Source organism: Pseudomonas sp. MF6396 (assembly GCF_002018915.1).
Classification (GTDB): domain Bacteria; phylum Pseudomonadota; class Gammaproteobacteria; order Pseudomonadales; family Pseudomonadaceae; genus Aquipseudomonas; species Aquipseudomonas palmensis.
Genome location: NZ_MVOK01000012.1, coordinates 57168 through 113111 on the forward strand (window position 1 = coordinate 57168; position 55944 = coordinate 113111).

The following is a 55944-nucleotide window of genomic DNA, read 5'->3' on the forward strand; positions in this document are numbered from 1 at the left end:
GGGCGCTCTCCTCGGAATGGGCATCCAGTTTGCCATGCAGTGCACGCCAATGCCTGGCTATCGAGCAACTGCATGATGCTGGTCAGTGCCTGCGGTAGCGTCTATAAAGGCCAGGCCAACCCCTTTCGGCCTGGAGGCATGTTTCATGCTCAAGCTTCACGGTTTTGCAGTCAGCAACTACTACAACATGGTCAAACTGGCGCTGCTGGAAAAGGGCGTGCCCTTCGAAGAGGTGCTGTTTTTCGGCGGCCCCGGGCCCGCATCACTGAAGATCAGCCCCTGCGGCAAGGTGCCGGTGCTGGAGACCGAGCACGGCTTTCTCAGTGAGACCAACCTGATCCTTGACTATATCGAGCAGACCCAGCCCGGCAAGGCGCTGCTGCCCGAGGGCGTGTTCGCCCAGGCCAAGGTGCGCGAACTGGCCAAGGAGATCGAGCTGTACATCGAGCTGCCGGCCCGAGCCTGCTACCCCGAGGCGTTCTTCGGTGCCCAGGTGGACCCGGCCATCAAGCAAAAGGCCAAGGCCGAGCTGCTGGCGGGTCTTGCCGCCCTCAAGCGCAACGGTGCCTTTGCTCCCTATGTGGCGGGCGAGCAGATGACCCTGGCGGACATCCTGTTCTGCTACAGCGTCGATCTGGCGTATGCGGTGGGCAAGAAGGTGTTCGATATGGATGTGCTGGCGGACTTCCCGCAGGCCAAGGCCCTGCTCGAACACTTCAAGCAGAACCCCAACGTGCAGAGAAACGCCGCAGACAAGGAAGCCCAGATGCCGGCCTTCCTCGAGATGGTGCGTACCGGCAAGCGCTGACTTCAGCGCAGCCAGGCCCGCCAGACGGGCCTGGCGAATGCCTCAGCGGCTGGCCAGCAGCGCCTGGCCGCGGGCCACGGCTGCACGTACCTGGGCCGGTGCGGTGCCGCCGATGTGGTTGCGCGCGTTCACCGAGCCTTCCAGGGTCAGCACGGCAAACACGTCCTGCTCGATCTGGTCGCTGAACTGGCGCAGTTCGTCCAGGCTCATCTCGGCCAGGTCCTTGCCGGTGTCCACGCCGTACTTCACCGCGTGGCCGACGATCTCGTGGCAATCACGGAACGGCAGGCCGCGGCGTACCAGGTAATCAGCCAGGTCGGTGGCGGTGGAGAACCCGCGCAGCGCGGCTTCGCGCATGATCGCGTGCTTTGGCTTGATCGCCGGGATCATGTCGGCAAATGCCCGCAGCGAATCGCGCAGGGTATCGGCGGCATCGAACAGCGGTTCCTTGTCTTCCTGGTTGTCCTTGTTGTAGGCCAGCGGCTGGCCCTTCATCAGGGTCAGCAGGCCGGTCAGGGCGCCGAACACGCGGCCGGTCTTGCCGCGTACCAGCTCGGGGACGTCGGGGTTCTTTTTCTGCGGCATGATCGAGCTGCCGGTGCAGAAGCGGTCCGGCAGGTCGATGAACTGGAACTGCGCGCTGGTCCACAGCACCAGCTCTTCGGAAAAGCGCGACAGGTGCATCATCGCGATGCTGGCCGCCGCGCAGAATTCGATGGCGAAGTCACGGTCGGACACGCCGTCCAGCGAGTTGCCACCCACCGCTTCGAAGCCCAGCAGCGAGCAGGTCAGTTCACGGTCGATCGGGTAGGTGGTACCGGCCAGTGCGGCGCTGCCCAACGGCATGCGGTTGGTGCGCTTGCGGCAGTCCACCAGGCGCTCGTAGTCGCGGCTGAGCATTTCGAACCAGGCCAGCAGATGATGCCCGAAGGTCACCGGCTGGGCGGTCTGCAGGTGGGTGAAGCCCGGCATGATGGTGTCGGCTTCGCGCTCGGCCTGCTCCAGCAGGCCTTTTTGCAGGCGGGTGATCTCGGCCAGGATCAGGTCGATCTCGTCGCGCAGCCACAGGCGGATGTCGGTGGCCACCTGGTCGTTGCGGCTGCGCCCGGTGTGCAGCTTCTTGCCGGTGATGCCGATGCGGTCGGTCAGGCGTGCCTCGATGTTCATGTGCACGTCTTCGAGGTCGATGCGCCAGTCGAAGTTGCCGGCCTCGATTTCGCCCTGGATGGTGGTCAGGCCGTCGATGATGCTGTCGCGCTCGGCATCGGTGAGCACGCCGACCTTGGCCAGCATGGTGGCGTGGGCGATCGAACCCATGATGTCGTGGCGGTACAGGCGCTGGTCGAAGGTGACGGAGGCGGTGAAGCGGGCGACGAAGGCGTCGACCGGCTCGCTGAAACGGCCGCCCCAGGACTGGTTGGTCTTGTCGGTGCTCATGGATTCACTCGTGTAAGGCGTGAACGGAAAAAGTGGCGCAGATGATAGCAGGGTTGCCGGGGCTCACGGGGCTCGGCGGTCGGCGCAACTGCGGGTTTGTGTCGCAGCCGGGGGCCACGACAGGGGCGATGCAAAAGGATATTTATCGATTGAACGGCAGCGTGCCTGCAACCGTCTACAGTTGGACAGAGGATTGGCAGGTTTCGCCCTCCCAGTGAATCTTTAGCCCTCGTGCGAGTCTGAGCGTGGATCGCCGTGACGGTCGTCACTTCACCTGTCTACGCTATCCTTGTGCGAGACTCACGCAGGAATCCAGCGCTATATGAATGTCCTGATCGTTGATGACGAACCCCAAGCCCGGGAACGCCTGAGCCGAATGCTCGGCGAGCTGGAGGGCTATACCGTGCTGGAGCCCAGCGCCACCAATGGCGAAGAGGCCCTGGCATTGATCGACAGCCTCAAGCCCGAGGTGGTCCTGCTCGACATCCGCATGCCCGGCATGGACGGGCTGCAGGTGGCGGCCCGGTTGTGCGAGCGCGAAGCGCCACCGGCCGTGGTGTTCTGTACGGGGGATGACGAATTCACCGTGCAGGCGTTCAAGGACAGCACCCTGGGCCATCTGCTCAAGCCGGTTCAGGCCGATGCCCTGCGCGACGCGCTGCGCAAGGCCGAGCGCCCGAACCGCGTGCAGCTGGCAGCGCTGACCCGCCCCGGCGCCGAAAGCGGCAACGGGCCGCGCAGCCACATCAGCGCCAGGACCCGCAAGGGCATCGAGCTGATTCCCATCGACCAGGTGATCTACTTCATCGCCGATCACAAGTACGTGACCTTGCGTCATGAGGGCGGCGAGGTGCTGCTGGACGAACCGCTCAAGGCTCTGGAAGACGAGTTCGGCGAGCGCTTCGTGCGTATCCACCGCAACGCGCTGGTGGCCCGCGACCGTATCGAACGCCTGCAGCGCACACCGCTGGGGCATTTCCAGCTTTTTCTCAAGGGCCTCAATGGCGATGCCCTGATTGTCAGCCGCCGCCATGTGGCCGGCGTACGCAAGATGATGCAGCAGCTTTAGGGCGGGGCGGGAGCACTGCTTGACCAGGGACGGTCGACCCCTCCACTGACATAGATCTGCTAGCAGCCCGGATTGAGCTGTTATCATCCCGCGCATCTATCTCGTACGGATCGATCCATGTCCACTCGTGAAATCCGCATTGCCACGCGCAAAAGTGCCCTTGCCCTGTGGCAGGCCGACTATGTAAAAGCCCGCCTCGAACAGGCACACCCCGGCCTGGTGGTGACCCTGGTGCCGATGGTCAGCCGCGGCGACAAGCTGCTCGACTCGCCGCTGTCGAAGATCGGCGGCAAGGGCCTGTTCGTCAAGGAGCTGGAAACCGCGCTGCTGGAGCAGGAAGCCGACATCGCCGTGCACTCGATGAAAGACGTGCCGATGGACTTCCCCGAAGGCCTGGGCCTGTTCTGCATCTGCGAGCGCGAAGACCCGCGCGATGCCTTTGTCTCCAACACCTATGCCAGCCTCGATGCACTGCCGGCAGGCGCCATTGTCGGCACCTCCAGCCTGCGTCGCCAGGCGCAGTTGCTGACCCGCCGCCCCGACCTCGAGATCCGCTTCCTGCGCGGCAACGTCAACACCCGCCTGGCCAAGCTCGATGCCGGCGAGTACGACGCGATCATCCTGGCGGCTGCCGGTTTGATCCGCCTCGGTTTCGAAGACCGCATCACCGCCAGCATCAGCGTCGACGACAGCCTGCCAGCCGGTGGCCAGGGCGCGGTAGGCATCGAGTGCCGCACCGCCGACGCCGAAATCCATGCCTTGCTCGCGCCGCTGCACCACGCCGATACGGCTGACCGCGTGGTGGCCGAACGGGCCATGAACAAGCACCTCAACGGCGGCTGCCAGGTACCGATCGCCTGTTACGCCGTGCTCGAGGGCGAGCAGCTGTGGTTGCGCGGCCTGGTGGGCGAGCCGGCCGGTGGCCTGTTGCTCAGCGCCGAGGCACGTGCACCGCGCGCAGACGCGGATGCACTGGGTGTACGCGTCGCCGAAGACCTGCTGAACCAGGGCGCCGAAGACATTCTCAAGGCGGTGTATGGCGAGGCCGGCCACCCGTGAACGGCTGGCGCCTGCTGCTGACCCGGCCGGCCGACGACTGCGTGGCACTGGCCGCGACCCTGGCCCAGGCCGGGGTGTTCGGCAGCAGCCTGCCGCTGCTCGAGATCGAAGCGCTGCCGGTGACCGATGCGCAGCGCAGCACCGTGCTCGGCCTGGCCGACTATGCTGCGGTCATCGTGGTCAGCAAGCCGGCAGCCCGGCTCGGCCTGGCCCTGCTCGACCAGTACTGGCCCCGCACGCCGGCCCTGCCGTGGTTCACGGTGGGGGCGGCTACCGCCGCGATCCTGCAGGCCCATGGCTGCGAAGTGCACTTCCCGCCACAGGGGGATGACAGCGAAGCCCTGCTGCAACTGACCCGGCTGCAGGAAGTTTTCGCACAGCCCCAGCCGCGCTTTCTGATCATGCGCGGCGAAGACGGTCGCGAGCTGTTGGCCGAGCGATTGACCGCGCAGGGTGCTAGTGTCGATTATCTGCCCCTGTACCGCCGCTGCCTGCCCGAGTACCCGGTCGGCACGCTGATGCGCCGCATCGATGCGGAACGCCTGAACGGCGTGGTGGTCAGCAGTGGGCAGGGTCTTGAACACCTGCGCCAGCTGGCTGGCAGCGACTGGTCGCGACTGGCCGCGTGGCCGCTGTTCGTGCCGAGCCCGCGTGTTGCCGAGCAGGCCCGCGCCGCTGGCGCACAGAATGTAGTGGATTGCCGTGGTGCCAGTGCCACGGCTTTGCTGGCGGCGTTGCAGGAAACCCCTGCGCCCGCCTCCTAAGGCGCTAAGCTGTCTGGCGAGGTGCCCCAATGCAAAGGATGGATACGTGAGCGAAACTGCCTTGCCCAACGATGATCTGCAGCCGGCGCCAGAAGCGCCCGCGCAAACGCCCGCCGCCCCTGCCAAGCGGGCCGGCACCGGTCTGGCACTGTTCGCCCTGCTACTGGGTGCGGCAGGTGTCGCAATCGGTGGCTGGGGTGTCTGGCAGGTGCGCCACCTGCAGGGCGCCAACCAGCTCCAGAGCGAACAATTGCAGGCCTTGAATGCCCAGGCCCAGGCCTTGCAGCAGGGCGAGCAGCGACTGTCGTCACGCCTGGCCGACCTGCCACCGGCCGCCGAGCTCGAAGAGCGCCGGCGCCTGGTGGCGCAATTGCAGGGCGACCAGCAACGTCTGAGCCAGCGTCTGGAGACCGTGCTCGGTGCCAGCCGCAAGGACTGGCGCCTGGCCGAGGCCGAGCACCTGCTGCGCCTGGCCAGCCTGCGCCTGTCGGCATTGCAGGACATCACCAGCGCTCGGGCACTGGTCGAAGGCGCCGACCAGATCCTGCGCGAGCAGAGCGACCCGGCCTCGTTCGCTGCCCGCGAACAGCTGGCACGCAGCCTGGCCACCCTGAACAGCGTCAAGCAACCGGACCGCACCGGGCTGTTCCTCAAGCTGGCCGCGCTGCGCGAGCAGGTAGTGCAGCTCACCGCCATGGCCCCCGAATCCGAAGAAGGCGGCGAACCGCTGTTCGGCCTGGCTGCCGACGGCGACGGTGCCAGCCGCTGGTCACCGTGGTGGGCGCAGCTGTCGCGCTACTTCCGTATCGATTTCAATGCCGACAAGAACGTCAAGCCGTTGCTGGCCGGCCAGGCCCTGAACCAGGTGCGCCTGGCCCTGAGCCTGGCCCTGGAGCAGGCGCAGTGGGCCGCGCTCAACGGCGAGCCGAAGGTCTATGCCCAGGCGCTGGATGAAGCGCGCAGCGTGCTGCTGGCCAACTTCAACCACGACAACGAGCAGAGCCAGTCGATGCTCGAACAGCTCAACGCGGTGGCGAACGAGCCGGTGTCGGTAGTGACGCCGGACCTGGCCGACAGCCTCGGTGCGGTCCAGGCCTACCTCGAGCGTCGCCACCTGCCCGCCGAAGAATCGATCACGCGCCAGCCGGCGGCACAAGGTCATGAGGAGGGCACCCCATGAAACGTGCCTACCTGTGGGTGGTGGTGGCGATCGTCGTCGCGACCCTGCTGGGTATCGCCGTGGCCCGGCATAGCGGATACGTGCTGATCGCCTACGACAGCTTCCGCTACGAGTCGAGCCTGTGGGCGACCCTGGCCCTGCTGCTGGCCGTGGTGCTCGTGGTGCTGATGGTGCGCTTCGTGCTGGGCCTGGTGTTCACCTCGGGCGGGGTGGTCAACCCATGGTCGCGGCGCAACCGCAGCCGGCGTACACGCCTGGCCATCGAGCAGGGGCAACTGGACCTGGCCGAGGGCCGCTGGGCCAGTGCCCAGCGCCATCTGCATCGCGCTGCCGAGGCCGAACGCCAGCCGCTGCTCTATTACCTCGGGGCGGCCCGCGCTGCCAACGAGCTGGGGCGCACCGAGGACAGCGACAACCTGCTGGAACGTGCCCTGGAACGCCAGCCGCAAGCCGAGCTGGCCATCGCCCTGACCCACGCGCAGTTGCAGGTCGACCGCGGTGACACCGAGGCAGCGTTGGTGACCCTGCAGGCGATGCACGAGCGCCACCCGCACAACGTGCAGGTGCTGCGCCAGTTGCAGCGTCTGTACCAGCAGCGTGGCGACTGGAGCGCGGTGATCCGCCTGCTGCCGGAGCTGCGCAAGGACAAGGTGTTGTCTGCCGCGGAACTGGCCGAGCTGGAGCGGCGGGCCTGGGGCGAAAACCTGAGCCTGGCCGCACGCCGCGAGCAGGACGACCAGACCGCACAGCAGTTCCTTGAACGTGCCTGGCAGCAACTGACCTCGGCACAACGCCAGGAGCCGCAACTGGTGCTGGCGTATGCCGAGCAACTGCGCCAGCTGGGCGCCGAAAGCGACGCCGAGAAGGTCCTGCGTACGGCCCTGCAGCGCGAATACGAAAGCCACCTGGCCCGGCTGTACGGGCTGGTGCGAGGCGGCGACCCGGCGCGTCAGTTGCAGACGGCCGAGGGCTGGCTCAAGCAGCACCCGGACGATCCCAGCCTGTTGCTGACCCTGGGTCGTCTGAGCCTGCAGAATCGTCTGTGGGGCAAGGCGCGCGACTACTTCGAAGACAGCCTGCGCCGGCAGCGCAACCCTGAGGCCTGCGCCGAGCTGGCCCGTCTGCTGGCCGGCCTGGGCGACACCGAGCGCAGCCACCAGCTGTTTCAGGAGGGCCTGGGCCTGTTGGATGAGCGCCTGCTGGCCTTGCCTCTGCCTGAAGCCGTCCGGGCCTGACGTCGTACGGGTTTAGCCCCAGGTTAAACCCGTACTGTTTGGCTGGTTGCGGGGGTGGGTAACTTTTCGCTGAGTTACAGAGGAAATATCCACCTCAACTCTTCGACACTTCCCTTATGTTTCAGCGATTTATCGCGCCTGTCGTGCCTTGAAACAAGGCTCGATTTTCCTCTACCGTTGTTACATGTCTTTCCCGCACCTGGACTTGCCATGCCATTGGCCTGTTTGCGCTCATTGTTCTCCCTGGCTTTCGTCGCGTCGTTACTGATTCTCGCCGGTGCGTTTTACCTCGAATTCACCAAAGGGCTGGTGCCTTGCCCGCTGTGCCAGAGCCAGCGTGTATTGCTGGTTGTGTTTGCCGGTGTCTGCCTGGCCGCGCGCCTGCATGCACCGGGTCAGCCGGGTGCGCGTCGCTATGCGGCTGCGGCGTTGGGCCTGGCGCTGGGGGGCGGCTTGCTGGCGGTGCGCCAGATCTGGTTGCAGGGCAGCGGGGTGGCGGCGGGTGAGGCCTGCTCGATGCCCCTCGGTGCGCTCATCGAGCAAGGCAGCCTTGCCGACGTGCTGCACGCCATGCTGCTCGGTTCGGCCGATTGCGCTTCGATCACCTGGAGCTTTCTGGACCTGAGCCTGCCGGAGTGGAGCCTCCTGGCCTTCCTGCTGCTGGCGGCGCTGGCGTTGGCGCGGCTGCTGTACGTGCAGCCAGCGGCCACGGGCAAGTCATTGAAACCCTGACGCTTGCCGGCGGGGGCCAGGCAATCGACCGATGGCCGCGGGTGCGGCGATTAAACACTTGTATGAAACTTGTCGCCTGCGTACCTTGAAGGCAAGGGCGCGCGGGAATAATCTCCCTTGCACGCATACCCAAAACACTGCTGCTCGATGCCGTTCTGCTGCTTTCTCCCTTTGTTGTGCATACCTCGCACGACGGGGCGCAGCGGCATGACCCAGAAGGGAAGACACCGCCATGTTAGATAGTTGTCAGAATGCTCAGGAACGCTGGGGTGGGGTTCACAAGCTGATTGACCGCTGGCTGGACGAGCGGGCCGAACTGGTCACGGCCTTTCGCGCATTGCGCGATGCCAAACCGGCTTTTGCGGACAAGGACAAGAACCTCGGCTTCTGCGCGATACTGGTCGATTACGTCTCCGCCTGGCACTTCGAGGTCAGTGAGCAGTTGGTGGCTGAAGCCAAGGCGTTCGGAGATGACAAGGGCCTGGAACTGGCGAAGCAGATCAGCCCTCGTATCAGTGCCATTACCGATATCGCGTCGGCTTTCAACGATCACTGCGACAAGGGTAACTGTACCGACCAGGAGCGCTTCGCCAAGAAGCTCAGCGAGCTGGGCAGCCTGCTCCACGAGCGCTTCGAGCTTGAGGATTGCCTGATCGAAGTGCTGCACAACGCGCACAAGGAAGAAGAGGCCGTCCAGGCCTGATCCCTGTCTCCTCCGTTGCCGACATTCAGTCGGCAACCCCCAGTAGTTCGATCTCGAAGATCAGTGGCGTGAACGGCGGAATCAGATCGCCTGCGCCATCGGCTCCGTAGGACTTGGCCGACGGAATCACCACACGCCATTTCGCCCCGACAGCCATCTGTGGCAACGCCACCTGCCAGCCCTCGATCACACTCTTGAGGCTGAACCACTGCGGTTGTTCGCTCTGGTCGAACACGCTGCCATCGGGCAGCTTGCCGACGTAGCGTACCTGCACCCGGCCATCGGCCCTGGGTGAGGCACCATTGCCCTTGACCAGTTCGGTCACCAGTACGCCTTCGGGTAGTTCTCGTACTCCGGCACGGGCGCGTTCGGTGGCCAAGTAACGGGTTTCCACCGCCATCAGCATTTCCACCTGCGACTGCTCGGCGGCCTCGCTGGCCTGGGCCTCGTGCTGGCTGAGAATCGCTTCGCGCCGTGCCTGGCTGATTGCCAGGGGCTTGTTCGCGTAGGCCTGTTGCAACCCCTGGATCAAGGCATCGAGCTGCAGCTCGGGCATCTCGTTGCGCAACCGTTCACCCAGGCTGGCGCCGACGCTATAGGACAGGTCGTGAGCACTTGCCGGTGGCTCGGTGGTGTCTGCGAATGCGCAGGGCAGGGCGAGCAGCAAGAGCAGTAACAGGTAGCGTGGCACAGGCTCACTCCAGGTGGTTTGAGTGCATGGTGAGGGCCGGATGAATCTTTGCATAGAGCAAATTCCGACAGCCTTTTTAACAGCATCTACACTTGTGCGCAGCTGCAGCCATAACAACTTTGCCCAGGCATGCAACGCGGCGTCCTACTTACTGTCAACATGCCCTAGCGGCGGTAGCAGCAGAAGGTCTAGTATGAGCCGCATTCTCGTCAGCCAGGAGGTAAGCCATGTCGGCCAGTAAGAAGCCAGTCAGTACGCCATTACACCTGCTACATCAACTCTCGGGCAGTTTGCTCGAGCATCTGGAAAGTGCCTGCTCGCAAGCACTGGCTGATGCTGAAAAACTGTTGGCCAAGTTGGAAAAACAACGGGGCAAGGCGCAGGAAAAACTTCACAAGTCGCGTCTCAAACTTCAGGACGCTGCGGTCGCCGGCAAGAACAAGGCGCAGAACAAGGCCAAGGGCGCCGTAGGCGAACTGGAAACCCTGCTCGATTCGCTCAAGGATCGCCAGTCGCAAACCCGCCTGTACATCGTGCAGCTCAAGCGTGATGCGCAGGAAAGCCTGAAGCTCGCCCAAGGCGTCGGCAAGGTGCAGGAAGCAGCGTCCAAGGCCCTGACCTCGCGTTCGGCCAAGGCTGCTCCGGTAGCGGCCAAGTCGGCCACCAAGGCCCCGGCCCGCAAGGCTGCAGCCAAGCCAGCCGCTACCAAAGCCGCCGCCAAGCCAGCGGCCAAAACTGCCGCGGCCAAGCCAGCCGCTGCCAAGGCTCCGGCCAAGCCAGCTGCCAAACCTGCAGCCGCCAAGGCTCCGGCAAGGTCTGCTGCCAAACCCGCAGCCGCCAAGGCCCCCGCCAAGCCAGCTGCCAAACCTGCCGCTGCCAAGGCGCCCGCCAAGCCAGCTGCCAAACCTGCTGCGGCCAAGGCTCCGGCCAAGCCAGCTGCCAAACCTGCTGCGGCCAAGGCGCCTGCCAAACCTGCAGCCGCCAAGCCAGCTGCCAAACCCGCCGCTGCCAAGGCTCCGGCCAAGCCAGCTGCCAAGCCTGCTGCTGCCAAGGCCCCCGCCAAGCCCGCCGCTACCCGCGCACCCGCCAAGCCGGCCGCCAAACCCGCTGCTGCCAAACCGGCGACTTCGGCACCTGCTGCGGCCACCACGGCCGCACCGGCTGCTTCGCCTGCCGCTGCACCCGTGACGACCCCAGTGACTCAGTCGCCCTCGACTGCTTCCTGATCCGCCACCGCCACGACGCGCAGCACCTGCAGCGCGTCGTGGTGCCGGGTGCCCTGGGGGGCCAGCACGGCCAGCCAGTCACCTGCCACACCCTGATTCATCCAGCCTTCGCTAGCCTGTTGCAGGCGCGCCAGCAATGTTCGCTCCGCCTCCAGTTCCAGTGCCTTGACCTGCTCGCGCAAGTGCGTCAGCTGCGGGTCGTGCTGCGCGTCTGCACGCCATTGCCGGCGCAGTTGACGCAGCGGTGTCACCACATGCTGCTGCCAGGCAGCGGCCAGCTGTTGCAGGTGCTGTACGCGCTCGGGGGTCACCCCGGCCCTGCCGGCTTCAAGCCACGCCCCGCACAGCAGAAGGCACACATCGGCCCCTTCGTCCTGCAAGGCCAGGCAGGCAGCCTCCACGCCCGGCCGGGCGTACAGGTGCAGAGCGAAATTCCACAGGTCGGTGTGCATGGTCCTACTCGCGCCAGTTGCCATCGAAGCTGGTAGACTCCGCGGCCATTATGATCAGACTTTCGAACCTCACTTTACAGCGTGGTCCCCAGCGCCTGCTAGAAGGCGCCGAGTTGACCCTGCACGCCGGCCAGAAAGCCGGCCTGATCGGTGCCAACGGCGCCGGCAAATCCAGCCTGTTCGCCTTGCTGCGCGGTGAGCTCACGCCCGATTCGGGCGAATGCCAGCTGCCCGGCGACTGGCGCATCGCGCACATGCGCCAGGAGGTCGATACCCTCGATCGCCTGGCGGTGGACTATGTGCTCGATGGCGACGTGCGCCTGCGCGAGGTACAGGCTGCGCTCGCAGCCGCCGAGGCCGCGCACGACAACAATGCATTGGCCCGCCTGCATGTGGAGCTCGACAGCGCCGACGGTTATACCGCCGATGCCCGCGCCCGCAAGCTGCTGGCCGGCCTGGGCTTCAGCAACGAACAGATGGACCGGCGCGTCGGCGACTTCTCCGGCGGCTGGCGCATGCGCCTGAACCTGGCCCAGGCACTGATGTGCCCCAGCGACCTGCTGCTGCTCGACGAGCCGACCAACCACCTGGACCTGGATGCGATCCTGTGGCTTGAAGACTGGCTCAAGAGCTACCCCGGCACGCTGCTGCTGATTTCCCACGACCGCGATTTCCTGGATGCGGTGGTCGACCACGTGGCACACGTGGAACAGTGCAAGCTGACCCTCTACCGCGGCGGCTACAGCGCCTTCGAGCGCGCCCGTGCCGAACGCCTGGCGCAACAGCAGCAGGCGTACGAGAAGCAGCAGGCGCAACGCGCCCACATGGAAAAGTACATCGCCCGGTTCAAGGCCCAGGCCACCAAGGCGCGCCAGGCCCAAAGCCGCATCAAGGCACTGGAGCGCATGGAGGAGCTTTCGGCGGCGCATGTCGACTCGCCGTTCGACTTCACCTTCCACGAGTCCGAGAAGATCTCCAGCCCGCTGCTCGACCTTGCCGAAGCCCGCCTGGGCTATGGCGACAAGACCGTGCTGGAGAAGGTCAAGCTGCAGCTCACCCCGGGTGCGCGCATCGGCCTGCTGGGCCCCAACGGCGCCGGCAAGTCGACCCTGATCAAGAACCTGGCCGGCGAGCTGGAGCCGCTGGCCGGACGCCTGGTGCGCGGCGAGAACCTGGTGGTGGGCTACTTTGCCCAGCACCAGCTCGATTCGCTGGACAGCAAGGCCAGCCCCCTGCTGCACCTGCAGCGCCTGGCCCCCACCGAGCGCGAGCAGACCCTGCGCGACTTCCTCGGCGGTTTCGATTTTCGCGGTGCGCGCATCGACGAGCCGGTGCTGAACTTCTCCGGCGGCGAAAAGGCCCGCCTGGCCCTGGCGCTGATTGCCTGGGAGCGGCCCAACCTGCTGCTGCTCGACGAACCGACCAACCACCTGGACCTGGAGATGCGCCTGGCACTGACCATGGCCCTGCAGGAGTTCAGTGGCGCGGTACTGGTGGTGTCCCACGACCGTCACCTGCTCAAGAGCACCACCGACGACTTCCTGCTGGTGGCAGACGGCAAGGTCGAGACCTTCGATGGCGACCTCGACGACTACACCCGCTGGCTGGTCGAGTATCGTCAGCGCAATGCCCCGGTCAGCACCACACCGGTCAACCCCGACAAGACCGACAAGAAGGCCCAGCGCCAGGCTGCGGCGGCGTTGCGCCAGCAACTGGCCCCGCACAAGCGCCAGGCCGACAAGCTCGAAGCCGAGCTGGCCAAGTTGCATGAAGAGCTGGCCGGGGTCGATGCCAGCCTGAGCGACAGCGCGCTGTATGAAGCGGCGCGCAAGGACGAGCTGCGCGAGCTGCTGGCCCGCCAGGCCAAGCTGAAGGTGCGCGAAGGCGAGCTGGAAGAAGCCTGGATGCAAGCGCTCGAAGTGCTTGAAAGCATGCAGGCCGAGCTGGAGGCGTTGTCCTGATGGAGTCGATGCAGGGATTGCTGCCGGTCGAGTGGATCGGCCCCTTCTGGATGGGCCTGCAGATACTGCTGATCCTGGTCGCGGCGTACCTGCTGCAACGCCTGGTGGCGCGCTGCCTGACTCGCCTGAGCGAGCGTTACCCGTTGCCGCCGGAGCTGATGGTGCCGCTGCGCGGCGGCTTGCGCTGGCTGATCATGGGCAGCGCGCTGATCTTCGTGCTGGAGCGCCTGGGTGTTTCGGCCACGGTGCTGTGGACGGCCCTGTCGGGCTTTGTCGCGGTGGCGGCGGTGGCCTTCTTCGCGATGTGGAGCGTACTGTCCAACCTGCTCTGCGCAGTGCTGATCTTCACCGTGGGGCCGTTTCGCATCGGCGACGTGGTCGAGTTGGTCGAGACCCTCGACAAGCCGGGGGTCAAGGGCCGCGTGACCGCGATCAACCTGCTGTTCACCACCCTAGTCGAACTGCCCGAGGCGGGCGGCGCACTGGTGCAGGTGCCCAACAGCCAGTTCTTCCAGAAGAGCGTGCGCCGCTGGCGCGGTTCGGACGGCCTGGCCGTGGTAAGCGAAAGCCCGAAACCCGGGGCCTGAACACCGGCTGCAAAAAAATGTGGTGATTTTTTCAGCGGCGCATTAGCGTGGAACCCTTGAACAAGGGTCCGGGCCGAGGTGTGTGATGTCGCTGGAAACGTGGTTGGCTTTTTTTGCTGCCTGTTGGGTAATCAGTCTTTCGCCGGGGGCGGGGGCCATTGCGTCCATGTCCTGCGGCCTGCAGTACGGCTTCTGGCGCGGCTACTGGAACGCGCTGGGCCTGCAGCTGGGGCTGGTGATGCAGATCGCGATCATTGCCGCCGGCGTGGGCGCGGTACTCGCTGCCTCGGCTACCGCGTTCCAGGTCATCAAATGGTTTGGCGTTGCCTACCTGATCTACCTGGCCGTGAAACAGTGGCGAGCGCTGCCGGCAGACCTGGCCGACGACTCGACGGTACGCCCCATCGGCAAGCCGTTGAGCCTGGTGTTCCGTGGTTTTCTGGTCAACGTCAGCAACCCCAAGGCGCTGATCTTCATGCTTGCGGTGCTGCCGCAGTTCATCAATCCGCATGCCGAGCTGCTGCCGCAGTACCTGACGATCGCCGGCACCATGGTGGCGGTGGACCTGCTGGTGATGGCGGGTTATACCGGGTTGGCGGCGCGGGTGCTGCGCCTGTTGCGCACGCCCCGGCAGCAGCGGCGCATGAACCGCACGTTTGCCGGGTTGTTCCTGGGTGCGGCGACATTGCTGGCGACCATTCGCCGGGCGCCGGTCTAAGACCGGAAGGCTGCGCCTTCCATCGCGGTTCACCACTGTTCTTGTGGGAGCCGGCGTTGCCGGCGAAGAGGCCAGCACAGACACCCAATAAAAAAGGCGACCCGAAGGTCGCCTTTTGCATGCTCAGCGCAAGATCTGCGCCGGTTCATCCGGCGGCAGGTTGTTGCGCATCGGCGCACGTTCCTGATCCGGCATCACACCCACCAGCTGCTCCTTGAGCTGTCTGGCCACATCCATGCCCAGTTCCTTGGACACTTCACGCACCACCCGCGGACGGTTCAGGCTGACCCGCACGTCCTGGCTGTTCACCAGCTTGGTGTCCTGGCCTTCACCCATGGCGGTGAACGCCGAGGTGATCTCGTAGGTACGGGTGTTGATCAGGCTGAAGTCGGCCACCAGGGTCAGGCCCAGGATCGCCGAGTAGCTGTTGGTGTTGTCGATCGAGGTGATATCGCGCTGGAAGTCGATATCCGACAGGGTGCCGAACAGTACGTAGTCGGCGCCCTTGTAGTTGCCCGCCTTGATCCGCGCGATCACGTCATACACGTCCTGCTTGGCCTTGGCCGTGTACGGCGTGCCCTGCACCAGCTGGAACATGCCGGACTTGAGGATCTCGCCCTTGATGTCACCGCTGAACTTGCGCAGCTCGGTCTGCTCGATGTAGCTCTGGCTGCTTTCGAACTCGCTGTAGCTGGACGACGCGTTGGCGTGGTACATGCTCGCATTCGAGTTGCTGCTCGCCGAGACCATGTGGATGTACTGCTCCACGCGCTCCTGATAAGCCAGGTCGGTGACCGCTACCTTGGGGGCCGCTTGCACGCCGAACGCGCAAGCCAGGCCGATGATGCCCATCCATGCACGCATTGCTTAGCGCTCCGTGGTCTTGCGGATTTCTTTTTCGTCCATCCACTCGGCCAGGCCGCTTTCCACGTCGATCAGCTGCAGGCTGAACTTGTAGAACACGTCCTTGTAGTCGCTGCTGCGCTTGACGATCGAGCTGATCGACCCTTCCAGGCGGTATTTGGCAGCGATCATGTTGCCGGTCTTGGCAACGGTGTTCTTCTTGTACAGGCCGCTCTGGTTCTGCAGCTTGAGCTGGTCGACCTGGCTCTGCATCTGGTTGTTGTCGCTGGCGAAGCGGGCGGTGCCGGTCTTCATCAGCTGGGTCTTGATCGAGGTGGTGATCTCGCGGGTATCGATGTACTCGCTGGTCTTGTTCTTCACGTCGTAGACCTGAACCACCGGACGGCCCTGCAGGATGCCGGACTGGGCCAGCGAGCGGGTCATGCTTTCGGCGATCATCTGCAGGTCGGTGGAACCGAACTCGTTGGTGACCAGTTCAACGGCCTTGCTGTCGCCGTAGCCAATGTTCTTGCCGCCCAGTACAGGGGAGTTGTTGGCGCAGCCGCTGGCCAGCGCGACCACTACGGCCAGCAGGGAAAAACGAGCGAACATCATGTTGAGCATCTCCTGAAAATTGAAAATTACTGGGCCTGGACTTCAATGCGGAAGTCAGTGGCCTGGGGGACCGGGGCAATCGCTGGCAGTACGGTGGACTGCGAGCCGTACAGGCTCAGGGTCTTCCAGCTTTCTTCGCTGGCGACCGGGAAGCCGTCGTTGCCCAGCCAGGCAAAGCGATAGAACATCGTCTTGTTGCTGCGGCTGGTGTTGGTCAGCGAGACCTTGACGGTCATGAAGCCGTTTTCGCGGGCAACCCGCATCGGGCCGATATCGATGTTGCTCAGTTTGCCCATCACGACCACCTTGCTGGCGGCGCTGCCCGGTGCGGGCGGTGGTGGGGTGGCGCAGCCGGCCAGCAGGGTGGCGGTGGCGAGCGCGGCGAGAAGCTTGAGGCGCATGGCGATTCCTTGGCTTACTTGAGGCTGGCGACGGCGGCGGCCGGCGCAGGCTGGGTGACTTGCAGGGCCGGGCCACCGGCGTAGACGCGGTTGCCCACGACGCGCAGAGCCACGACCTGATAGGGGCGATCGATCTTCACGGCGATCTTGCTGCCGCCCAGGTTCGACGGCAGGCTCAGCTGGTGCTCGCCCTGGGCCAGGCGCACGCGGGCAACCAGGGTGTCGTCCGGCAGGGTGCGCCAGGTGCGGGTGTCGGCGCCTTCGGTGACGGCCGAGGCGATGCCCACGGCCAGACCAGCCAGCGGGTTGACGTCGTTGAGCTGTTTTTGCGCCACGCCACGGGTGATGGCGCGCACGCTGGTGCGCAGGATGATGCCTGGCATGTCGTCACGCAGCGCGCGGCGCGACATGGCGGTGGTGCTGTTGAGCGCGGTCAGCGAGAGCGTCTTGTCGTTCAGGTAGATCTCGCTGAAGTGCGCGGTGGAGGTGTCTTCCTTGATGATCGGGAACGACAGCGGGGTGATCACCAGATTGCCGCTGATTGGCAGGGGCAGGGGGATGCGCACCGAGTCGCGGGCCGGCGCCAGGCCGCTCTGCACCACGATCAGCACGTCGCTGTCGGCGCCCTTGGCGGCAGGCTTGTCGAGGTCGAGCAGCGCACGCTCGAGCAGCGCGGTGTTCGGGCGCAGTTCGGCCGCCTTGCGGTAGCCCGGTGCAGCCAGGCCTTTTTCGCCCAGTGCTTCGTATACGTAGCCGGACAGGTAGTGGCTGAACGCACTCTGGTAGCTGTTCTTCAGGCCGACCACTTCAGGCGCGTCCAGGGCGGCCACCGGGTAGCCCTGCAGGTCCTTGTACTCGGTCTTGACGCCTTCCTTCTCGGCCTCTTCTTCGCGCTTGAGGTATTCCTTGTCGCGCAGCTCGGCGATCACGGCCTCACGTTCGTGGGTTTTCTTGATTTCGGTGCGGGCACCGTCGAAATCATTCTGAGCCAGCAGGTTCAGGGCCATCTGGGTGGTCAGCATGACTTTTTCGTAGTCGTAGCCTTCGTAGCGGCGCACCTTGTCGTTGACCAGGTAGCTGCCGAACTGGCTCAGGTACTTGGCGGTGTCCAGCTTCACCGACTCTTCCCACTTGAACACCACGCTATCGGCTTCGCGCCAGGCATCCTGGCTGCCGCTCAGGTCGCCCTTGGAGCGCAGCAGTTCGCCTTTCTCGAAGTAGTAGAGAAGGTCCTTGTCCTCACCCTTGTTGTTCTTTTCCAGCAGGGCCAGGGCCGCGTCGACGTTGCCGCTGGCCAGCTGCTGGTTGGTTTCCTGGAGTTCGCTGTCGTAGCTGCGAAACGCTGCGCAGCCCGTCAGTTGGACGATCGCGCACAGCGTGGCGACGGTGAGGACACGGGAGGCCATCTTGAATCTCTTCCCTGAAAAAGTGACGTTAGGCGCCGGCGAGTGGCGGTGATCCCTTTGGACGCTAGTTCCAAATCCTCTTAGCAGAGGAGCCTGTATTTCCATTCGCTATAACGAAAGGCGCGGCATTATAGACGCAATGACTGGCTAATTAATGGCCTTGTGCTTCATTTTTTCTTGGATGTGCCAGTAGTCACATTTCCCGCGTGGTGTAGGAATAAGTCGATTCCCGGGGTAGGAGATAAACTTGTTTCAAAATTTTTCATGAAACTTCCGGGTGGTGCTTGAGCCGGCGCAAGTGGAAGTGAACAATGCAATCCTCCTCATTCCTGTTCGAGATTGGCTCCCATGATGCCCCGCCCCCGTGTGTTCGCCTGGCTGCTAGGGCCGCTGCTGGCCCTGGGCAGTGCCTTGAGCAGTGCCGCGCCGCAAGCGCCGCTGATTACCCCGGACCCGGCCCGCGGTGCACCGCTGTACGCCCAGCACTGTTCGGTGTGCCACGGTGACGGCGGCGCCGGCGATGGGCCGGCGGGGTTGGGGCTGGACCCACCGCCGGGCGATCTGCGCCAGGCGGCGCGGCTCGACACCCTGAGCCTGGCCGAGCTGTACCGGGTGATGGAGCAGGGCATCGAGGGCAGCGACATGCCGGCGTTCGCCGACCAGCTCGACGAGCGCCAGCGCTGGGATGTGGCCAGCTACATTGCCGGCTTCAGCGCCGAGCCTGGTGCTGTGCAGGCCGACCGGCGCTTCAGCCTGGCCGAGCTGGCGCAGCTCACCCCGGCGCAGGTGCGTGACTCCCAGGGTGGCGAGGCGGCGGCCGCCTTTCGTGCCCAGCGCGCCAAGCCGCCAGCGGCGCAACGCGGCCCTGGCCAACTGATCGACTACACCGCCACCACCCTCGAACAGAGCCTGGCCGCCTATCGTGCCGGCGACCACGAGCAGGCCTACGACCTGTCGGTGGCGGCGTACCTGGAGGGCTTCGAGCTGGTGGAAAGCGCCCTGGACAACGTCGATGCCAACCTGCGCAAGAACACCGAAAAGGCCCTGATGGCCTACCGCCAGGGGTTGCAGGACGGCTTGCCGGTGGAGCAGGTGACGCAACGCCTGGCGGCGGCCAAGGCCGAGCTCGAAGCATCGGCCAAGCTGCTGGGTGGCGATGGCCTGAGCTGGTCGCTGAGCTTCATCTCCGGCCTGCTGATTCTGCTGCGCGAGGGGCTGGAGGCAATCCTGGTGCTGGCGGCGATTCTGGCCTTCCTGCGCAATACCGGGCAGCAGTCGGCAGTGCGCAGCGTCAACGTGGGGTGGGCGCTGGCGTTGGTGGCGGGCTTTGCCACCTGGGCACTGGCTGCCTACGTGATCGACGTGGGGGGCGCACAGCGTGAACTGCTGGAGGGCTGCACCGCCCTGTTCGCCTGCGTGATGGTGCTGTGGCTGGGGGTATGGATGCACGACCGGCGCCATGCGGCGGCCTGGCAGGACTACATCAAAAGCAGCCTGGTGGGGGGCGGCGGCCGCTTCGGCTTTGCCGTGCTGGCGTTCTTTTCGGTTTACCGCGAACTGTTCGAGGTGATCCTGTTCTACGAAACCCTGTGGCTGCAGGCCGGGCCTGCGGCGCACGATGCGGTGCTGGCCGGCGGGGCGACGGCGCTGGTGCTGCTGGTGGGGCTGGCGTGGGTGATTCTGCGCGGGTCGGCGAAATTGCCGCTGTCGCTGTTCTTCAGCATCAACGCGGCGCTGCTGTGCGCGTTGTCGGTGGTGTTCGCCGGGCATGGGGTGAAGGCGTGGCAGGAGGCGGGGGTGTTCGGTACGCGGCCAGTGCCGTTCTTCGACTTCGACTGGCTGGGGATTCATGCCGATGCGTATTCGCTGGCCGCGCAGGTATTGGCGCTTGTGGCCATTGCGGTGTTGTACGGGCGCAGCTGGCTGGCAGGGCGGCGGGTTTCGGTGCACTGATCGAGGGCCCCTGCGCTGGCTTGTCGGCGAATGCTGCAACGCCGCGCCAATGCAGGGATACTGTGCGCCTTGTTCTCTTTGCGGTGGATAACCCAACCATGCGTGTCTGGATCGACGCCGATGCCTGCCCCAAGGCGGCCAAGGACCAACTGGTCAAATTTGCCCTCAAGCGCCAGTTCGAGGTGGTGCTGGTCGCCGGTCAGGGCCAGATCAAGCCGGCCTTTGCCTGCGTCAGGCTCATCGTGGTGCCCAGCGGGCCGGATGCTGCCGACGACTACCTGGTGGAACACGCCGTGCCCGGCGAGTTGGTGATCTGCAGCGATGTGCCGCTGGCCGATCGGCTGGTCAAGAAGGGGGTGGCCGCGCTCGATCCGCGTGGTCGCGAATTCGACGAGCGCAACATGGGCGAGCGGCTGGCGGTGCGCAACCTGTTCACCGACCTGCGCGAGCAGGGCCAGGTCGGTGGTGGGCAGGCGCCCTACGGCGAGCGTGAGAAACAGGCCTTCGCCAATGCGCTGGACCGCATTCTCACGCGGTTGGCACGCGCCTACCCGCAGTGATGCCTCAGTCGGCCTCGTGGGTCAGTTCCAGCACCCGGTCGACCAGCTTGTAGATCCCGCCCGCCGCCTCGCCGATGCTCTGCGCCAGCATGTAGGCGGGGGTGCTGACCAGCTTGCGCTGAGTGTCTTCGACGATGTCGTGCACATCGCATTCTTCATGGGTGCCGCCCATCTTGACCACGGCCGCGCTGGTGTCGGCATCGTTGCCGATGGTGCAGACCACGCCTGGCCCGTAGATCTTGGCCGCCAGGGCCGGCGAAATGCAGATCAGGCCCACCGGCTTGCCCGCTTCGGCGAAGGCTTCGGCCAGTGCGAGCACATCGGGGTTGACCGAGCATTTGTCGCCTTCCACGGCGAAGTTGGAGAGGTTTTTCGCAGCGCCGAAGCCACCGGGCACGATCAGTGCGTCGAAGTCGTCCGCATTCGCTTCACGCAGGTCCTTGACCTCGCCGCGGGCAATGCGCGCCGACTCCACCAGCACGTTGCGCGTTTCGGGCATCTCTTCGCCGGTAAGGTGGTTGATCACATGCATCTGCGCGATGTTCGGTGCAAAGCACTGCACCTGGGCGCCACGCTGGTCAAGGCGCAGCAGGGTGATGACGCTCTCGTGAATTTCGGCACCGTCGTACACACCGCAACCGGAAAGGATCACCGCAACTTTTTTCTTGGTCATGCTCACTACTCCCGTTCAAGGCGCTAAATGTCCCCTGATTTGGCCATTCTCGCCAGGCTCTCTACATAGATCGCAATGCAGGGGGAGTGTTCAGTCGTGAGAGCGAGCAGCCAGGCCTATGGCCGGTCGCCACCTTCGCCAGGGTGCTGCTCCCGGGCCTGGGCCCGCGCCTGTTCGGCCTGGGCCTCGGCGGCTTCCTGGCGGGCAATGCGCGCGGCCTTGAAGCGCCGGCGCAGCCACAGCAGGGCGCCCAGTACCACCAGGGCACCGAGTACCCACAGCTCGTACTTCTTCACGTTGCCCAGCAGCCCTTCGAGGATGGCGCCGAAGTGGTAGGCGGCCGCGCCCAGGGCCAGTGCCCATACTGCGGCACCGATGCCGTTGAGCAGCAGGTAGCGGCGCGGCGGGTAGCCGGACAGGCCGATGGCCACGGGCATCACCGTGCGCAGGCCGTAGACGAAACGGAAACTCAGCACCCAGATGTCGGGGTGGCGGCGGATGTGCTCCAGCGCACTGTCCCCCATCATCTGCCAGCGCGGCTTGCGCGCCAGCAGCTTGCGCCCGTGACGACGCCCCATGAAGTACCACAGCTGGTCGCCGGCATAGCTGCCGAAGAAGGCAACCAGCACCACCATGTTGATATCCATGTAGCCACGGAACGCAAGAAATCCGGCGAGAACCAGTATGGTCTCACCTTCAAAAAAGGTGCCTAGAAAAAGGGCAAAATAGCCGAAATCCTGCAGGAATTGTTCAAGCATTTTCTGGGTGCTGGCGAAATGAACGCGCAGCCTACCCCCTGGGAGGCTTTAGGGAAAGTGTCCAAATGTGTCTCGACGTGAACATTTCCTACAAGGAGAATGAATGCGTCCATAAGTCGCAGGGTTGCCTCAGGTCGTCATACGGGCGTCATAATGACTGCTTATAACTGTCGCGCTCGCCCGCCTGCGCGGGCTCAGGAGTCTGCCGTGAGCTTTACCCCCGCTAACCGTTTGTTTCCTGCCACTCGCCTGCGTCGCAACCGCCGTGACGACTTTTCCCGTCGCCTGGTGCGCGAAACCACACTGACTGTTGACGACCTGATCCTGCCGGTGTTCGTGCTGGACGGCGAAAACCGTCGCGAGGAAGTCGCCTCGATGCCGGGCGTGGAGCGCCTGAGCATCGACCTGCTGCTGCAGGCCGCCGAGGAGTGGGTGAAGCTCGGTATTCCGGCGCTGGCCCTGTTCCCGGTGACCCCGCTGGACAGGAAGTCGCTGGATGGCGCCGAAGCCTACAACCCGGACGGTATTGCCCAGCGCGCCACCCGCGCCCTGCGCGACCGCTTCCCGGAGCTGGGGGTGATCACCGACGTGGCACTGGACCCGTTCACCACCCACGGCCAGGACGGTATCCTCGACGAGGAAGGCTACGTCCAGAACGACATCACCGTCGACGCCCTGGTGCGCCAGGCGCTGTCGCATGCCGAGGCCGGCGCCCAGGTGGTGGCCCCGTCGGACATGATGGACGGGCGGATCCAGGCGATCCGTGAAGCCCTGGAGCTGGCCGGTCATGTCAACGTGCGCATCATGGCCTACTCGGCCAAGTATGCCAGCGCCTACTACGGCCCGTTCCGCGACGCGGTCGGCTCGGCGCTGAACCTGGGCAAGGCCAACAAGGCCTCGTACCAGATGGACCCGGCCAACACCAACGAGGCCCTGCATGAAGTGGCCGCCGACCTGTCCGAAGGCGCCGACATGGTAATGGTCAAGCCAGGCATGCCGTATCTGGATATCCTTGCGCGGGTCAAGGACGAGTTCAAGGTGCCGACCTTCGTCTACCAGGTCAGTGGCGAGTACGCGATGCACATGGCCGCGATCCAGAACGGCTGGCTCTCGGAAGGGGTTATCCTCGAATCCCTCACCGCTTTCAAACGGGCGGGCGCCGACGGCATCCTGACCTATTTCGCTGTTCGCGCCGCACAATTGATGAGAGGGCAGTAACGCCCTTCAGGAACGCTAGATGAATAACGAAGCACTTACCGAAGTCGAAGTGAAGGATGCCCAGCCGGTGCCCGAGCAACTGGTCGAAACCCCGCCGGACCTCGAGCCCGCGCCGGTGGTCGAAGCCGAGGCGCCCGTGGTGGCTCCGGCCCCGGCGGTGCCGGCGATTGCCGTGCCGGGCCTGGACGACAGCAGCCTGTACATCCATCGCGAATTGTCCCAGCTGCAGTTCAACATCCGCGTGCTGGAGCAGGCGCTGGACGAGTCCTATCCGCTGCTGGAGCGACTGAAGTTCCTGCTGATCTTTTCCAGCAACCTGGATGAGTTCTTCGAAATTCGTGTGGCGGGCCTGAAGAAGCAGATCACCTTCGCTCGCGAGCAGGCCGGCGCCGACGGCCTGCAGCCGCACCAGGCGCTGGCGCGCATCAGCGAGCTGGTGCACAGCGAAGTGGACCGCCAGTACGCGATCCTCAACGACGTGCTGCTGCCGGAGCTGGAAAAGCACCAGATTCGCTTCATCCGCCGGCGTCACTGGACCACCAAGCTCAAGACCTGGGTGCGCCGCTATTTCCGCGACGAGATCGCGCCGATCATTACCCCGATCGGCCTGGACCCGACCCACCCGTTCCCGCTGCTGGTGAACAAGAGCCTGAACTTCATCGTCGAGCTCGAAGGCATCGATGCGTTCGGCCGTGATTCGGGCCTGGCGATCATTCCGGCGCCGCGTCTGCTGCCGCGGGTGATCAAGGTGCCGGAAGACGTCGGTGGCCCCGGCGACAACTACGTGTTCCTGTCGTCGATGATCCATGCGCACGCCGACGACCTGTTCCAGGGCATGAAGGTCAAGGGCTGCTACCAGTTCCGTCTGACCCGCAACGCCGACCTGGCGCTGGACTCCGAGGACGTCGAAGACCTGGCCCGTGCCCTGCGTGGCGAGCTGTTCTCGCGTCGCTATGGCGATGCGGTGCGCCTGGAAGTGGCCGATACCTGTCCCAAGCACCTGTCCGATTACCTGCTCAAGCAGTTCAGCCTGAGCGAGCACGAGGTGTACCAGGTCAATGGCCCGGTCAACCTCACGCGCCTGTTCAGCATCACCAGCCTGGACAGCCACCCGGAGCTGCAGTACACCCCGTTCACCCCGGCAATTCCCAAGCTGTTGCAGAACAGCGAGAACATTTTCAGTGTCATCAGCAAGCAGGACATCCTGCTGATGCACCCCTTCGAGTCGTTCACCCCGGTGGTCGACCTGCTGCGTCAGGCGGCGAAAGATCCGCACGTGCTGGCCGTGCGCCAGACCCTGTACCGCAGCGGCGCCAACTCCGAGATCGTCGACGCGCTGGTGGATGCGGCGCGTAACGGCAAGGAGGTCACCGCAGTGATCGAACTGCGCGCGCGTTTCGACGAAGAGTCCAACCTGCAGATGGCCAGCCGCCTGCAAGCGGCGGGTGCGGTGGTGATCTATGGCGTGGTCGGGTTCAAGACCCACGCCAAGATGATGCTGATTCTGCGGCGCGAGGCCGGCGAGATCGTGCGTTATGCGCACCTGGGTACCGGCAACTACCACGCCGGCAACGCCCGCCTGTACACCGACTACAGCCTGCTGACCTCCGACGACGCCTTGTGCGAGGACGTCGGCAAGCTGTTCAGCCAGCTGATCGGCATGGGCAAGACCCTGCGCATGAAGAAGCTGCTGCACGCGCCGTTCACCCTCAAGAAGGGCATGCTCGACATGATCGCGCGCGAGACCCAGTTCGCCCTGGAAGGCAAGCCGGCGCATATCATCGCCAAGTTCAACTCGCTGACCGACCCCAAGATCATCAAGGCGTTGTACAAGGCCAGCCAGTCGGGCGTGCGCATCGACCTGGTGGTGCGTGGCATGTGCTGCCTGCGTCCGGGCATTCCGGGCGTTTCGCACAACATCCACGTGCGCTCGATCATCGGGCGTTTCCTGGAACACACCCGGGCGTTCTACTTCCTCAATGGCGGGGAAGAGCAGATGTTCCTTTCCAGTGCCGACTGGATGGAGCGCAACCTCGACAAGCGTGTCGAGACCTGCTTCCCGGTGGAGGGCAAGAAGCTGATCCTGCGGGTGAAGAAGGAGCTGGAGGGGTACCTGACCGACAACACCCACGCGTGGCTGCTGCAGTCGGACGGCCGCTATGTGCGCAGCACGCCGACCGGCAACCAGAACCCGCGCAGTGCCCAGGCCACTCTGCTCGAGCGCCTGAGCAACCCGGTGCTTATCGTACGCTGAGGGTAAAGCCGACCCGGGCCAGCCATTCGGCTTCCAGGCCGAAATCGGCCTGGGTCAGCTGGTTCTGTTCCAGCCAGCCGGCCGGGAACTCCACATCCAGGCTCTGGCCGGCGGCATGCAGCTTGACCGTCGGCATCTGCTGGGTGCCGCGGATGTGGTGGAACAGGATCGCGAAGCGCAGCAGCACGCACAGACGAATCAGCTTCACGCCGTCGTCGCCGAATTCGGCGAACTTGTCCTTGGGGATGTTGCGCCGGTGCCCGCGCACCAGCAGTGCCAGCATCTGCTGGTCTTCACGGGAGAAGCCGGCCAGGTCGGAGTGCTCGATCAGGTAGGCGCCGTGCTTGTGGTAATGATAGTGGGCGATGTCCAGCCCCACTTCGTGCACCTTGGCCGCCCAGCCCAGCAGTTCGCGCCAGATCCCGTCTTCAAGATCCCACGCCTTGGCCACCTGGTCGAAGGCATGCAGCGCCTTGCGCTCGACCCGTGCCGCCTGGCCCTGGTCGACGTGGTAGCGCTCCATCAGCGAGGTCAGGGTGCGTTCGCGCACGTCTTCGTGGTGGTGGCGGCCCAGCAGGTCGTACAGCACGCCTTCGCGCAGGGCACCTTCGCAGTGGTCCATGCGTTGCAGTTCCAGCGCGTCGAAGATCGCCTCCAGGATCGCCAGGCCCGCCGGGAAGATGGTGCGCCGGTCGGGCTTGACCCCTTCGAAATCGATCTTGTCGGTATCGCCCAGCTTGAACAGTTTGCGCTTGAGCCAGGCCAGACCTTCGGCGTTGACCTCGCCGTTGCCCATGCCGCCGGCCTTCAGGGCCAGGCCGATGGCGCGGATGGTGCCCGAGGAGCCGATGGCTTCATCCCAGGTCAGGCGGTGCAGGGCATTCTCGATGCTCATCAGCTCCAGGCGCGCGGCGGTGTAGGCCTGGGCATAGCGCGCCGGGGTGATCTTGCCGTCGCGAAAGTAACGCTGGGTGAAGCTCACGCAGCCCATCTGCAGGCTTTCGCGCAGCAGGGGCTCGAAGCGCTGGCCGATGATGAATTCGGTACTGCCGCCGCCGATGTCGGCCACCAGGCGCTTGCCGGGGGTGTCGGCCAGGGTATGGGAGACGCCCAGGTAGATCAGGCGTGCTTCTTCACGGCCGGAAATCACCTCCACCGGGTGTCCGAGAATGGCTTCGGCGCGGCGGATGAATTCGCCGCGGTTGCGCGCTTCGCGCAAGGCGTTGGTGCCGACGATGCGCACCGCGCCGTCAGGCATGCCGTTGATCAGCTGGGCGAAGCGCTTGAGGCAGTCGAGCCCGCGTTGCATGGACTCTTCGCTGAGCTGGCGCTCTTCGTCGATGCCGGCGGCCAGCTGAACCTTTTCCCCCAACCGCTCCAGGATGCGAATGTCGTTGTGGTGGGCCTTGGCCACGACCATGTGGAAACTGTTGGAGCCCAGGTCGATGGCGGCTATCAGGGACAGATTCTTGGCTGGGTTTTGCGGCATGGTGATGGGTTCTCGGTCGATAACCCGGCAATCGTGCCACGATCCGCCGCCGACGCCAACGCGCAGTGTGGCAAGGCTTGACCTGACGCAGTTGCGAGTCTTTTTTATGACTTTTGTGTGACAGTCGATATGCAACGTCTCGCACAACTATAGTTACAGTCAATCGCGCGTGGCTTCCTGTCTACGGCGATGGCGGCTATGATGGGCCACGTTTTTTTGCTTACGACCTTGGAGACTTCCATGAGCAGCGATCTTATCAAACACGTCACCGACGCCACCTTCGAAGCCGACGTGCTCAAGGCTGAAGGTCCGGTGCTGGTCGACTACTGGGCTGAATGGTGCGGCCCATGCAAAATGATCGCTCCGGTTCTGGACGACATCGCCGCTACCTACGAGGGCAAACTGACCGTCGCCAAGCTCAACATCGACGAAAACCAGGAAACCCCAGCCAAGCACGGCGTGCGTGGCATCCCGACGCTGATGCTGTTCAAGAACGGCAATGTCGAGGCGACCAAGGTCGGCGCATTGTCCAAGTCTCAGCTGCAGGCGTTCCTCGACGCCAATATCTGAGTCGAAAAAAGCCCCGCATTCGTCGGGGCTTTTCTCTGTCTGGTGACTAGACGCCAGAAAATGCAAGTGATACATTCGGCCTCGCACTGTTTCTTTCAGTGCCCCCTGCACGCCGTCGCCGACGCACCTCAATTCGAATTAGTACGCGATCCTGTCGCCTTCTCTGCGGCGCGGCTTCATTAAGCCAGAAGCTTAATTCCCCCTTCTTACATGATTACGTCATTCCCCTTATGAATCTGACTGAACTCAAGCAAAAGCCGATTACCGATCTGCTCGAATTGGCCGAACAGATGGGCATAGAAAATATGGCCCGTTCGCGCAAGCAGGACGTGATTTTCTCCCTGTTGAAAAAGCACGCGAAAAGCGGCGAGGAAATCTCCGGTGACGGCGTGCTGGAGATTCTCCAGGACGGTTTCGGCTTCCTGCGTTCGGCTGACGCTTCGTACCTGGCCGGCCCGGACGACATCTATGTCTCGCCCAGCCAGATTCGTCGCTTCAACCTGCGTACCGGTGACACCATCGTCGGCAAGATCCGCCCGCCCAAAGAAGGCGAGCGCTACTTCGCGCTGCTCAAGGTCGACACCATCAACTACGACCGTCCGGAAAACGCGAAGAACAAGATCCTCTTCGAAAACCTGACGCCGTTGTTCCCGAACAAGCGCCTGAAGATGGAAGCCGGCAACGGTTCCACCGAAGACCTCACCGGTCGCGTCATCGACCTGTGCGCGCCGATCGGCAAGGGCCAGCGCGGCCTGATCGTCGCCCCGCCGAAAGCGGGCAAGACCATCATGCTGCAGAACATCGCGGCCAACATCACCCGCAACAACCCCGAGTGCCACCTGATCGTGCTGCTGATCGACGAGCGCCCGGAAGAAGTGACCGAGATGCAGCGCACCGTGCGCGGCGAAGTGGTCGCCTCCACCTTCGACGAGCCGCCAACCCGTCACGTGCAAGTGGCCGAGATGGTCATCGAGAAGGCCAAGCGCCTGGTCGAGCACAAGAAGGACGTGGTCATCCTGCTCGACTCGATCACCCGTCTGGCCCGTGCCTACAACACCGTGATCCCGAGCTCCGGCAAGGTGCTGACCGGTGGTGTCGACGCCCACGCCCTGGAGAAGCCGAAGCGTTTCTTCGGTGCTGCACGTAACATCGAGGAAGGCGGTTCGCTGACCATCATCGCCACCGCGCTGGTCGAGACCGGCTCGAAGATGGACGAAGTGATCTACGAAGAGTTCAAGGGTACCGGCAACATGGAACTGCCCCTGGACCGTCGCATTGCCGAGAAGCGCGTGTTCCCGGCCATCAACATCAACCGTTCGGGTACCCGTCGCGAAGAGCTGCTGACCGCCGACGACGAGCTGCAGCGCATGTGGATCCTGCGCAAGCTGCTGCACCCGATGGACGAGATCGCCGCCATCGAGTTCCTGGTCGACAAGCTCAAGCAGACCAAGACCAACGACGAGTTCTTCCTGTCGATGAAGCGCAAGTAACACGGGCGGTACGCAAGAGCCGGGGAAACCCGGCTTTTTGCTATCTGTACATTGTCTATTCTGGCGGGCGGGGTTCGGCGCTACACTTTGCACCCCGACCGCTACGGCGAACACGAGGCTCCCGCATGCAGTATCGCGATTTGCGCGACTTTATCCGCGGCCTGGAACAGCGCGGCGAACTCAAGCGCATTCAGGTCCCCATCTCCCCGATCCTGGAAATGACCGAGGTCTGCGACCGCACCCTGCGTGCCAAGGGCCCGGCGTTGCTGTTCGAGAACCCTACCGGTTACGACATCCCGGTGCTGGGCAACCTGTTCGGCACCCCGGAGCGCGTGGCCATGGGCATGGGCGCCGAGTCGGTCAGCGAACTGCGCGAGATCGGCAAGCTGCTGGCCTTCCTCAAGGAGCCCGAGCCGCCCAAGGGGCTGAAGGACGCCTGGTCGAAGCTGCCGATCTTCAAGAAGGTCATCTCGATGGCGCCCAAGGTGGTCAAGGATGCGCCCTGCCACGACGTGGTGATCGAAGGTGACGACGTCGATCTTGGCGCGCTGCCGATCCAGCACTGCTGGCCGGGCGACGTGGCGCCGCTGATCACCTGGGGCCTGACCGTGACCCGAGGTCCGAACAAGGACCGCCAGAACCTGGGTATCTATCGCCAGCAGGTCATCGCCCGCAACAAGGTCATCATGCGCTGGTTGAGCCACCGTGGCGGCGCGCTGGACTACCGCGAGTGGTGCGAGAAGCACCCTGGCCAGCCGTTCCCGGTGGCCGTGGCACTGGGCGCCGACCCGGCGACCATCCTCGGCGCGGTGACCCCGGTGCCCGACAGCCTGTCCGAGTACGCCTTCGCCGGCCTGCTGCGCGGCAACCGTACCGAGCTGGTCAAGTGCCGCGGCAATGACCTGCAGGTGCCCGCCACCGCCGAGATCATCCTCGAAGGCGTGATCCACCCCGGCGAGATGGCGCCCGAAGGCCCGTATGGCGATCACACCGGCTACTACAACGAGGTCGACAGCTTTCCGGTGTTCACCGTGGAGCGCATCACCCACCGCACCAAGCCGATCTATCACAGCACCTACACCGGGCGTCCGCCTGACGAGCCGGCGATTCTGGGCGTGGCGCTGAACGAAGTGTTCGTGCCGATCCTGCAGAAGCAGTTCCCCGAGATCACCGACTTCTACCTGCCGCCTGAAGGCTGCTCGTACCGCATGGCGGTGGTCACCATGAAAAAACAGTACCCAGGGCACGCCAAGCGCGTGATGCTGGGGGTGTGGTCGTTCCTGCGCCAGTTCATGTACACCAAGTTCGTGATCGTCACCGACGACGACATCAACGCGCGGGACTGGAACGACGTGATCTGGGCCATCACCACGCGCATGGACCCCAAGCGCGATACCGTGATGATCGACAACACGCCGATCGACTACCTGGACTTCGCCTCGCCGGTTTCCGGCCTGGGCTCGAAGATGGGCCTGGATGCCACCCACAAGTGGCCGGGCGAAACCACCCGCGAGTGGGGGCGTGTCATCGTCAAGGACGAGGCCGTCACCCGACGCATCGATGAGCTGTGGACACAGTTGGGAATAGACTGATGCAGGTTACCTTGCAGCCCTCCGGGGCGGTGCTGGCACTGAACCCTGGTGAGCGCATACTGGATGGGGCCCGTCGTCTGGGCTATGACTGCCCGCAGAGCTGCCGCAATGGCAATTGCCATGTGTGCGCGGCACTGCTGGTGGAAGGCCGTGTGCGCCAGGATGGCGAGGTGAAGGACCATGGCGAGCTGTACACCTGCATCGCCGAGCCGCTGGAGGATTGCGTGTTGCTGTGGGATGGCGTGTTGGCCCTGGGCGAGCTGCCGGTGCGCAAGCTGGCCTGCCAGTTGAGCGAATGTGTCGAGGTGGGCGGCGACGTGTGGCGCGTGCGTCTGCGCGCGCCGGCCGGCAAGCCGCCGCGCTACCACGCCGGGCAGTACCTGATGATCGAGCGCGAAGCTGGCGACAAGGCCGCGTTCTCGCTGGCCTCGGCGCCACACAGCGGGCGTGACCTGGAGCTGCACGTGCTGGCCCGCGAGAGCAGTGCACTGGAACTGATCGCACAGTTGCAGCGCAACCGCATGGCGCGGGTGGAGCTGCCGTTTGGCGACACGCACCTGGCCGAACTGCCGGACGGGCCGCTGGTACTGATTGCTGCCGGTACCGGCATGGCGCAGATGCACAGCCTGATCGAACATTGCCGGGCCAGCGGCTTCAAGCACCCGGTGCACCTGTACTGGGGAGTGCGCCGCCCGGAAGACTTCTATCAGATCGAGCACTGGGACGAGTGGGCAACGCTGCCCAACCTGTTCCTGCACAAGGTAGTGAGCGACTTGTGCGGCTGGGAGGGGCGCTGCGGGCTGCTGCACGAGGCCGTGTGCGAAGACATTGCCGACCTTGCGGGCGTGCACGTGTATGCCAGTGGCTCGCCCACCATGATCTACGCCACCCTCGATGCCCTGGTGGACGCTGGCATGGACGCACACCAGATGCGCGCCGATGTATTCGCTTATGCCCCGCGCGGCTAACTTAGGTAATAACGGCGCGTTGCAATAACGCGCCGATTCAAATAACCCGATTGTGCCTCGTTGGTTATAAGTGCTGGCCGCGTTAATTATTGCAAGCACCGCCAAAAACTATTACTACACTTGAAACAGCAGGCCTGAAAGCCCCGGTGCTGGGGGCTTTGTTTGCAACGGGGCTTGTATTCGAGCGGCCATCTGCCGTACGGTCGATGTATTGTTAGTGCAATGACTTTACAGTGGGCCACTTCAGTAGTTCACGAGGAATTCTGGCGGCGATCATGTCGGCAATTGAAACTGCACCCTCGAGTTTGGCGTACCCTCCGGTGCTCGACTTCGGTCAGCAACTGACCCATGAGCAACTTCGACAATCGGTTGATCACACCATGTCCCGCCATCAGGGCGGCCCGGTCTGGCTGTTTGCCTATGGCTCGCTGATCTGGCGACCGGAATGCAGCGCGGCCGAGCGCCGGCGCGCACGCGTGCATGGCTATCATCGCGGCCTGTACCTGTGGTCCCACGAGCACCGCGGCACTCCGGAGTGCCCGGGGCTGGTGTTCGGCCTGGACCGTGGTGGCTCGTGCAGCGGCTTTGCCTATCGGCTGCCCGAAGAGCGCCTGGAGGATTCATTGCTGGCGCTGTGGCAGCGCGAGATGCCGTACCCGGCGTACCGTCCGCACTGGCTCAACTGCCGCCTCGAGGACGGCAGCAAGGTGCAGGCACTGGGCTTCGTGCTGGAGCGGCACTTGCCGTGCTATGCCGGCAACCTGCCCGACACCTTGCTCAGCCATATCCTGGCCAGCGCCAAGGGCCGCTACGGCACCACCCGCGACTATGTCGAGCAGACCCTTTCGGCGCTGCGCACCCATGCCATGCCCGACCGCAACCTGGAGGCACGCTTCAAGCGTTGTCATTCGGCGGACAAGGCGTGAAGCCTGCGGTACCATCGCGCCCCTTATCAATGGACGTGTTGGGAATCAGGGATGAAACGCTGGCTTGGAATACTGTTGTGCTGGTGCTGCGCCGTGCAGGCCGAGCATGTGCCCACGTTCGCGCAGCCCCCGGCCCCGGTGTACCCTAGGGCCATGAGGCTGGTGGGCCTGGAGGGCGCTGTGCGCATCGGCTACCAGGTCGATTCGCGCGATGGCTCGGTCAGCCATGTAACCGTCAAGCACAGTGATCATGCGTTGTTCAGTGCGTCTGCAGAAGCGGCCATCGCAAAGGTGCGGTTCGAACCCTGGACGGTGGCCGCGGGCGAGCCGCTGAAAACCGATGTGGTGCAGAGCCTGCTCTTTCGCATGGATGAGCAGTCCATGGCGATGACCCTGGATGCCCAGGCCGCGTTGCCGCAGCTGCAGTGCAAGCTGTTCAGTTACTACCTGGCCACCTACCGTCAGATCCGCTCGCATCAGCCGCTGTGGCAGATGGACAGCGTGGCCACGTCCATCGGCCTGCTGGCCAGGACGTCACCCGCATCGCCCACCCTGCTGCAGTTCAAGCAGGCGCAGCAGGCGTTCGAGGCAGCGCTGCCGTCTATCGAGCGGCGCTGCGCCGGGCAGCCCGACCTGATGTTCATCGACGCCTGGCCGCAGCAACTGCGTGACCTTGCGCTCAAGCAGCTGTGAGAAGGAATGCCATGACAACACCACTTCCGGTCTTTACCTATTACCCCGGCAAGGTTCATTACATCGTGGCCAGCAGCGAGGCTTGCGTGTGCTGCGGGCAGGCGCGTGGTTACCTGTATGACGGCACGCTGTACACCGCGCAGACACTCGAGGGCGATATCTGCCCGTGGTGCATTGCCGATGGTTCGGCGGCCAGGCGCTACGACGGCAGTTTCCATGATGTGTATGCGATGGGGGAGGCGGGCATAAAGCCTGAGGTGCTCGACGAGATCGCCTATCGCACGCCGGGCTGTCCCACATGGCAGGACAGCCAGTGGATGCACCATTGCGGTGACGCCTGCGAGTTCCACGGGGACGCCAGCGCCGAGGACATCAGTGAGGCCACGCCGGCGACCCGGGAGCACTGGGCCGAGTACAACGGCATGACCGTGGAGGACTGGTCGTGGGCCGCGGTGGGGTATGCGCCGGGCGGGGATACCGGGTTCTACAAGTTCGTGTGCCGTGGGTGCAAGCAGGTGCTGCTGGCCTGGGACATGAGCTGACGTTCACGCCTCTATCGCGGGTCAAGTCCGCTCCCACAGGGCAGTGCGGGAGCGGGCTTGGCTATCGCACAGACACCACCAGCTTGCCCACCGCCTTGCGCCCCGCCAACTGCTCGATTGCAGCCCCGGCATCGGCCAGTGGGTAGGTCTGCGACACCAGTGGTTTCAGCTTGCCCTCGGCATGCCACGCAAACAGCTGCTTGAAGTTCGCGGCGTTATCCGCCGGCTGGCGCTGCGCGAACGCACCCCAGAACACCCCCAGCACCGCCGCGCCCTTGAGCAGCGTCAGGTTCACCGCCAACTGCGGGATCTGCCCGCTGGCGAACCCCACCACCAGCATCCGTCCGTTCCACGCCAGCCCGCGCATCGCCTGCTCGAACAGCTCGCCGCCCACCGGGTCGAAAACCACGTCCACGCCCTGGCCACCGGTCAGGCGCTTGATCTCGTCCTTGAGGCCGCTTTCGCTGTAGTTGATCAGCTCGTCGGCACCGGCAGCCTTGGCCACGGCCAGCTTGTCGGCGCTGCTGGCCGCTGCGATCACCCGCGCGCCCAGGGCCTTGCCGATCTCCACCGCCGCCAGCCCGACACCGCCCGACGCACCCAGCACCAGCAGGGTTTCCCCGGCTTGCAGCTGCCCGCGCTGGGTGAGCGCGTACATCGAGGTGCCGTAGGTCATGCCGAATGCGGCAGCCGTGGCGAAGTCCATGTGCGCCGGGATCGGCATCACGTTGTAGCCCGGCACCGCGATCTGCTCGGCAAAGCTGCCCCAGCCGGTCAGCGCCATCACCCGGTCGCCCACCTGCAACGGCCCGGCCTTTTCGCCCACCTCCAGCACTACCCCTGCTGCTTCGCCACCCGGCGAGAACGGCAGTGGCGGCTGGAACTGGTACTTGCCCTGGATGATCAGGGTGTCGGGGAAGTTGACCCCCGCCGCATGCACCTGCACCAGCACTTCATTGCGTTTGGGCACGGGGCTGGCGACCTCTTCGAGGACCAGGTCGCTGGCCGGACCATGGGCTTTGCACAACACGGCTTTCATCAGGGCTATTCCTTTGCGGGTGGTGGCCGATAAGTGTAGGTGGGCAGGGTGTCGGGTCAACGAGCATGCCCCGGCCTGATAAGCCGGCATAAGCCCGGGCTTGGGTTTGGCGAAGGCGCTGGGTATGCTGGCGCCAACTGTTTGAGGAGCGAATTGGTGAAAGCGTGGATCTTGATGGTACTGGCCCTGATGCTGCCAGCGGCGGCCATGGCCGAAGAAGCCAAGGACGGAGAGGGCGCGCCGAAGGTGTCGTACATCTCCCTGACCCCGCCACTGGTGGGCAACTATGCCCTTGATGGCGGCCCCAAGCTGGGCGTGTACGAGGCCGATGTGGCGTTGCGCGTGGACAACGATGTGGATGCGGCCGCGGTCAAGCACCACGAACCGCTGATCCGCAACCAGCTGGTTGCCCTGTTCACCCAGCAGAGCCTGGACGGCATGAGCAACGTCGAGGCCAAGGAACACCTTCGCCAGGAAGCCCTCAAGCAGGTGCAGCAGGTGCTCAACGGCGAAGAAGGGCGGCCGGTGGTGGCCGACCTGCTGTTCAACAACCTGATCGTGCAGTAGTCACGAGGCCAGGCTGCGGCGAAAGCGTGCCAGGGCGATCGCAAAGAACGCCAGGCCGATCGCCGCCAGCGCCAGCAGGTCCGGCCACACCACCGATGCGTCGGCGTCGCGGAACAGGATCGCGGCACCCAGGCTGACGAAGTGGGTGGAGGGTGACAGTTGCATCACCCACTGCAGCCATTGCGGCATGCTGTCCAGCGGCGTGCTGCCGCCCGACAGCAACAGCATCGGGATGATCACCGGGATCGCCAGCAAGCCGAACTGCGGGGTCGAGCGCGCCAGTGTGGCGAGGAAGATCCCCAGCGCGGTGCTGGCGAACAGGTACAGCGCGGTCACGCCCAGGAACAACCCCATGGAGCCGGCCAGCGGCACTCCCAATGCCCCCTTGACCACCACCTCCAGCGACACCCAGGTGCACAGCACCACCACCAGCGCGTTGCTGCCGATCTTGGCCAGCATGATTTCCAGTGCCGTCAGTGGCAGTACCAGCAGGTGGTCGAGGGTGCCATGCTCGCGTTCGCGCAGCAGCGCAGTGCCGGTCAGCACGATGGCCAGGATGGTGATGTTGTTGACGATCTGGATCACCGCCAGAAACCAGCCGCCCTCCAGGTTGGGGTTGAACAGCGCCCGTGGGCTCAGCAGCGCCGGGCTCTGCACGGCCTGCTTGGCGTAGTCGAGCAGCTCGCGTTCGAAGATCCGCCCGATGTAGCCGGCGCCCATGAACGCCTGGCTCATGGCGGTGGCGTCGACGTTCACCTGCAGTTCCGGGGTGCGCGCGGCCAGCAGGTCGCTCTGGAAGTTCACCGGGATATTGATCACGAAGGTGTACTGGCCGCTGTCCATGGCCTGGTCGAGCTGGTCGTAGGGCAGCGTCACCGTCGGCTGGAACTCCGGCGGTTGCAGCGCCTCGCCCAGCTTGCGCGAGACCAGGCTGTGGTCTTCGTCGACGATGGCCACGCTGGCGTTGTGCACGCCGATCACAGAGCCGGCGGCGGGCATGTAGATGGCCACGCTGAAGGCATACAGCAGAAACAGCAGCAGCACGCTGTCGTGGCGCAGGCTGGTCAGCTCCTTGAGACCGAGGCGGTAGATATGGGCCAGGCGCTGCATCAGACCTCCTGCTTTTTCAGCATGATCAGGCTCAGCCCGGTGAAGCCGGCGAAGAACCCGAACAGGGCCAGGCACTGCGGCCATAGTTCGCGCAGGTCCAGGGCCTTGGTGAAGGTGCCGACGGCAATGTCGAGGAAGTAGCCGGCCGGGAACAGCTGACCCATCAGTGCTGCCGCGCCATCGAGAGAAGAGCGCGGCACGATCAGCCCGGAGAACTGGATGGTCGGCAGGCTGGTGATGATCATGGTGCCCAGGATCGCCGCGATCTGGGTGCGGGTGAATGCCGAGATCAGCAGCCCCAGGCTGGTGGTGGCCAGCAGGTACAGCACCCCGCCGCAGGCCAGGGCCAGCGCGCTGCCCTTGAAGGGCACGCCGAACAGCCAGCGGTTCATCGCCACCAGCAACGCCAGGTTGACCAGGCTCACCAGCAGGTACGGGGCCTGCTTGCCGAGCAGGAACTCCAGGCGCGTGAGCGGCGTGGCGTAGAAGTTGGTGATCGAGCCCAGCTCTTTTTCACGCACGATGCCCAGTGCCGTGAGCATCGCGGGAATGAATGCCAGGATCAGCGCCATCACCCCGGGGCCGATGGCGTTCACGCTGATCACGTCCTGGTTGTAGCGAAAGCGGGTTTCAAGCTTTACCGCTGCCAGGCCTGGCTGTGCGCGGCTGCTCAGCGCGGCGAGCTGTTCGAGGTTGGCCTGGTGCACGGCCTCCACATAGTTGCGGCTGGTTTCGGCGCGAAACGGCATGCCGCCATCGAGCCAGGCCGCCACCACCGGCTGGCGCCCGGCATTCAGGTCGCGGCCAAAGCCGGGGGGGATCTCCAGCGCCAGCTTGATTTCCGAGCGTTGCAGGCGCTTGTGCAGTTGCGCGGCGTCGCGGATCGGCGCCTGCTCGGCGAAGTAGCGCGAGCCGCGAAACGCTTCCAGGTACAGACGGCTTTGCGGGCTCTGGTCCTGGTCGTAGACCGCGAATGCCAGGTTCTCCACGTCCAGCGAAATGCCATAGCCGAAGATCACCATCATGAACAGCGCACCGAGCAGGGCGAAGGCCAGGCGCACCTTGTCGCGCAGCAGCTCCTTGCCTTCGCGGGTGGCTACCGCGAACAGCCGCACGAAGCTGAAGCCGCTGCGGGGTGGCGGGCTGGTGGCCTCGGCGGTGGTGCTCACCGGTTGGGCCTCGGTCGGCGCCGGGCTGCTGTTCTGCGCCTGTTCCAGGCAGGTGACGAAGGCGTCTTCCAGGGTCTGGCCACCGAACTGCTGTTGCAGCGCGGCCGGGGTATCGCAGGCCAGCACACGGCCGGCGTGCATCAGCGAGATGCGATCGCAGCGCAGCGCCTCGTTCATGAAGTGGGTGGACAGGAAAATGGTCACGCCCTGCTCGCGGGACAGCTCGATCAGCAGGCGCCAGAAGTCGGCGCGTGCGGCCGGGTCGACGCCGGAGGTGGGTTCGTCGAGGATCAGCACTTCAGGCCGGTGCAGCACCGCCACGGCCAGCGACAGGCGCTGGCGCAGGCCCAGCGGCAGGGCGCCGGACTGCTGGTCGGCAATGTCGCCCAGGTCGAAGCGCTCGATCAGTTCGGCGATGCGCGGGGTGCTGTCGGCCTTGTTCAGGTCGAACAGGCGTGCGTGCAGCTCGAGGTTCTGACGCACGCTCAGTTCGCCATACAGCGAAAAGCTCTGGGACATGAAGCCGACGCGCTTGCGCGTGGCCAGGTCCTTGGCGTCGACCGGGCGGCCGAGCAGGGTGGCGCTGCCTTCGCTGGCCGGCATCAGGCCGGTGAGCACCTTCATGGTGGTGGTCTTGCCGCAGCCGTTGGAGCCCAGGAAACCGAAGATCTCGCCACGGCCGATGGCGAAGCTGACCTTGTTCACTGCGGTGAAGTCGCCGAAGCGCAGGGTCAGTTCATGGGCCTCGATGGCGATGTCGCCGTCGTCGGCCGGGCGTGGTGGGATCACCAGCGGCGCCTGGGTGCGGCTGCGGTCATCCTGCTGCTGGCTCTGGTAGCAGGTGAAGGCGTCGTCCAGCTTGCCGCTGGCGGTGGCGCCGGCCAGCTCGCGGCTCAGCCCCTGTGCGATCAGGCGACCACGGTCGAGCATCAGGCAGTGCTCGAACTGTTCGGCCTCTTCCATGTAGGCGGTGGCCACCAGCAGGGTCAGTTGCGGACGCTCGCTGCGCACCTGCTCCACCAGCTCCCAGAAGCGCCGGCGCGACAGCGGGTCGACGCCGGTGGTGGGCTCGTCGAGAATCAGCAGGTCGGGCTCGTGGATCAGTGCGCAGCACAGCCCGAGTTTCTGCTTCATGCCCCCGGAGAGCTTGCCTGCCGGGCGCTCGGCAAAGCGTTCCAGGTCGGTGGCCAGCAGCAGCGCGTGCATGCGCGTGTCGCACTCGGAACGGCTCAGGCCGAACAGCGTGGCGAAGAAGCGGATGTTCTCGCTGATCGACAGCTCAGGGTACAGGTTGCCGCCCAGGCCCTGGGGCATGAAGGCGATGCGCGGGTACAGGCTGTTGCGATGGCGGCGCTGGCGGATCGAGCCGTCCAGCACCTGCAACTCGCCCTGTTGCAGCTTCTTGACCCCGGCAATCAGCCCCAGCAGGCTCGACTTGCCCGCACCGTCCGGGCCGATCAGGCCGCAGCGGGTGCCTGCCGGCAGTTCAAAGCAGATGTCCTGCAGGGCCTCGAGGGAGCCGTAGCGGTGGCTGATGCCACGCGCCTGCAGCGCCAGGGCCGTCATTGCAGGTTGGCCGGCCAGTCCACGGGGGCGCTACGCACATAGCCGGCGCCGGGCATGCCGGGCTTGGCCTGGGGCACCGCGCTGGGCTCGGTCCGGCGCAGCTTGACGCGAAACACCAGCTTCTGGCGCTCGTCACGGGTTTCCACCTGCTTGGGGGTGAACTGCGCCTTGGCTGCCACGAAGCTGATCTTGGCCGGCAGCGCGCGGTCGGGCAGGGCATCGAGCACGATGCGCGCCTGGTCGCCCACGGTCAGCTTGCCGGTGGTGGAGGCGGGCAGATAGAGGTTCATGTACTGGTCGCTGGGGTCGATCAGCAGCAGTACGCGCCCGCCGGCCCCGAGCACTTCGCCCGGTTCGGCCAGGCGCAGCTGGATCACGCCATCGATGGGCGCGCGCAGGCTGCTGTCGTCGATTTCGCTGGTGAGCTGGGCCACCTGGGCCTCGGCGGCACCGATGGCGGCCTTGATTGCCGCGAGTTGCGCTCGCGCTGCCACCACGGCTGAATTGCTGGTGTCGTAGCGGGCCTGCTGCTGGTCGAGCAATTGCTGGCTGGAGTACTTGCGCTGGAACAGTTCGCGCACGCGCTTGAGTTCCTGGCTGGCCAGCAGCTGTTCGCTCTGGCGCAGCTGCACGGTGGCCTGGGCGGCCGCGTAGTTCTCGCGGGCACGCAGCACTTCGGCTTCGGCCTGGTTGCGCTGGGCCTCCATGGTGCGGGTGTCGATGCGCGCCAGCAGTTGGCCCTTGTGCACTACGTCGCCCTCGTCGGCCAGCACTTCGGCCAGGCGCCCCGGCACTTTGGTGGCGATCTGCACCTCGGTGGCCTCAAGGCGACCGTTGCCCATGCTCAGGCCTTCGGGCAGACGGTCGTGCATGGACTTCCAGTAGCCCAGGCCGCCGGCTGCCACCAGCAGCGCAATCAGCGCGCCGGCAAAGAGTTTGGGGGTGTGTTGGCTCATCGACATGCACCTGCATCCTGCTGCGTTTGACGTCAGAGTCTGACGTTTTGCCTACCGTGGCGGGTTGATACGTATCAAACGAGTGGGCATCTTACGCGAAATTAACGTAGTGCGAGCACCGCGGCCCATTGTTCGTCCGTCACCGGCATCACCGACAGGCGGCTGCCCTTCTGTACCAGTGGCAGTTCGGCCAGTGCCGCCTGTTGCTTGAGGTAGCCAAGGCCCAGCACCTTGCGCAAGGTTTCCACATGCTCCACGTCCACTGCGCTCCACGGGTTCTTCTCGGCGTTGGCCTTGGCGTCGAAGTAGTGGCTCTCGGGGTCCAGTGCGGTGGGGTCGGGGTAGGCGGCGGTGGTGATGCGGGCAATACCGGCGATGCCGGGCTCGGGGCAGCTGGAGTGGTAGAAGAAGAACAGGTCGCCCACCGCCATGGCGCGCATGAAGTTGCGCGCCTGGTAGTTGCGCACCCCGTCCCAGCGCGCCTGGCCGAGGCGGGCGAGGTCTTCGATCGAGAGCTCGTCGGGCTCGGATTTCATCAGCCAGTAGGCCATCGTTGACGCTCCAGACAAAGTTTGAAATAACCTGTTGCATGAAACCGACAGCCGGTTGGCGTCAACGTTTGCGTGTGGCACCAGGTTGTCGGAGAATGCGCGCATTTTAAGCTTGACGCTGCTGCACGGCATAATAAAAACCGTTGCTGTCATCGTGATGAGTTTGCCTGAGGGGGGCAATCGATGAATCGCAAACCGGATTTGCTCTGGGTGCTCGTTTTTCTGTTTGGCCTGGGTGTGGTCACCACCGGCTATGCACAAAGCCTGTGGGAACAGAAACTCGAAACAGCCGCCTACGAGATGCCGGCCGCCCCGACCCCCGTCAAGCGTTGAGCCTTGCGGCGCCCGTTCAGGGTGCCAGGTACCACCCCCTGTCCGATACCGTGCCCTGCAGCGGCACGTCCCAACTGGCCTGGGCCAGTCGTTGCACTTTCTGGCATTCGTGCGCCAGCCCCAGCAGCAGGGGTTTCTTCCAGGCCTTGCGCCGCCCCTGATACGCCAGGCTGCGGTCATAGAACCCGCCGCCCATGCCCAGTCGCCCACCCGTCTCGTCGAAACCCACCAGCGGCAGCAGGATCAGGTCCAGTGCCCAGGTGGGTCGCTGGCGTGTGAGATTGATGCGTGGTTCGGGGATGCGGAAGCGGTTGGGGCGCAGTTTTTCACCGTGCTCGAAGCGCTGGAAGGCCATGCGGGTTCTGGGCCAGGCGTGCAGCACCGGCAGGTAGGTATGCTTGCCTCGACGTTGAGCTTCGCGCAGCAGCAGGCGCGGGTCGATCTCGCTGTCGTTGGGCAGGTACAGGGCAATGTGCCGGGCACGACGAAACAGCGGGTGCTGCGCCAGTTGCCGGTACAGGCCGCGCGCGGCACGGCGCTGTTCGGCCGGGCTGAGGGCACGGCGGGCATCACGGAGCAGACGACGAAGTTGGGGGCGGGTAAGCGGCGCGGTGTCGGTCATGGCACGGGCGGTCCCTGGGGCGACTGCCACGCAGGGGTGGCAGTGCATGTGCGTGCGCCGCTGGGCGGGCGCAGGCTGGAGAATTCAGGCTCCCCGACGAACCGCTGTCGGTGTAGCCCTTGAACCCGAAAGTTCAAGGTGGAGATTACAGGAGGCGTTAAGGCTTTCCGTCAAGCGGACATGCACACCGGCCCCACGTGCAACCCCCGTGGTTGTGCGTATCGGCTCAGGGACATGACCGACTGGCAAGCACTCCAGGGAGTGGTCGGAGTATACCCGAAACTCAGGCCGGTTTTGAACCCGCGTCGTCGGCCAATGCCTGATCGACACGTTCGAGCAGGTCGCGCACCTGTTCACGGGTGGCACCGCCGGTGGGCGCCTGCGGGCGCTCCTGATTGTGCAGCAGGTCGTGGGTGATGTTCAGCGCCGCCATCACCGCGATACGGTCGGCGCCGATCACCTTGCCGCTGCTGCGGATCTCGCGCATCTTGCTGTCCAGGTAGCGCGCTGCGCTGACCAGGTTGCTGCGCTCTTCCGGCGGGCAGATGATCGAATACTCCTTGTCGAGGATCTGAACGGTGACGCTATTGCTTGAACTCATGAGTCTTGCTCCAGGGCCTTGAGCCGCGAAATCATCGATTCGACCTTACGCCGGGCGATCTCGTTTTTTTCGATGAGGTGGGCGCGCTCCTCGCGCCAGGATTTTTCCTGAGCTAATAGGAGTGCATTTTGCCGCTTTAGTTGCTCGACACGTTCGATCAACAGCTCGAATCGGCCCATCAGCGCTTGCAGGTCGTTCTCTGGCATGACGTGCCACTCGCTTTTGTCAGACGGGTCTTACCCGCTCATTAAGTTCCGGCATGCCCCGAATTGGCGGCGTCGATGGTCTTGGCGCGCCTGCCGGTGCTAGGATACAAGGCCTTCATTCTAGTCATTGCGCCGTCTGGCGCCTAGCTGCCCATGCCCATTACGAATTCGCCATACACCGCTTTTGCCACCTTGCTCACCAGCAACGGTCACCCTGTTTCGCCTGCCGAGCTTCACGGCTTGTTGCTCGGGCGCAGCTGCGCCGGCGCCGGCTTCGATGCCGACGGCTGGTTGGCCGATGCGGCCCACCTGCTGGAAGTCGATCCTGTAGACAATGTTCGTAACGCTTTGATCGGCCTGCAGGAGATGGTCAAGGGCGAACTCACCGGTGAAGAAGTCACCGTCGTGCTGTTGCTGCCCACCGACGATGCCCCGCTGACCGAGCGTGCCATCGCCCTGGGCGAGTGGTGCAAAGGCTTCCTGTACGGCTTCGGCCTCAACTCGGCAGGCCTGAGCCTGAGTGCCGAAGCCAAGGAAGTGCTGGGTGACCTGGATGCCATTTCCCAGGTCCAGGATGCACTGGAAGAATCCGAAGACGGCGAAAGCGACTATATGGAAGTGATGGAGTACCTGCGCGTCGCACCGATGCTGCTGTTCTCCGAGCTGGCCAAGCCACAGGCGCCTGCGCCCAAGCCTTCCTTGCACTAAATGCCGAACAGGGGTTCCTCGTGCCAATAGCCCATATCCCCAAAGCGGAGTATGCCCGTCGTCGCAAGGCGCTGATGGCGCAGATGGAACCCAACAGCATCGCCATCCTGCCCGCGGCCGCGGTGGCCATTCGCAACCGCGACGTGGAGCATGTGTACCGCCAGGACAGCGACTTCCAGTACCTCAGCGGCTTCCCGGAGCCCGAGGCGGTGATTGCGCTGATCCCCGGCCGCGAGCACGGTGAGTACGTGCTGTTCTGCCGCGAGCGCAACCCCGAGCGCGAGCTGTGGGACGGCCTGCGCGCCGGCCAGGAAGGCGCGATACGCGAATACGGCGCGGACGATGCGTTCCCCATCACCGACATCGACGACATCCTGCCGGGCCTGATCGAAGGCCGCGACCGGGTGTACTCGGCCATGGGCAGCCACCCCGAATTCGACCGCCACCTGATGGAGTGGATCAACGTGATCCGCTCCAAGGCCAACCTCGGCGCCCAGCCACCGAACGAGTTCGTTGCGCTGGATCATCTGCTGCACGACATGCGCCTGTATAAATCGGCCACGGAAGTGAAGGTGATGCGCGAGGCCGCGGCGATTTCGGCACGCGCCCATGTGCGGGCCATGCAGGCCTGCCGCGCCGGGTTGCACGAATACAGCCTGGAGGCCGAGCTGGACTACGAGTTCCGCAAGGGCGGGGCGAAGATGCCGGCCTACGGCTCGATCGTGGCATCGGGTCGCAACGCCTGCATCCTGCATTACCAGCAGAACGACGCGCTGCTCAAGGACGGCGACCTGGTCCTGATCGACGCTGGGTGCGAGATCGACTGCTACGCCAGCGACATCACCCGCACCTTCCCGGTCAGCGGGCGCTTCTCGCCGGAGCAGAAAGCGATCTACGAGCTGGTGCTCAAGGCCCAGGCTGCAGCCTTTGCCGCGATTGCACCGGGCAAGCACTGGAACCATGCCCACGAGGCCACCGTGCAGGTGATCACCGAAGGGCTGGTGGAGCTGGGGCTGCTCAAGGGCGACGTGCCGGCGCTGATCGAGGCCGAGGCCCATCGCGCCTTCTACATGCACCGCGCCGGTCACTGGCTGGGGCTGGATGTGCACGACGTCGGCGAGTACAAGGTCGCCGACCAGTGGCGCGTGCTGGAGCCGGGCATGGCCCTGACGGTGGAGCCGGGCATCTACATTGCTGCCGACAACCAGAGCGTCGCGAAGAAGTGGCGCGGTATCGGCGTACGAATCGAGGACGACGTAGTGGTGACCAAGCAGGGCTGTGAAATCCTGACCTCCGGCGTACCGCGCACGGTGGCCGAAATCGAAGCATTGATGGCGGCTGCACGCAGCCACGCCGCATGAGCCGGGTCAACCTTGCCATCATCGGTGGCGGCCTGGTCGGTGCCAGCCTGGCGCTGGCCCTGCAGGCCGGGGCCAGGGCGCGTGGCTGGAAGATCCTGCTGATCGAGCCGTTCGCCCCCGGCGACAGCTTCCAGCCCAGTTACGACGCACGGTCCTCGGCGCTTTCCTACGGCACCCGGCAGATCTACGAGCGTCTGGGCCTGTGGCAGCCGATCAGCCGCCGCGCCGAACCGATCCGCCAGATCCAGGTGTCCGACCGTGGCCGCTTTGGCGCCACCCGCCTGGACGCCCTGGAAGAAGGCGTGCCGGCACTCGGCTACGTGGTCGAGAACGCCTGGCTCGGCCAGTGCCTGTGGCAGGGGCTGGATGCCGAGGTGGTGACTTGGCGCTGCCCGGCGCAGGTCAGCGCGATGCAGCCGCTGGCCGACGGCTACCGCCTGACACTGGATGACGACACCACGGTGGACTGCGACCTGGCGGTACTGGCCGACGGCGGGCGTTCCGGGCTGCGCGAGCAGTTGGGCATCCACGTCAGCCAGCGTCCGTACAACCAGAGTGCGCTGATCGCCAACATCACCCCGAGCGAGGCCCATTGCGGGCAGGCGTTCGAACGCTTCACCGATGACGGCCCGATGGCCTTGCTGCCGCTGCCGGAAAACCGCTGCGCGCTGGTCTGGACCCGTGCCGGAATGGATGCCAGACGGCTGGCCGAGATAGACGAGCGAGCCTTCCTGGCCGAGCTGCAAGGCGTGTTCGGCTACCGTCTGGGCACCTTGCGCCAGGTGGGCGCGCGTCACCTCTACCCGCTGTCGCTGGTAGAGGCCCAGGAGCAGGTGCGCTCGCACCTGGTGGTGCTGGGCAACGCCGCGCACAGCCTGCATCCGATTGCCGGGCAGGGTTTCAACCTGTCGCTGCGCGACGTGCAGTCGCTGGCCGACGGTCTGCTGGCCGGGCCTGAAGTACCGGGCGACCTGGCGACCCTGCAGGCCTACCGCGAGCGCCAGCGCCTGGACCAGGACATGACCGTGGGCTTCTCCGACAAGGTCACGCGGTTGTTCGGCAGCGGCCAGCCGTTGCTCGCCACCGGGCGCAACCTGGGCCTGCTGGGCCTGGACCTGCTGCCCCCGGCCAAGCGCTGGTTCGCCCGCCAGGCCATGGGCCTGGGTACACGCCCGGACCAGCCTGGCCAATGACCCCTTCTTCTCTTTATCGGGCTTGAAAGCATGGAAATGCGCGCAGATCTGTTGATTGTCGGTGCCGGAATGGTCGGTAGCGCCCTGGCCCTGGCTTTGCAGCACAGTGGCCTGGACATCCTGCTGCTCGACGGCAGCCCCCCGACGGTCAAGCCGTTCGATGCACAGGCGCCCTTCGGGCCGCGAGTCAGCGCGCTGTCGATGGCCAGCCAGCGCATCCTCGAGCGCGTGGGCGCCTGGCAGCACATCCGCGAGCGGCGCCTGAGCCCGTATTCGGACATGCACGTGTGGGACGGCAGCGGCACCGGGCAGATCCACTTTTCGGCCGCCAGCGTGCACGCCGAGGTGCTCGGCCACATCGTCGAGAACCGCGTGGTGCAGGACGGTCTGCTGCAGCGCCTGCACGACAGCGAGATCGGCCTGCTGGCCAACGCCCGCCTGGAGCAGATGCGCCGCAGTGGCGACGACTGGCTGCTGACCCTGGCCGATGGCCGCACCCTGCGCGCGCCGCTGGTGATTGCGGCTGACGGCGCCAACTCGGCGGTGCGCCGCCTGACCGGCTGCCAAACCCGTGAGTGGGACTACCTGCACCACGCCATCGTGACCAGCGTGCACTGTGCCGAGCCGCACCAGGCCACAGCCTGGCAGCGCTTCACTGATGACGGCCCGCTGGCGTTTCTGCCACTGCTGCGCGACGGCCAGCAGCACTGGTGCTCCATCGTGTGGTCGACCACGCCTGCGCAGGCCGAGCGCCTCATGGCCCTGCCGGACGAAGCCTTCTGCGCCGAGCTGGAGCGGGCCTTCGAGGGCCGCCTGGGCACGGTGCTGGCGGCCGACCCACGGCTGTGCGTACCGCTGCGCCAGCGCCATGCCAAGCGCTACGTGGCCGAGGGCCTGGCGTTGATCGGCGATGCGGCACATACCATTCACCCGCTGGCCGGGCAGGGCGTGAACCTTGGCTTTCTGGACGCGGCGGTGCTGGCCGAAGTGCTGCAGCATGCCCATGAGCGCGGCGAGCGCCTGGCCGACGTGCGCGTGCTGAGCCGCTACGAACGACGGCGCATGCCGCACAACCTGGCCTTGATGGCCGCAATGGAGGGCTTCGAGCGACTGTTCCAGGCCGACCCGCTGCCGCTGCGCTGGCTGCGCAACAGTGGCCTGAAGTGGGTGGAGCAACTGCCGGAGGCCAAGGCGCTGTTCGTGCGCCAGGCGCTGGGGCTGAGCGGCGACCTGCCGGAGCTGGCACGGGCCTGAGGCGGCACCGCAACATCTGGTAACTCCTCCCTTGGCAGTTCGGTTGAGAAGGCAAATGGCATTCACTACCATTTGCGCCTCTCCCGCATTCCGAGGACCGCCTTCATGTTGCCACGCAAGCATCTACTCGCCGCCCTGGCGCTCACCCTGCTGGGCGGTACCGCACAGGCGGCGGACGAGGTGGTGGTGTATTCCTCGCGCATCGACGAGCTGATCAAGCCGGTATTCGATGCCTACACCAAGGAAACCGGGGTCAAGGTCAAGTTCATCACCGACAAGGAAGCGCCGTTGATGCAGCGCATCAAGGCCGAGGGCAGCAACGCCACCGCCGACCTGCTGCTGACCGTGGATGCCGGCAACCTCTGGCAGGCCGAGCAGATGGGTATCCTGCAGCCGATCAAGTCGGCCGTGATCGACGCCAACATTCCCCCGCAGTATCGCGCTTCGTCCCATGACTGGACCGGCCTGAGCCTGCGCGCGCGGACCATTGCCTACGCCACCGACCGGGTCAAGCCCGAGGAGCTGAGCACCTACGAGGCGCTGGCCGGCAAGGAATGGGAAGGGCGCTTGTGCCTGCGTACCGCCAAGAAGGTCTACAACCAGTCGCTGACCGCGACCCTGATCGAAACCCACGGCGCCGAGAAGACCGAAGAGATCCTCAAGGGCTGGGTGAACAACCTGTCCACCGACGTGTTCTCGGATGACGTGGCAGTGCTCAAGGCCATCGAGGCCGGGCAGTGCGACGTGGGCATCGTCAATACCTACTACTATGGCCGCCTGCACAAGGAGCAGCCGCAGCTGCCGATCAAGCTGTTCTGGCCCAACCAGGCCGACCGTGGCGTGCACGTCAACCTGTCGGGCATCGGCTTGACCCGGCACGCGCCGCACAAGGAGGCCGCGATCAAGCTGGTGGAGTGGATGACCGGGCCGCAGGCGCAGAAGATCTTCGCCGATGTGAACCAGGAGTTCCCGGCCAACCCCAAGGTCGAACCTTCGGCAGAAGTGGCGGCGTGGGGCAAGTTCAAGGCCGACAGCCTGCCGGTGGAAGTGGCGGGCAAGCGTCAGGCTGAAGCGATTCGCCTGATGGATCGGGCTGGCTGGAACTGAGCGCAAGACCTTATCCTTGCGGGGCCCTCCAGGGCCCCTTCGCCGGCAATGCCGGCTCCTACAGGTAATGCGCGACCCCTGTAGGAGCCGGCGTTGCCGGCGAATCTCACATTCGCTAGAGATCTCCCCCTTGGCCCACCCCGCCCAACGCCGCTGGTACCCCCTGGTCTTCACCGTCTGCGCGCTGGTGCTGCTGCCGCTGAGCGTGCTGGTGCTGTCGTGGCAGAGCATCGACCTGCAGATCTGGTCGCACCTGCTCGACACCCAGATGAGCCGCCTGTTGGGCAACACCCTGACCTTGATCCTCGGCGTGGGCGTCGGCGTCACCGTGCTGGGCGTGAGCCTGGCCTGGCTCACCAGCCTGTGCGAATTCCCCGGCCGACGCTGGCTCGACTGGGCATTGATGCTGCCCTTCGCCATCCCCGCCTATGTGCTGGCGTTCGTCTTCGTCGGTTTGCTGGACTTCTCCGGCCCGGTGCAAACCCTGCTGCGCGAATGGTTCGGCCCCATGCGCCTGCCGCGCGTGCGCTCCACCGGCGGGGTGATCATCGTGCTGGTGCTGGTGTTCTACCCCTATGTCTACCTGCTGGCACGTACCGCCTTCCTGGCCCAGGGCAAGGGCCTGATGGAAGCGGCGCGGGTGCTCGGGCAATCGCCGCTGCAAGCCTTCTGGCGCGTGGCCCTGCCCATGGCGCGGCCGGCGATCGGCGCGGGCGTGGCGCTGGCGCTGATGGAAACCCTGGCCGACTTCGGCGCGGTGGCCGTGTTCAACTTCGACACCTTCACCACCGCCATCTACAAGACCTGGTACGGCTTCTTCAGCCTCTCCAGCGCCGCCCAGCTCGCCAGCCTGTTGCTGCTGGCCGTCATGCTGGTGCTGTACGGCGAGCGCCGGGCCCGCGGTGCGGTACGCAGCAGCAACGAGCGGCCCCGGGTGGCGGCGCTGTACCACCTGCGCGGGGTCAAGGCGCTGGCTGCCAGCAGCTGGTGCCTGCTGGTGTTCGCCTGCGCGTTTGTTATCCCGGTGCTGCAGTTGCTGGTGTGGTTCTGGCAGCGCGGGCGTTTCGACCTCGACGAGCGCTATGGCGCGCTCATCCTGCATACCCTGTACCTGGGCGCCATGGCTGCGCTGATCACCGTGGCGGTGGCACTGCTGCTGGCGTTTGCCCGACGCCAGGCCCCCACCCGCGTGGTGCGCGCCGGGGTCAGCCTGGCCAACCTGGGCTACGCTTTGCCCGGCTCGGTATTGGCGGTGTCGATCATGCTGGCCTTCAGTTACCTCGACAACCAGCTGGTGGTGCCGCTTTCGAGCTGGCTTGGCGGTGCCGGCCGCCCGCTGCTGATGGGCAGCCTGGCGGCACTGCTGCTGGCCTATCTGGTGCGCTTCGTTGCCGTGGCCTACGGCCCCTTGGAAAACAGCCTGGGGCGCATTCGGCCCTCGCTGCCGGAGGCCTCGCGCAGCCTCGGGGTCAGCGGCCCGCGATTGTTTTTCAAGGTGTATCTCCCGCTGCTGGTGCCGGGTGCGCTGAGCGCAGCGCTGCTGGTGTTCGTCGATGTGCTCAAGGAGATGCCCGCCACCCTGCTGATGCGCCCGTTCGGTTGGGACACCCTGGCGGTGCGGGTATTCGAGATGACCAGCGAGGGCGAGTGGTCGCGTGCCTCGCTGCCGGCGTTGACGCTGGTGCTGGTGGGGCTGCTGCCGGTCATCGGTTTGATAAGGCGTTCGGCGCGTCACCCGGGTCAGAGTCACTGAGGGTGTAAGGCTGCGCCCTTGCGGCTACAATGCGCGGCATTCGCTGCGGCCGATCAGCACCGGGTAGCTGAAACGCTGCCCTCAGCCGCAGCCTCGCCACGCCCGGAAGGAGAAACCCATGGGACAGCGTACGCCTCTTTATGACCTGCACCTGGCGCTTGGCGCCAAGATGGTCGATTTTGGCGGTTGGGACATGCCCCTGCATTACGGCTCGCAAGTCGAGGAGCACCACCAGGTGCGCCGCGACTGCGGGGTCTTCGATGTCTCGCACCTCACCGTGATCGATGTGCACGGCGCCCAGGCCACGCCCTGGCTGCGCTGGTTGCTGGCCAACGATGTGGCCAGCCCGAATGCCCACGGCAAGGCCCTGTACAGCACCCTGCTCAACGAACAGGGCGGTGTGATCGACGACCTGCTGGTCTACCGCACCGACGACGGCTACCGCCTGGTGGCCAACGCCGCCACCCGCGACAAGGACCTGGCCTGGCTGCAGGCCCATATCGGCGACTACGACGTGCAGGTGCGCGAGCGTCCCGAACTGTCGATCTTCGCTGTGCAGGGCCCGCATGCGCGGGACAAGTTGGCCGAACTGGTGAGCAGTGACCGTGCGGCGCTGATTCGTGAACTGGCCCCCTTCGAAGGCCGCAGCAGTCGCGACTGGTTCATCTCGCGTACCGGCTACACCGGCGAAGACGGCCTGGAGATCACCCTGCCGGCAGAGCAGGCCCCGGCGTTCTTCAACGACCTGGTCGGCGCCGGTATTGCCCCCAGCGGGCTGGGCGCGCGCGATACCTTGCGCCTGGAAGCGGGCATGACGCTGTACGGACAGGACATCGACGAGGCACACTCGCCACTGACCTCCAACCTGGCCCACAACATCGCCCTGGAACCGGCCGACCGCGACTTCATCGGACGCCGTGCGCTGGAGGCCGAACAGGCCGCAGGCGTGCAGCTGAAACTGGTCGGCCTGGTGCTCGAGGAACGCGGTGTGCTGCGTGCGCATCAGGTGGTGCGAATCGCACAGATTGGCGAAGGGGAGATCACCAGTGGTAGTTTCTCTCCTACGCTGAGCAAGGCGATTGCCCTGGCCCGCGTGCCGGTGGCTACCGCCGACCGCGCCGAGGTGGAAATTCGCGGCAAGTGGTACCCGGTACGGGTGGTCAAGCCGACCTTCGTGCGCCAGGGCAAGATCCTGATCTGAATTCATTCCGGCGGGCCGACCGCTGACCTGTTGAGGAAAGACACTATGAGCAATATCCCCGCCGACCTGCGTTTTGCCGAGAGCCACGAGTGGGCCAGGCTGGAAGCCGACGGTACCGTCACCGTGGGCATCAGCGACCACGCCCAGGAAGCCCTGGGCGACGTGGTATTCGTCGAACTGGCCGAGGTCGGCAAGGTGTTCGCGGCCAAGGACGCCGCCGGGGTGGTGGAGTCGGTGAAAGCCGCTTCGGATATCTACGCGCCGGTCAGCGGCGAAGTGATCGCGGTCAACGAAGACCTCAGCGACAGCCCTGAGAACCTGAACAACGATCCTTACGCCAGCTGGATCTTCAAGCTCAAGCCGTCCAACCCGGCAGAGCTGGAGCAGTTGCTGGACGCCGCCGGCTACAAGGCCGCCATCGGCGAGTAGTTTTTCCCGCACGAACGGCAATCCCTTCCTAGACTCAATAAGCCTCGACCCCTCGAGGCTTGGTCTTGGAAGAGAGAGCCGCTATGTCCCAGTCGCCGTCCCTGAGCCAACTGCACGATCCCAACCCGTTCCTGCGTCGTCATCTTGGCCCGGATGCGGCCGAGCAGCAGGCGATGTTGCAGGCCCTGGGCCTGAGCAGTCGCAGTGAACTGATCGAGCAGACCGTCCCGCCGGGCATTCGCCTGAACCGCCCGCTGGAACTGCCCCCGGCGCTTGATGAACAGGCCGCCCTGGCAAAACTGCGCGGTTACGCCGAGCAGAACCAGGTGTGGACCAGCCTGATCGGCATGGGGTACCACGCTACCCTGACGCCCACGGTGATCCTGCGCAACGTGCTGGAGAACCCCGGCTGGTACACCGCCTATACGCCGTATCAGCCGGAGATCGCCCAGGGTCGCCTGGAGGCGCTGCTCAATTACCAGCAGATGGTCATCGACCTGACCGGGCTGGACCTGGCCAATGCCTCGCTGCTCGACGAAGCGACGGCCGCTGCCGAAGCCATGGCTCTGGCACGGCGCATGGCCAAGTCGCGCAGCAATGCGTTCTTCGTCGATGAACATTGCCACCCGCAGACCCTGTCCGTATTGCAGACCCGCGCCGAGGGCTTCGGCTTCGAGCTGATCGTCGATGGGCTGGACAACCTGGACAAGCACCGGGTGTTCGGCGCGCTGCTGCAATACCCCAACACCCACGGCGGGGTGCACGACCTGCGCCCGGCCATCGAGCAGCTGCATGCCCAGCAGGCGCTGGCCTGCGTCGCCGCCGATCTGCTGAGTCTGGTGCTGTTGACCCCGCCGGGCGAGCAGGGCGCCGACGTGGTGCTCGGCTCGACCCAGCGCTTTGGCGTGCCCATGGGCTACGGCGGCCCGCACGCGGCCTACTTTGCCTGCCGCGACGACTTCAAGCGCGCCATGCCAGGGCGCATCATCGGCGTTTCCAAGGACGCGCGCGGCAACCTGGCGCTGCGCATGGCCCTGCAGACCCGCGAACAGCACATCCGCCGCGAGAAGGCCAACTCCAACATCTGCACCGCGCAGGTGCTGCTGGCCAACATCGCCGGGTTCTATGCCGTGTACCACGGGCCCGAAGGGCTCAGGCGCATCGCCCAGCGGGTGCACCGGCTCACGGTGATCCTGGCTGCCGGCCTGCAAGCCAAGGGGCTCAAGCGCTTGAACGAGCACTTCTTCGACACCCTGACCCTGGACGTCGGCGGCAGCCAGACCGCGATCATCCAGAGCGCCGAGGCCGCGCAGATCAACCTGCGCATCCTGGGCCGCGGGCACCTGGGCGTAAGCCTGGATGAAACCTGCGACGAGGCCACGGTGCTGCGCCTTTTCGGCATCTTCCTGGGCGCCGACCATGGGTTGTGCGTGGCCGAGCTGGATGCCCAGGCGCAGCACAGCGGCATCCCCGACGCCTTGCAGCGCCAGTCGGCGTTTCTGACGCACCCGGTGTTCAACCTGCACCACAGCGAAACCGAGATGCTGCGTTACCTCAAGCAGCTGGAGAACAAGGACCTGGCCCTCAACCAGTCGATGATCCCGCTGGGCTCGTGCACCATGAAGCTCAACGCCAGCAGCGAGATGATCCCCATCACCTGGCCGGCCTTCGCCAACCTGCACCCGTTCGCGCCGCTCAGCCAGGCCCAGGGCTATACCGCGATGATCGACGAGCTGGAGCGCTGGCTGTGCGCGATCACCGGTTTCGATGCCATCTGCATGCAACCCAACTCCGGTGCCCAGGGTGAATACGCGGGGCTGCTGGCGATCAGCAAGTACCACCGCAGCCGCCAGCAGGGTCAGCGCGATATCTGCCTGATCCCGGCCTCGGCGCACGGCACCAACCCGGCGTCTGCGCAGATGGCCGGCATGCAGGTGGTGATCGTGGAATGCGATGTGGCGGGCAACGTCGACCTGGCCGACCTCAAGGCCAAGGCCCAGGCGGCAGGTGAGCGCCTGGCCTGCCTGATGGCCACCTACCCGTCGACCCACGGTGTGTACGAGGAAGGCATCAGTGAGATCTGCGAAGTTATCCACAGCCACGGTGGCCAGGTGTACATGGATGGCGCCAACCTCAATGCCCAGGTCGGGTTGGCGCGGCCGGCGGACATCGGTGCCGATGTATCGCACATGAACCTGCACAAGACCTTCTGCATTCCCCATGGCGGTGGCGGGCCGGGCATGGGCCCGATCGGCGTGCGTGCACACCTGGCACCGTTCGTGGCCAGCCATCCGGTGGTGCCGGTGCCCGGGCCCGACCCGCAGAACACCGCGGTCAGTGCGGCGCCCTGGGGCAGTGCGAGCATCCTGCCGATCAGCTGGATGTACATCGCCATGATGGGGCCGCAACTGGCCGGTGCCAGCGAGGTGGCGATCCTGTCGGCCAACTATCTGGCCCAGCAGTTGGGCGGGGCGTTCCCGGTGCTGTACCGCGGGCGCAATGGGCGGGTGGCGCATGAGTGCATCCTCGACCTGCGGCCCTTGAAGACGCTGACCGCCATCACCGAAGAGGATGTGGCCAAGCGCCTGATGGACTACGGGTTCCATGCGCCGACCATGTCGTTCCCGGTGCCGGGCACCTTGATGGTGGAGCCGACCGAGAGCGAGTCCAAGGCCGAGCTGGACCGCTTCGTGGAGGCGATGCTGAAGATTCGGGCCGAGATTGCAGAGGTGCAGAACGGCAACTGGCCAGCCGAGGACAACCCGCTCAAGCGGGCGCCGCATACCTTGGCGGATGTGCTGGGGGTGTGGGAACGACCTTACTCGATCGAACAGGGTGTTGCGCCGAGCCACCATGCGCGGCTGCACAAGTACTGGCCGGCGGTGAACCGGGTGGACAACGTGTACGGGGACCGCAACCTGTTCTGTGCGTGTGTGCCGGTGGAGGATTATCGCTGAGGCCAGGGCCTCGTGGCCGACAAGGCTGGCTCCTGTAGGAGCCGGCATTGCCGGCGAGGTGATTACTCGGTCACGGCATTCTGCGCCAGGATCGCATTGGCCAGTTCCATGTCGCTGACCTGCAGCCCTGGCTGCTCGGCACGCACACGCTGCATGGCAGCCTCAAGATACGGCCCGCTGATCTGGCCGTTGCTGGCCACATAGCTGCTGGCATCTTCCTGCGCCGCCACCACCAGCTTGTGGTCCTTGAAGGTCAGGTAGGTGGAGCCGGTGGTGGCACCGGACGAAATCACATCACGCCAGAAGCCATCAGCCATCGCCGAGCCAACCGGCAGCGACAACAAGGCAAGGGTGGCAACCGCAAGTTTGACGCGCATGGGGCTTACTCCAGTGTGGGGGCTATTATGGTGCGTTGGATCGTGATTTCCCCAGGCAAGTTCCCCAGGGCCTACGGTGCGGGGCCAACCTGCAGTATCGCGCCGTCCTGCGACAGCACTTGCACCGGGGTGCCCACCGGCAGGTCCGGCCCGCGGACCATCCACACCCCGTCGCCGACCTTGATCTTGCCGCGACCGCCCACGATGGCCTCCTGCACCACGAAGGTCCGGCCGATCAGTTCCTGGCCGCGCATGTTCAGCCCCGGCGCATCGCTGGGGCTGGCATTGCTGCGCTGACGGTGCCACCAGAACACTGCGGTGAATACCGACAGCAGGCCGAACAGCAGGAACTGCAAGGTCCACGGCAGCTGCGGGACGACGAAGGTAATCACGCCCACGCCCGCCGCCGCCACCCCGATCCACAGCAGGTAGCCGCCGGCGCCGAACACCTCCAGGATCAGCAGCAGCGTACCGAGCGCCAGCCAGTCCCAGAACGACAGGTGTTGCAGGTAGTCCCACATGCTCAGCCCTTCTTGCCGTCGAAGGTGGCCCGCACGATCTCGCCGATGCCGCCGACGGCGCCGATCACCTGGCTGGCTTCCAGCGGCATCAGCACCACCTTGCTGTTGTTGGCCGAGGCCAGCTTGCCCAGCGCGTCGACGTATTTCTGCGCCACGAAGTAGTTGATGGCCTGCACATTGCCGTTGGCGATGGCCTCGGACACCACCTGGGTGGCGCGGGCTTCGGCTTCGGCCTGGCGCTCGCGGGCCTCCGATTCCAGGAAGGCCGCCTGACGCTCACCCTCGGCCTCGAGGATCTGCGCCTGTTTCTTGCCTTCGGCGGTGAGGATGGCAGCCGCCCGCAGGCCCTCGGCTTCGAGGATCTGCGCACGCTTGACCCGCTCGGCTTTCATCTGCCCGGACATGGCGGCCATCAGGTCGGCCGGCGGGCTGATGTCCTTGATCTCGATACGGGTGATCTTGATGCCCCACGGTGCGGTGGCTTCATCCACGGTGCGCAGCAGGCGCTCGTTGATGGCGTCGCGCTGGCTGAGCATGGCGTCCAGTTCCATGGAGCCGAGCACGGTACGGATGTTGGTCTGCAGCAGGTTGCGGGTGGCGTGCTCGAGGTTGTTGACCTCGTAGGCGGCCTGCGCCGTGTTGACCACCTGGAAGAAGCACACCGCATCGATCTGCACGGTGGCGTTGTCGGCGGTGATGACTTCCTGCGGCGGGATGTCCAGCACGCTTTCCATCATGTTGATCTTGCGCCCGATGCGGTCCATCACCGGCACGATGATGTTGAGGCCCG

General features: G+C 65.1%; 54 protein-coding genes, 1 other RNA gene and 2 pseudogenes (1 of these 57 cut by a window edge). 35 read left to right on the plus strand and 22 right to left on the minus strand.

Annotation, left to right across the window (positions count from 1 at the left end; genetic code table 11):
* Nucleotides 1–145 precede the first annotated feature (145 nt).
* Nucleotides 146–808: a glutathione S-transferase family protein gene (locus MF6396_RS14120; RefSeq protein WP_043863367.1), complete on the plus strand. Its 663-nt coding sequence runs from the start codon at nt 146–148 to the stop codon at nt 806–808.
* 42 nt (nt 809–850) lie between these two features.
* Here the strand turns inward: MF6396_RS14120 and argH are convergent, their stop codons facing one another.
* Entirely contained in the window at nt 851–2245 is a 1395-nt protein-coding gene (argH, locus tag MF6396_RS14125; RefSeq protein WP_043863368.1) for an argininosuccinate lyase, read from the minus strand.
* A gap of 218 nt (nt 2246–2463) precedes the next feature.
* On the opposite strand from argH, the pseudogene MF6396_RS28220 reads away from it, so the two are divergent.
* The 8 genes and pseudogenes from MF6396_RS28220 to MF6396_RS14160 form a co-directional block, all read left to right on the plus strand.
* A pseudogene (locus tag MF6396_RS28220) lies at nt 2464–2571 on the plus strand (sensor histidine kinase); the annotation flags it as partial.
* Entirely contained in the window at nt 2568–3314 is a 747-nt protein-coding gene (locus MF6396_RS14130; RefSeq protein ID WP_043863369.1) for a LytR/AlgR family response regulator transcription factor, read from the plus strand. The pseudogene MF6396_RS28220 and the gene MF6396_RS14130, both read left to right, overlap by 4 nt.
* Before the next feature lie 117 nt (nt 3315–3431).
* Entirely contained in the window at nt 3432–4373 is a 942-nt protein-coding gene (gene hemC, locus MF6396_RS14135) for a hydroxymethylbilane synthase (RefSeq protein WP_078480663.1), read from the plus strand.
* Nucleotides 4370–5137, plus strand: coding sequence for a uroporphyrinogen-III synthase (locus MF6396_RS14140; protein ID WP_078480664.1), 768 nt, complete (start codon nt 4370–4372; stop codon nt 5135–5137). Before hemC ends, MF6396_RS14140 begins: the two co-directional genes overlap by 4 nt.
* 46 nt (nt 5138–5183) lie before the next feature.
* Nucleotides 5184–6317 carry a uroporphyrinogen-III C-methyltransferase gene (locus MF6396_RS14145; RefSeq protein WP_078480666.1) on the plus strand — a complete coding sequence of 378 codons (1134 nt, stop codon included), beginning with the start codon at nt 5184–5186 and terminating at the stop codon, nt 6315–6317.
* Nucleotides 6314–7552: a heme biosynthesis HemY N-terminal domain-containing protein gene (locus tag MF6396_RS14150; RefSeq protein WP_078480667.1), complete on the plus strand. Its 1239-nt coding sequence runs from the start codon at nt 6314–6316 to the stop codon at nt 7550–7552. The genes MF6396_RS14145 and MF6396_RS14150 overlap by 4 nt, the downstream gene beginning before the upstream one ends.
* Before the next feature lie 210 nt (nt 7553–7762).
* Nucleotides 7763–8284 carry a disulfide bond formation protein B gene (locus tag MF6396_RS14155; protein ID WP_043863374.1) on the plus strand — a complete coding sequence of 174 codons (522 nt, stop codon included), beginning with the start codon at nt 7763–7765 and terminating at the stop codon, nt 8282–8284.
* Between the two features lie 232 nt (nt 8285–8516).
* Entirely contained in the window at nt 8517–8987 is a 471-nt protein-coding gene (locus MF6396_RS14160; protein ID WP_043863375.1) for an Rsd/AlgQ family anti-sigma factor, read from the plus strand.
* A 25-nt stretch (nt 8988–9012) separates the two neighbouring features.
* On the opposite strand, the gene MF6396_RS14165 is transcribed toward MF6396_RS14160, so the two are convergent.
* Nucleotides 9013–9678, minus strand: coding sequence for an FKBP-type peptidyl-prolyl cis-trans isomerase (locus tag MF6396_RS14165; protein WP_078480668.1), 666 nt, complete (start codon nt 9676–9678; stop codon nt 9013–9015).
* A gap of 227 nt (nt 9679–9905) precedes the next feature.
* Here MF6396_RS14165 and MF6396_RS14170 point away from each other — a divergent pair, with 227 nt between their 5' ends.
* Nucleotides 9906–10904, plus strand: coding sequence for an AlgP family protein (locus MF6396_RS14170; RefSeq protein WP_078480670.1), 999 nt, complete (start codon nt 9906–9908; stop codon nt 10902–10904).
* On the opposite strand, the gene MF6396_RS14175 is transcribed toward MF6396_RS14170, so the two are convergent.
* The gene (locus MF6396_RS14175) at nt 10880–11356 is read right to left on the minus strand and encodes a TIGR02444 family protein (RefSeq protein ID WP_058541743.1); all 477 of its coding nucleotides are present in this window, start codon (nt 11354–11356) and stop codon (nt 10880–10882) included. The two genes, MF6396_RS14170 and MF6396_RS14175, sit on opposite strands and share 25 nt — an antisense overlap.
* A 50-nt stretch (nt 11357–11406) precedes the next feature.
* On the opposite strand from MF6396_RS14175, the gene MF6396_RS14180 reads away from it, so the two are divergent.
* From MF6396_RS14180 to MF6396_RS14190, 3 genes are all read left to right on the plus strand, one after another.
* Entirely contained in the window at nt 11407–13317 is a 1911-nt protein-coding gene (locus MF6396_RS14180) for an ATP-binding cassette domain-containing protein (RefSeq protein ID WP_078480671.1), read from the plus strand.
* Complete coding sequence (locus tag MF6396_RS14185) at nt 13317–13904, plus strand: mechanosensitive ion channel family protein (protein ID WP_043863379.1); 588 nt, start codon at nt 13317–13319, stop codon at nt 13902–13904. Before MF6396_RS14180 ends, MF6396_RS14185 begins: the two co-directional genes overlap by 1 nt.
* Before the next feature lie 85 nt (nt 13905–13989).
* Nucleotides 13990–14622 (plus strand): LysE family transporter, encoded by a 633-nt coding sequence (locus MF6396_RS14190; protein WP_043863380.1) that lies wholly within the window; start codon nt 13990–13992, stop codon nt 14620–14622.
* Nucleotides 14623–14745: 123 nt separating this feature from the next.
* On the opposite strand, the gene MF6396_RS14195 is transcribed toward MF6396_RS14190, so the two are convergent.
* Genes MF6396_RS14195 through MF6396_RS14210 form a run of 4 tightly spaced genes read right to left on the minus strand, consistent with a single transcriptional unit; the run spans nt 14746 to nt 17887 of the window.
* Nucleotides 14746–15486, minus strand: a complete 741-nt coding sequence (locus MF6396_RS14195; protein WP_043863381.1) for a hypothetical protein — start codon at nt 15484–15486, stop codon at nt 14746–14748.
* Between the two features lie 3 nt (nt 15487–15489).
* Nucleotides 15490–16077: a penicillin-binding protein activator LpoB gene (gene lpoB, locus MF6396_RS14200; RefSeq protein WP_043863467.1), complete on the minus strand. Its 588-nt coding sequence runs from the start codon at nt 16075–16077 to the stop codon at nt 15490–15492.
* A gap of 29 nt (nt 16078–16106) precedes the next feature.
* Nucleotides 16107–16481, minus strand: coding sequence for a YcfL family protein (locus MF6396_RS14205; RefSeq protein ID WP_043863382.1), 375 nt, complete (start codon nt 16479–16481; stop codon nt 16107–16109).
* 14 nt (nt 16482–16495) lie between these two features.
* On the minus strand, nt 16496–17887 hold the full coding sequence (locus MF6396_RS14210; protein WP_054915494.1) for a COG3014 family protein: 1392 nt from the start codon (nt 17885–17887) through the stop codon (nt 16496–16498).
* Nucleotides 17888–18316: 429 nt separating this feature from the next.
* Here MF6396_RS14210 and MF6396_RS14215 point away from each other — a divergent pair.
* Nucleotides 18317–19840: pseudogene (locus MF6396_RS14215) on the plus strand (FTR1 family protein); the annotation flags it as partial.
* A 98-nt stretch (nt 19841–19938) separates the two neighbouring features.
* A complete protein-coding gene (locus tag MF6396_RS14220) occupies nt 19939–20400 on the plus strand; it encodes a YaiI/YqxD family protein (protein ID WP_043863384.1) in 462 nt (153 codons plus the stop codon).
* A 4-nt stretch (nt 20401–20404) separates the two neighbouring features.
* Here the strand turns inward: MF6396_RS14220 and elbB are convergent, their stop codons facing one another.
* Both elbB and MF6396_RS14230 read right to left on the minus strand, forming a co-directional pair.
* Entirely contained in the window at nt 20405–21073 is a 669-nt protein-coding gene (gene elbB / locus MF6396_RS14225; protein ID WP_043863385.1) for an isoprenoid biosynthesis glyoxalase ElbB, read from the minus strand.
* A gap of 116 nt (nt 21074–21189) precedes the next feature.
* On the minus strand, nt 21190–21831 hold the full coding sequence (locus tag MF6396_RS14230; protein WP_078480678.1) for a DedA family protein: 642 nt from the start codon (nt 21829–21831) through the stop codon (nt 21190–21192).
* A 207-nt stretch (nt 21832–22038) separates the two neighbouring features.
* On the opposite strand from MF6396_RS14230, the gene hemB reads away from it, so the two are divergent.
* Nucleotides 22039–23049 (plus strand): porphobilinogen synthase, encoded by a 1011-nt coding sequence (hemB, locus tag MF6396_RS14235; protein ID WP_043863387.1) that lies wholly within the window; start codon nt 22039–22041, stop codon nt 23047–23049.
* A 19-nt stretch (nt 23050–23068) separates the two neighbouring features.
* On the plus strand, nt 23069–25303 hold the full coding sequence (gene ppk1, locus MF6396_RS14240) for a polyphosphate kinase 1 (RefSeq protein WP_043863388.1): 2235 nt from the start codon (nt 23069–23071) through the stop codon (nt 25301–25303).
* Here ppk1 and ppx read toward each other — a convergent pair.
* Nucleotides 25290–26792 carry an exopolyphosphatase gene (gene ppx, locus MF6396_RS14245; RefSeq protein ID WP_043863389.1) on the minus strand — a complete coding sequence of 501 codons (1503 nt, stop codon included), beginning with the start codon at nt 26790–26792 and terminating at the stop codon, nt 25290–25292. The genes ppk1 and ppx overlap by 14 nt on opposite strands.
* 240 nt (nt 26793–27032) lie before the next feature.
* Here ppx and trxA point away from each other — a divergent pair, with 240 nt between their 5' ends.
* The 7 genes from trxA (at nt 27033) to MF6396_RS14280 (ending at nt 33573) form a co-directional block, all read left to right on the plus strand.
* A complete protein-coding gene (trxA, locus tag MF6396_RS14250) occupies nt 27033–27362 on the plus strand; it encodes a thioredoxin TrxA (RefSeq protein ID WP_043863390.1) in 330 nt (109 codons plus the stop codon).
* Between the two features lie 230 nt (nt 27363–27592).
* A complete protein-coding gene (rho, locus tag MF6396_RS14255) occupies nt 27593–28852 on the plus strand; it encodes a transcription termination factor Rho (RefSeq protein WP_043863391.1) in 1260 nt (419 codons plus the stop codon).
* A 125-nt stretch (nt 28853–28977) separates the two neighbouring features.
* Nucleotides 28978–30444 carry a 4-hydroxy-3-polyprenylbenzoate decarboxylase gene (gene ubiD / locus MF6396_RS14260; RefSeq protein ID WP_054915496.1) on the plus strand — a complete coding sequence of 489 codons (1467 nt, stop codon included), beginning with the start codon at nt 28978–28980 and terminating at the stop codon, nt 30442–30444.
* Complete coding sequence (locus MF6396_RS14265; RefSeq protein ID WP_043863393.1) at nt 30444–31412, plus strand: CDP-6-deoxy-delta-3,4-glucoseen reductase; 969 nt, start codon at nt 30444–30446, stop codon at nt 31410–31412. Before ubiD ends, MF6396_RS14265 begins: the two co-directional genes overlap by 1 nt.
* A 275-nt stretch (nt 31413–31687) precedes the next feature.
* The gene (locus MF6396_RS14270; RefSeq protein WP_043863394.1) at nt 31688–32338 is read left to right on the plus strand and encodes a gamma-glutamylcyclotransferase; all 651 of its coding nucleotides are present in this window, start codon (nt 31688–31690) and stop codon (nt 32336–32338) included.
* Nucleotides 32339–32389: 51 nt separating this feature from the next.
* Nucleotides 32390–33031, plus strand: a complete 642-nt coding sequence (locus MF6396_RS14275) for an energy transducer TonB (protein ID WP_078480679.1) — start codon at nt 32390–32392, stop codon at nt 33029–33031.
* An 11-nt stretch (nt 33032–33042) separates the two neighbouring features.
* Nucleotides 33043–33573, plus strand: coding sequence for a CbrC family protein (locus MF6396_RS14280; protein WP_078480681.1), 531 nt, complete (start codon nt 33043–33045; stop codon nt 33571–33573).
* A gap of 61 nt (nt 33574–33634) precedes the next feature.
* Here MF6396_RS14280 and MF6396_RS14285 read toward each other — a convergent pair whose 3' ends face one another.
* Nucleotides 33635–34612, minus strand: coding sequence for an NADPH:quinone oxidoreductase family protein (locus MF6396_RS14285; protein WP_078480683.1), 978 nt, complete (start codon nt 34610–34612; stop codon nt 33635–33637).
* 156 nt (nt 34613–34768) lie between these two features.
* Between MF6396_RS14285 and MF6396_RS14290 the strand changes: the two genes are divergently transcribed.
* Complete coding sequence (locus tag MF6396_RS14290) at nt 34769–35179, plus strand: flagellar basal body-associated protein FliL (RefSeq protein ID WP_078480684.1); 411 nt, start codon at nt 34769–34771, stop codon at nt 35177–35179.
* Here the strand turns inward: MF6396_RS14290 and MF6396_RS14295 are convergent, their stop codons facing one another.
* From MF6396_RS14295 to MF6396_RS14310, 4 genes are all read right to left on the minus strand, one after another.
* On the minus strand, nt 35180–36289 hold the full coding sequence (locus tag MF6396_RS14295; protein ID WP_078480686.1) for an ABC transporter permease: 1110 nt from the start codon (nt 36287–36289) through the stop codon (nt 35180–35182). It lies immediately after the preceding gene.
* Nucleotides 36289–39024, minus strand: coding sequence for a ribosome-associated ATPase/putative transporter RbbA (gene rbbA, locus MF6396_RS14300; protein WP_078480687.1), 2736 nt, complete (start codon nt 39022–39024; stop codon nt 36289–36291). The genes MF6396_RS14295 and rbbA overlap by 1 nt, the downstream gene beginning before the upstream one ends.
* Nucleotides 39021–39986, minus strand: a complete 966-nt coding sequence (locus tag MF6396_RS14305) for an HlyD family secretion protein (RefSeq protein ID WP_443217206.1) — start codon at nt 39984–39986, stop codon at nt 39021–39023. Before MF6396_RS14305 ends, rbbA begins: the two co-directional genes overlap by 4 nt.
* 95 nt (nt 39987–40081) lie before the next feature.
* Complete coding sequence (locus MF6396_RS14310) at nt 40082–40531, minus strand: EVE domain-containing protein (protein WP_078480689.1); 450 nt, start codon at nt 40529–40531, stop codon at nt 40082–40084.
* Between the two features lie 183 nt (nt 40532–40714).
* Between MF6396_RS14310 and MF6396_RS28810 the strand changes: the two genes are divergently transcribed.
* Nucleotides 40715–40864 (plus strand): hypothetical protein, encoded by a 150-nt coding sequence (locus MF6396_RS28810; protein WP_167400226.1) that lies wholly within the window; start codon nt 40715–40717, stop codon nt 40862–40864.
* 16 nt (nt 40865–40880) lie between these two features.
* Here MF6396_RS28810 and MF6396_RS14315 read toward each other — a convergent pair whose 3' ends face one another.
* From MF6396_RS14315 to MF6396_RS14330, 4 genes are all read right to left on the minus strand, one after another.
* Nucleotides 40881–41486: a 5-formyltetrahydrofolate cyclo-ligase gene (locus MF6396_RS14315; protein ID WP_043863403.1), complete on the minus strand. Its 606-nt coding sequence runs from the start codon at nt 41484–41486 to the stop codon at nt 40881–40883.
* Nucleotides 41487–41572: 86 nt separating this feature from the next.
* Nucleotides 41573–41750, minus strand: a non-coding RNA gene (ssrS, locus tag MF6396_RS14320) — 6S RNA.
* Nucleotides 41751–41769: 19 nt separating this feature from the next.
* On the minus strand, nt 41770–42087 hold the full coding sequence (locus MF6396_RS14325) for a cell division protein ZapA (RefSeq protein WP_043863404.1): 318 nt from the start codon (nt 42085–42087) through the stop codon (nt 41770–41772).
* Nucleotides 42084–42293 (minus strand): TIGR02449 family protein, encoded by a 210-nt coding sequence (locus tag MF6396_RS14330; protein ID WP_043863405.1) that lies wholly within the window; start codon nt 42291–42293, stop codon nt 42084–42086. The genes MF6396_RS14325 and MF6396_RS14330 overlap by 4 nt, the downstream gene beginning before the upstream one ends.
* A gap of 153 nt (nt 42294–42446) precedes the next feature.
* Here MF6396_RS14330 and MF6396_RS14335 point away from each other — a divergent pair, with 153 nt between their 5' ends.
* From MF6396_RS14335 to gcvP, 9 genes are all read left to right on the plus strand, one after another.
* Entirely contained in the window at nt 42447–43001 is a 555-nt protein-coding gene (locus MF6396_RS14335) for a YecA/YgfB family protein (protein WP_043863406.1), read from the plus strand.
* A 26-nt stretch (nt 43002–43027) separates the two neighbouring features.
* Nucleotides 43028–44362 (plus strand): Xaa-Pro aminopeptidase, encoded by a 1335-nt coding sequence (pepP, locus tag MF6396_RS14340; RefSeq protein WP_043863469.1) that lies wholly within the window; start codon nt 43028–43030, stop codon nt 44360–44362.
* Nucleotides 44359–45555: a 2-octaprenyl-6-methoxyphenyl hydroxylase gene (ubiH, locus tag MF6396_RS14345; protein WP_043863407.1), complete on the plus strand. Its 1197-nt coding sequence runs from the start codon at nt 44359–44361 to the stop codon at nt 45553–45555. Before pepP ends, ubiH begins: the two co-directional genes overlap by 4 nt.
* A 36-nt stretch (nt 45556–45591) precedes the next feature.
* Nucleotides 45592–46809 carry a 2-octaprenyl-3-methyl-6-methoxy-1,4-benzoquinol hydroxylase gene (locus tag MF6396_RS14350; protein ID WP_177346326.1) on the plus strand — a complete coding sequence of 406 codons (1218 nt, stop codon included), beginning with the start codon at nt 45592–45594 and terminating at the stop codon, nt 46807–46809.
* Between the two features lie 105 nt (nt 46810–46914).
* Nucleotides 46915–47916, plus strand: coding sequence for an extracellular solute-binding protein (locus MF6396_RS14355; RefSeq protein WP_043863409.1), 1002 nt, complete (start codon nt 46915–46917; stop codon nt 47914–47916).
* 130 nt (nt 47917–48046) lie between these two features.
* Complete coding sequence (locus tag MF6396_RS14360) at nt 48047–49669, plus strand: ABC transporter permease (RefSeq protein ID WP_078480691.1); 1623 nt, start codon at nt 48047–48049, stop codon at nt 49667–49669.
* Nucleotides 49670–49787: 118 nt separating this feature from the next.
* Nucleotides 49788–50870 carry a glycine cleavage system aminomethyltransferase GcvT gene (gene gcvT, locus MF6396_RS14365; protein ID WP_058541754.1) on the plus strand — a complete coding sequence of 361 codons (1083 nt, stop codon included), beginning with the start codon at nt 49788–49790 and terminating at the stop codon, nt 50868–50870.
* Nucleotides 50871–50915: 45 nt separating this feature from the next.
* Nucleotides 50916–51299 (plus strand): glycine cleavage system protein GcvH, encoded by a 384-nt coding sequence (gcvH, locus tag MF6396_RS14370; RefSeq protein WP_043863412.1) that lies wholly within the window; start codon nt 50916–50918, stop codon nt 51297–51299.
* Nucleotides 51300–51382: 83 nt separating this feature from the next.
* Nucleotides 51383–54256 (plus strand): aminomethyl-transferring glycine dehydrogenase, encoded by a 2874-nt coding sequence (gene gcvP / locus MF6396_RS14375; protein ID WP_058541756.1) that lies wholly within the window; start codon nt 51383–51385, stop codon nt 54254–54256.
* A gap of 62 nt (nt 54257–54318) precedes the next feature.
* Here the strand turns inward: gcvP and MF6396_RS14380 are convergent, their stop codons facing one another.
* The 3 genes from MF6396_RS14380 to MF6396_RS14390 form a co-directional block, all read right to left on the minus strand.
* Nucleotides 54319–54633, minus strand: a complete 315-nt coding sequence (locus tag MF6396_RS14380) for a DUF2388 domain-containing protein (protein WP_043863414.1) — start codon at nt 54631–54633, stop codon at nt 54319–54321.
* 71 nt (nt 54634–54704) lie between these two features.
* Nucleotides 54705–55154, minus strand: a complete 450-nt coding sequence (locus tag MF6396_RS14385) for an NfeD family protein (protein WP_054915507.1) — start codon at nt 55152–55154, stop codon at nt 54705–54707.
* Nucleotides 55155–55156: 2 nt separating this feature from the next.
* Nucleotides 55157–55944, minus strand: partial view of an SPFH domain-containing protein gene (locus tag MF6396_RS14390; RefSeq protein ID WP_043863416.1) — the 3' portion only. It continues 133 nt past the right edge of the window; the window shows 788 of its 921 coding nt (coding positions 134–921); the start codon falls outside the window, past its right edge; the stop codon is at nt 55157–55159.

Coding starts and splice junctions, on each gene's coding strand:
- MF6396_RS14195 (WP_043863381.1), bottom strand. CDS start 15,486: ATGCGTGCATGGATGGGCATCATCGGCCTGGCTTGCGCGTTCGGCGTG.
- gcvP (WP_058541756.1), top strand. CDS start 51,383: ATGTCCCAGTCGCCGTCCCTGAGCCAACTGCACGATCCCAACCCGTTC.
- rbbA (WP_078480687.1), bottom strand. CDS start 39,024: ATGACGGCCCTGGCGCTGCAGGCGCGTGGCATCAGCCACCGCTACGGC.
- MF6396_RS14205 (WP_043863382.1), bottom strand. CDS start 16,481: ATGCGCCTCAAGCTTCTCGCCGCGCTCGCCACCGCCACCCTGCTGGCC.
- MF6396_RS14175 (WP_058541743.1), bottom strand. CDS start 11,356: ATGCACACCGACCTGTGGAATTTCGCTCTGCACCTGTACGCCCGGCCG.
- MF6396_RS14170 (WP_078480670.1), top strand. CDS start 9,906: ATGTCGGCCAGTAAGAAGCCAGTCAGTACGCCATTACACCTGCTACAT.
- MF6396_RS14270 (WP_043863394.1), top strand. CDS start 31,688: ATGTCGGCAATTGAAACTGCACCCTCGAGTTTGGCGTACCCTCCGGTG.
- MF6396_RS14155 (WP_043863374.1), top strand. CDS start 7,763: ATGCCATTGGCCTGTTTGCGCTCATTGTTCTCCCTGGCTTTCGTCGCG.
- ppx (WP_043863389.1), bottom strand. CDS start 26,792: ATGCCGCAAAACCCAGCCAAGAATCTGTCCCTGATAGCCGCCATCGAC.
- MF6396_RS14120 (WP_043863367.1), top strand. CDS start 146: ATGCTCAAGCTTCACGGTTTTGCAGTCAGCAACTACTACAACATGGTC.
- MF6396_RS14310 (WP_078480689.1), bottom strand. CDS start 40,531: ATGGCCTACTGGCTGATGAAATCCGAGCCCGACGAGCTCTCGATCGAA.
- hemC (WP_078480663.1), top strand. CDS start 3,432: ATGTCCACTCGTGAAATCCGCATTGCCACGCGCAAAAGTGCCCTTGCC.
- MF6396_RS14190 (WP_043863380.1), top strand. CDS start 13,990: ATGTCGCTGGAAACGTGGTTGGCTTTTTTTGCTGCCTGTTGGGTAATC.
- MF6396_RS14230 (WP_078480678.1), bottom strand. CDS start 21,831: ATGCTTGAACAATTCCTGCAGGATTTCGGCTATTTTGCCCTTTTTCTA.
- MF6396_RS14275 (WP_078480679.1), top strand. CDS start 32,390: ATGAAACGCTGGCTTGGAATACTGTTGTGCTGGTGCTGCGCCGTGCAG.
- elbB (WP_043863385.1), bottom strand. CDS start 21,073: ATGACCAAGAAAAAAGTTGCGGTGATCCTTTCCGGTTGCGGTGTGTAC.
- MF6396_RS14315 (WP_043863403.1), bottom strand. CDS start 41,486: ATGACCGACACCGCGCCGCTTACCCGCCCCCAACTTCGTCGTCTGCTC.
- MF6396_RS14160 (WP_043863375.1), top strand. CDS start 8,517: ATGTTAGATAGTTGTCAGAATGCTCAGGAACGCTGGGGTGGGGTTCAC.
- MF6396_RS14185 (WP_043863379.1), top strand. CDS start 13,317: ATGGAGTCGATGCAGGGATTGCTGCCGGTCGAGTGGATCGGCCCCTTC.
- MF6396_RS14295 (WP_078480686.1), bottom strand. CDS start 36,289: ATGCAGCGCCTGGCCCATATCTACCGCCTCGGTCTCAAGGAGCTGACC.
- MF6396_RS14265 (WP_043863393.1), top strand. CDS start 30,444: ATGCAGGTTACCTTGCAGCCCTCCGGGGCGGTGCTGGCACTGAACCCT.
- MF6396_RS14280 (WP_078480681.1), top strand. CDS start 33,043: ATGACAACACCACTTCCGGTCTTTACCTATTACCCCGGCAAGGTTCAT.
- MF6396_RS28810 (WP_167400226.1), top strand. CDS start 40,715: ATGAATCGCAAACCGGATTTGCTCTGGGTGCTCGTTTTTCTGTTTGGC.
- rho (WP_043863391.1), top strand. CDS start 27,593: ATGAATCTGACTGAACTCAAGCAAAAGCCGATTACCGATCTGCTCGAA.
- MF6396_RS14325 (WP_043863404.1), bottom strand. CDS start 42,087: ATGAGTTCAAGCAATAGCGTCACCGTTCAGATCCTCGACAAGGAGTAT.
- MF6396_RS14355 (WP_043863409.1), top strand. CDS start 46,915: ATGTTGCCACGCAAGCATCTACTCGCCGCCCTGGCGCTCACCCTGCTG.
- gcvT (WP_058541754.1), top strand. CDS start 49,788: ATGGGACAGCGTACGCCTCTTTATGACCTGCACCTGGCGCTTGGCGCC.
- MF6396_RS14305 (WP_443217206.1), bottom strand. CDS start 39,986: ATGTCGATGAGCCAACACACCCCCAAACTCTTTGCCGGCGCGCTGATT.
- MF6396_RS14330 (WP_043863405.1), bottom strand. CDS start 42,293: ATGCCAGAGAACGACCTGCAAGCGCTGATGGGCCGATTCGAGCTGTTG.
- gcvH (WP_043863412.1), top strand. CDS start 50,916: ATGAGCAATATCCCCGCCGACCTGCGTTTTGCCGAGAGCCACGAGTGG.
- ubiH (WP_043863407.1), top strand. CDS start 44,359: ATGAGCCGGGTCAACCTTGCCATCATCGGTGGCGGCCTGGTCGGTGCC.
- MF6396_RS14150 (WP_078480667.1), top strand. CDS start 6,314: ATGAAACGTGCCTACCTGTGGGTGGTGGTGGCGATCGTCGTCGCGACC.
- MF6396_RS14350 (WP_177346326.1), top strand. CDS start 45,592: ATGCGCGCAGATCTGTTGATTGTCGGTGCCGGAATGGTCGGTAGCGCC.
- argH (WP_043863368.1), bottom strand. CDS start 2,245: ATGAGCACCGACAAGACCAACCAGTCCTGGGGCGGCCGTTTCAGCGAG.
- MF6396_RS14335 (WP_043863406.1), top strand. CDS start 42,447: ATGCCCATTACGAATTCGCCATACACCGCTTTTGCCACCTTGCTCACC.
- MF6396_RS14285 (WP_078480683.1), bottom strand. CDS start 34,612: ATGAAAGCCGTGTTGTGCAAAGCCCATGGTCCGGCCAGCGACCTGGTC.
- MF6396_RS14210 (WP_054915494.1), bottom strand. CDS start 17,887: ATGGCCTCCCGTGTCCTCACCGTCGCCACGCTGTGCGCGATCGTCCAA.
- MF6396_RS14220 (WP_043863384.1), top strand. CDS start 19,939: ATGCGTGTCTGGATCGACGCCGATGCCTGCCCCAAGGCGGCCAAGGAC.
- ppk1 (WP_043863388.1), top strand. CDS start 23,069: ATGAATAACGAAGCACTTACCGAAGTCGAAGTGAAGGATGCCCAGCCG.
- trxA (WP_043863390.1), top strand. CDS start 27,033: ATGAGCAGCGATCTTATCAAACACGTCACCGACGCCACCTTCGAAGCC.
- lpoB (WP_043863467.1), bottom strand. CDS start 16,077: ATGTTCGCTCGTTTTTCCCTGCTGGCCGTAGTGGTCGCGCTGGCCAGC.
- MF6396_RS14130 (WP_043863369.1), top strand. CDS start 2,568: ATGAATGTCCTGATCGTTGATGACGAACCCCAAGCCCGGGAACGCCTG.
- ubiD (WP_054915496.1), top strand. CDS start 28,978: ATGCAGTATCGCGATTTGCGCGACTTTATCCGCGGCCTGGAACAGCGC.
- MF6396_RS14380 (WP_043863414.1), bottom strand. CDS start 54,633: ATGCGCGTCAAACTTGCGGTTGCCACCCTTGCCTTGTTGTCGCTGCCG.
- MF6396_RS14385 (WP_054915507.1), bottom strand. CDS start 55,154: ATGTGGGACTACCTGCAACACCTGTCGTTCTGGGACTGGCTGGCGCTC.
- MF6396_RS14180 (WP_078480671.1), top strand. CDS start 11,407: ATGATCAGACTTTCGAACCTCACTTTACAGCGTGGTCCCCAGCGCCTG.